Genomic DNA, 57,671 nt, shown 5'->3' on the forward strand with positions numbered 1-57,671 from the left:
TGCCATGGCCGCCCCTCGCCTCAGAGTAAGGGCTGTTCTCTCTCCAGAGCTTTTTGCAGAACCTTCAGGACACTATCACGGCGAGCCGACGCGGTGACTGTCGCAGACTAACAGGACGTCTCCTTGATAGCGACGCTAACCATGTTCCGATAAATGCAGGGCAAGCTAGCCGGATAGAGGTTGCGTTGCTATAGCGGATTTTCCGTCATTGGGCAGCAACCGCCACCAGAAGACGCCGAGCGCTTCGCCGAGGGGCGAGCGGCGTAGCCATGAGCCGCCAGTTCCCCTCAATCCTACGAGAGTGCGCGATCACTGCGCCGTCGGCACTATCACTTTGATGCTGGATCCGCCATCAGCTTCCACCGTCGGCTCCAACTGGTAGTCGCCGTTCATCTCGTTGTGAAGCTGACAGAGTGCCGAAAACTCCCTCTAGGAAATCCCCTCGCTGATGTGATTGCCCACAGGGACACCGTTGAATGGATCGTGCCCACAGGCCTCGAACACAGCTCTCATCGGCCATTGCGGATCGATCCCGCCCGGAATGAACCTGTCGCCCAAATCCCTTATTTTCCGTCCAATCTTGTCTGGGGTCGCGAACTTTGATGCGTCGGCCTGGTACGTGCGGACACCGGACTTATCGCCGCGCTCGTGAAGGGGTACGAAGTCTTGGTCCGAGGAGATGATGCAGATCGAATCTGCCTCGTAGTCGACACATGCATCGACTGCGCGAATCACGAGGCGTGTATCGACCTCCTTCTCGTCGAACGAGGTCAGGCCTAACCACTTGTCGACATAGAAGTTGAAGAACCCTTCTTCCCAACGGGAGACGGACGAACTTCTCTTCATGCATTGGATGAAGTCGTCATAGTGAGCGTAGTCACGTGCATTGCCGTGCGGCTTGAGAAGCCCGTTACGGATGTCGTCGAGTTGGCGACGAGCCTCGGCGCTGCCCGTCAGAGCATGCTTCTTCAGCCGCGATTCAATTTCAGCGAGCGGAACCGGAGCGTAGAACAACTCAATGCTAGTTTTGATGTCCACTACGTGGCGCATCGGCTGGGTATGTAATTCTTTCCTGAACACCGTCCTAACTAAATCATTGAAGACGACCCCGTATTCGAATTCCTCCATGACCTTAGATTCGACTTTTCGGGCGACATACTCAAGCAGGTAATGCGCGAAACGGCTGGCCACCATTCCGCCGTCCAACGGGAAGTTTTGTGCCGTCAGCCATCGCGTGAACCCCAAGTATACACCCTGAAGATCAACGATAATCAGAGCGCGATGCTTGATGATCGGTAGATTTAGCTTTTGAACGAGCTTTTCCGCCAAGCCTGTGCAAGTGTTGTAGTAATTCAGCAAACTATCGTGGGAAAATTCACCATTGCCGTCAGCCACCTCGGGAGGGTACTGAACTGAAAGATTGCCATGTTTCATTCGGGTTCGTCCGTGAAGAAGGGAGCGCTCGAGGACCAGAAGGCGCACACGCCTGATTGCCCCCTACTGTCCAATGAAGGCACGATATCTATTCAGTGTCGGCCCATCTAAGGCTTCAATGCTCGCAAGGTAACGAGTCTTGTTCTGCTCCCATTCGCGACACAGGGTCTCAAGGCGAGCGCTGGTGTGGCGATAGGCGCACCACTTCCGTACAGCAGGCTCAACATATTCCAAACTTCTAGCAATGCGGTTCTGGCAGGAGCTAATATAGTCGTTAATATGGTAAGTCTTTGTTCCGATCGTCTTGGACATCGTTTTGTCGTCCATGTACTCGTCAGCCCTGATGCAGTCACTTCCCTTTTTATCGGCGCTTATCCAATATGCGATAGTCCAACTTGGATTGGCCATTCTCTCCGAAAGTACAGGATAGACAGATAGATTTTTGATATCCGTGTCGTGCTGGTCGCTTCGTTGTCGCGCGGATTCTTCGGAGTGCACGAAGTAAGCGAGTGTTGCCACAAGCACAGCCCCGGCCACCACCACGCTTACCAGCAGCGAAAGAGCGATACCGAACTTCTCTTTCAGTCCATAGTAAGTAACGAACGCAGCGATGGCGGGAAACATGCCCACCGTTTTCGCCAGCACCAACGCAGCGATCCCCGGAAGAACCCAGCCGAATGATCCACCACCACTTTTCTTTGCTGTAGCGTTTATTGTCTTAGTATTTTGATCCACGATGCCCCTTAGTCTTGGAACGCTGTGACTGCTAAGCCCGCTTTCTCATGGCCGTATCCAGGCGGTCACTGCTTTCTCGTCTGACACGCCCATTTCGCCGATCCCTGAAACTTGGTTTCAGGGATACCAGATCGGCCGTTGAAGTTGTGGTGGCGGTTGCTACCTAATGGCGGGATTTTCAACCGCCGCTAAAATGCGGAAGGATCTTGGTCGTTTGCTGCTCGGACCTTTTACGAACCCGAATTTCGATACGACGCCGCGCTTTCACGTCACCCTGTTGTGCGCCGTCCGTAAGCCTGTCTCCGGGGAGGATGAGTTGGCCGCCGGACATCGGCAGAATGGTGAACCCGTCTAGTTCCGGTAGCCTTTCGAGCAATTCTGCAACCGAAATCGCTCGGGCGAGCCCCAAGCCTGCATTGTCGGCCGGGTGCAGCGACCCGATCGGCTTCTCGCCGTCGAGAACTGGCTTTAGGCCGCTGTCCATATTCGAAAAGTCACCTGCCATGACCTGTTCGTCCGTGTGGCCGATTACCTCGATGATGTCGACGCGATACTGCTTGGCGGTTTCCGCGATTTCCGCCGATTTGTCCTTAAGCTTGGTTCTGAAGGTTTCTGACAGCTCGGCGCTGCCGACCCTGAAATTATAGCCCTCGAGTTCGCTGAGACTGATGATGGGCGGCCATTCATGCGGCTTGGCGTCGCCGTCTGCGGCTTTGGACAATGCCGCCGTCAATTCCGCGGCTGTCTTCTCAGCATAGCCGCTGTCCTTGAGAGCCTTCATGGATTCGGCCATTGCCGCCGCCTGTTCCGGTGAGATGCCGTGTTTCGCCAGTTTCTTCATCGCGGACACGAGTTCTTTCGCCATCTCTTCGACGATGGCGTTGTCTCGCAGAACTTTGGTGGCGGCCGCGTACTCGACGGCTTCCTCAAGTGTAAGCCCAGTTTCGGCGATGGCGGCGGCGGCGTTCCTGGCGGTGACCAGCTTGTCCCAGTCGTCATCCGGAATCGGGCGTCCGGTTGCCGCCCGCATGAGTTTCCCCACTTCGGCAAGCAGCCGTTCCCTCTCATTTTCCGCCTTCGACTTCTCCAGTTCGGCCTGCAGGACGCGTTCCTCACCGGCCTCGACCGCCTTGAGCGCTGCCTGGGTTTCCTTTTCCTTCTTCGAGATGATCGCGCCGGCGGCCAGCAGGAGGCAGAAGACGAGCAGCAGCATCGTTTCGGCCATGGTGAGGCCGAGGATCAGGCCGCGTGCGTAGCCTTTCCTCTCGAAGTTGACTGACGTTGAACCGAGGCCGTTCATCGGCTCCACCAGGCTCTTCTCGGTGCCTCGGCTTCGACGGCAGGCGGCGCTCCGTTTAGCGTCCGGAAGGTGTCGGGATACGGCGGCGGTTCGACGGATGCGGTTCCTTGATCGACAAATTCCTGCGCGGCATCTTCGATCAGTTTTTCAGCCTCCGACGTGAGCGCCGTACCGCGTTCGCTTCTGTCCACAAGACGGGTCATCAGCTGCTTCGTCTCCTGCGACTGCTGCTGCATTAGCTTGACGACCGCTTCCATGACCCGCTGCTGGCTTGCCGCGGCCTCCATCGACTTTTCGACGGCCGCCGCGGATTTTTCCGCCGCCGCTGCGGTCCTGTCCGACTTCTCGACCATCTCGCGGACGACAGACGTGATCTCGGAAATCCGGGCCTGCTGCTCGACCGACGCGGCTTCCGTCTTGACGGCGTACTGGGCGACGGCGTCCGACAGCGACTTGACCATCGGTGCCAGTTCGTTTTTCAGGACTTCGTCAGGAATGACGACCTTCTCGAGCTTCCCGGCGACGCTGTCGGCCTGCTGGCCGAGCTTGAGGACCGACGCCGACATCGCGCCGTTCGCCCGGTCGAGCAGTTCCGCCGACGAATCCACCTTCTTCACGATCTGGGAGAACTGCGTTTCGATCCTGCCGAAGTTCTCCTCCATGGCGTTTCCCAGCTTGCCCGACGCCTCCTGCACGGGTTTTATGGCCTCCATCGCCATCTTTTCGAACGACGCCCTGATGTGCTCGCCGTTGCGGCCGGCCTGTTCAGCGATCTCCCCGAACCCTTCCTCCAGCATCTGGTTGCTGACGCGCCGGAAGTCGGCGAATTCGCGCGAGACGCTTTCAAGCTCGGCCCTGACGCGCCTTGTCATGGTCGCCAGCTCGTGCCGCGCGGAACGTTCGATGTCGGCAGGATCGCGCCGCATCTGGTTGTACAGGATCCTGAGCATGATGCCCGCGATCGTGGACGTGATCGCGACGCCGAAGTTCCTGACGATCTCATCGGTCGAGGTTTCCGAACCGAACTGGAAGAGGGCGACGCCGAGGCTGGTGAGCGTGAACAGGAAGCCCATGTAGTACAGGTTGTCGCCTGTCTGCTCGTCGTGGAGCCTGAGCCTGCCGACAAACATCGGCAGCAGGCCGTAGGCGAGCATGAGCAACACCGGAGTCGCAGTCGTGACCAGCCTGTCGATGCCGTATGTCTTTGACGCGACAATGAACAGGATTCCCGAAACCGTGACGCCGGCGTATGCGAACAGCGGCAGCCTGGGGTTCGACAGGAATGCAAAGCCTTGGCGTCTTGCCATCAGTTCAATCCTTCAAGCTTTTCGGCTTCTTCCCAGTCGCCCCCTTCGTCGCGGACCCACGTTGCCCAGAACTCCACGTGCTCGCGGCTGCTGAAGGCTTTCTTTTCGCGGTTGACGTAGAGAACCTTGACGGCAATTCCGTCGAGGCTCGTGCCGTAGATTTGCGCGGCCTTGCTCTCCTTGAACGCGCCGTAGTCCAGGCTCGACCGGTACTGCGAATAGAGGCTCGTGTGCTCGATCATGTCGGAAGCGACAATCAGGCGCTTCGCCGCCTTTCTCGATATTTCGGCGTCGAACAGCGTCAGCTTGACCTGCTGGATGGCCGCCATGATTGGCGACTGGTCCGCCGACGAGCCGTTGGCGACTTCGTCCGGGAGCTTTTCAAGCGGTTTTCCGAATTCCTCTTCCCATTTCTTCTGCTGCCGCTTCGGATTGCTGGTCCAGATGTCCACGGTTGACCCATCGCCCGGATTGCAGCCGTCGAACAAGGTGACGACTTCCCCCGGCTCCGCGGTCAAGCTGACGATGCGGATGTACCCGCCCGGCCCGACCTTCGATCCTTCGGTCCTGAAATGGTTCTTCAGGTCGCTAAGGGTGACCTCAGACAGCGGGTCCGTCGTGTCGAAAAGGAACGCCGTGGCGCTTGACGGCCCGGCGACAGGACAGTTCGTGTCGGGGTCGAGCTCCACCGTTTCGCCCGACTTGACGAAGAGGAAAATGAGGCCTGCGGCCATCGCGGCGAGCACGACGCCCAGTCCGGCGATTCCCAGGATCGTGGAACCGTGGCCTTTGCCGCTTCTTTTCCTGGCGGCGCTTCGCCTACGCGGTCGTCTGGACATTCATGCTATCCGGAAAGAGGTTGTCGAGTGCCTTGTACTGTTCGATGCCCTTCTCGCATTCCAGCCCGATCAGCTTCACCTGGGCAGAAAGCTCGTCCTGCGCCGTGCGGATGTCGGCAGACAGGTCGGCGTCGTTCCACGACCCGTCCGACGACACCTTCACCTTGACGCGTTCGAGCTTATAGGCGTTCGAGAAATGTTTCGGCGGCGGTTCGGCGCGCGCCTCAATGTTGGCCTCGCGGTATTTGGCAAGCAGCTGGTTGCAGGCGCGCTCAAGCTGGACCTGGTGCTGCTCGAACAGTGAAACGAGCCTCGCCCGGTGGTCCACTATGGCGTTGAATTCCCGCTTCCTGCTGCCGAGTTGCTTGACCACGTCCTCGACCTTTTCGTTATGGTCGTCGCGCGTATCCTTCAGCGTTTCGATCAGGTCGGCCTTGGCGTTCACGTATTCCTCGCGCGCGGAGCGGAGCCGCTTCTCGACGCTTGAGTAGCCCCAGTAGGGATCGACGATGAAGCAACCGTCGATGAACGCGATCAGGGAGAAGACGAAACCGATCAGGAACAGCAGGATCGAGTTTACGTCGGTCAGGCCCAAAAGGTTCTCCCTCATGCTGGTCAGCACGAGGGTTCCCGCGTTTCCTGTCCAGTCTTCCGACATCCTGGTGCTGACCTCGCGGTAGTGCGCGAGGAGGAGGTTCAGCCCGAATGCGAACGCCAGGTAGAGGAGGATGGCCGTGCCTCCGACGGCTCTCCTCAGCCACGACCTGTGGGTCACAAGCCGGGCGCAGAACACAGCCGCGAGCACCGCAACGACGATGTTCAGGAACGAAAACATCCACGCCAGCATGATGCCGCCGAAAAAGCCCTGCTCGCTGCCGGTGGCGAGAAGGCTGGCGTTGCCGATGGTTTCCAGCCCGAACATCACGATGAGAAGCATGAACCTGAAGATGTGCCAGGGTCCCTCGTGCAGCCGCGCGGCCCGGACAAGTCCGTGCTTCTCCTTGAACCAGGTATGTTCGGTTTCCGCCGTGTTGAGCGCCCTGCGCAGCCCGTGCAGCATGTCCAGGCCGACGGCGATCTCGCCCTTGAAATCCGCCAGTCCCGACGCGTTCGCCTGCCGTAGAGCGCTGAACTGTTCGTCGAACTCGAGGCTGCCGAGCCTTCCCGAGAAGGACTGCAGCTGGTCCTCGATCGTCTGGTGGGATTTCCGCTTTTCTTCCTCGACCAGCTCGATGACCGTGTGCTCCAGGTCGTCCGGGTTCCTGGATGCCTTGGCGGGCTGATTGCTCTCGCCGCGGCGTTTCCCTGCGGCGACGAGATCGAGATCCCGAGCGACCTTGTCGACGTTAAGGCTCGAGAAGATTTCGGTTCCTCCGCGGAAGTCGTGGTCGGACTCCCGAAGTCTTTCCCTCAGCTTTTCAAGCGCCTCGAATTTTACTGCCAAGTCCCACCCCCACAGCGAGATTCACAATGTTCTTGATGCGGCCGCTACTTGCGGGCCGGCCGCCAGCCTGCGGCAACCGCTTCGGCATCGCTGCAGAACCAGCGTTCGCCCTTGCCTTCAGAAATCCTGGTGCGGGCGTAGTGCTCCTGTCCGGGGACATGGAAGATGCGCTCGCCCTTCGCGCTGATGTTTCCCTTGATTTTGCAGCCGCTTGCGGCTGAAACTTCGGCCAGCGGGGTAAGCAGCGGGAGGGCTGTGGCAGGCTCGCTCCTGCTTGCCCGCCATTCCCAGGGAAGGTCGAAGGATCCGGACCACAGGCCGCGCTTTGAGGCGCGCGCTTCCTTCTGCTTCCCGGCATAGGTTCCGTTGCTGTAGCGCGGCCAGTCGAGAGCGTGACCGTTCGCTACGAGCCATTCCTGCACGCTGGCACCGTCTGCCCTGAAGCAGTTGCCGACAAACCGCCCGTAGCGGTCCCGTTCAACGAATTCGCAAGCGGTCGGCGAAGATTTCGAGAGATACGAGGCAAGTGCGTCGGCTGACTTCGCGCCGCAGCCGTATTTCTTCCCTTTGCCGTTCAGGCAGACCTGCGCCGATTCGGGCGCGTCGACCCCGTTGAAGCGGATGCTTTCGCCGTGGATTTCGATCGTGTCCCCGTCAACGACGGAAGCCTTGCCCTTCAGCACCTGCCCGGCGGAGGCAGCCGGCCACGCGCACGAAACCGCGCACGCCGCTGCCAGCAATGCATTCCGGACGCCCGAAAGAGGGAATCCCCCCTCACTAAAAGATTTCATTTAGCCCCCGCAGGCTGTTATGCGGCTACCTAAACGACAGCCGCCAATTATGCAATCCTTGATGTTCCAAATCGGCGAAGATCAGAAAGTCCGGTTTCTCTCCCGCTCTTCCGTCTATCTCAAAGACTAGGTTGTTCCCAACTTACAAGGACGTGCTGCCCGGTCGAGCGTGGCGGCCATCAAGGCGAGCTTTGATCACCCCCATCGACAGTTCTTCGATATGGTGGTTCATGGATTTGCCCCGTTGACCGACTGCTGCTTCATGCTCGAACATAAGCACTCTCATTCGATTATCCATCTCGATGCAGCAAGCAGTCACCCCCGCTTTTCCTTTCTTGGTTTCTCTTTGCCACACCGGCGGCTTTGGCCCAAGTAACCGCCTGCTACGGCGATCAGTGCACTATCGAAGAAAATGGCACCAAGAGAGTACTGACTGTCAAAGAGGTCGGAAAAGTCAAAAGGCAAAACGCCCGGACAGCGCTGGGAAATGTCGAATGCAAAGCTGCCACTGACCCCGCTGTCTACGAAAAAATGATGACCGAGCTTTCGCCCAATTCCCTATTAGCCCGATCGGTACGGTTCAGATGGCCCGCTCGACGCGCTCGCGCCTCAACCCACCACTCCCACGGACGAGGAGTGGGCGGACGGGCGGACGGCCATGCGCGCGGTCCTGACCGACGCGGCAGACGCGCGCGTGGTTCTCGGCGGGCGCGTGAGCGGCTACAAGGGGCGCATGCCGGGTATCGCCTGAGGAGACGCTCTTTGCGCTCCAGGCCGGACAGCCAGTTTTCCTCCTCGGAGGCTTTGGCGGATGCGCGCGCGACATCGCGCAAAAATTGAAGCTGCTTGCGCCCAAAGCCGCGCCGCTGGCTTGGCCCGGCCGAAATGCTGGGTTCGATCCTTCCAGCTTGAACAATGGCCTGACGGAGGAGGAGAACCGCAAATTGGTACGGACAGTTCACGCTGACGAAGCGGTCGCCTTGATCCTGCGCGGTCTGCTGAGGCTGGCCGGCCGCTCGGCTGGGAGCGCCTGACATGCGCTGCTGACCGAAGCGTAGATGACGCAGAAGGCGGCCACCGCGATGGCCGGAACCTCGATGGCTAGAGCGATCAGAGGTCGGGAAATCGGAGGCAGCGGACCTGCGATTTGCTCACGCACCATGGAATGCGATCGAGAGGACTTATCTGGACCAAGCTCGAGTAACGACAGCAATGGGCTTTTGAGATAAGGTTGGGACGCGATGGCATTGAGCAAATAGAGCTATATCCGGGAACCGAAACAATCCACAGAAATATTTTGTTGGTATTTTTGTTGGCTAGTCCTGCTATAGCGTGAGTCCTAACGATTTGGAAACAGAGAGAGTTTTCCATCGTTTGGATTCCGCCTCTGGGCACCATTTTTCCAAGGCAATTTCAGCAAGTTGCGCATGACGCCCGCTTGGCTGAAATCGGTTGGGGGAATTCAGGTCGCCGTGTTGCGGGAGGTTGCGTAGCGGTTCTCGGCGACCTCCAATCATTTTTCCCGCGCCCGACAGGGCCGGCACTGGCGAAACTGTTTGCTCGCATTGGGCGAATGACGGATTTGATTTGCTTGGTGATCCCCTATCCTTAGGGCAAACTGCCCGCTGGGGCTCCAGGAGGCGAAATGAGAGCACGCGCAGCAACGGTTGGAGATCTGGAAAGTGTTTTCCGTGATCTGTCCAAGCGAATATCGGACGAGTACGTCGCGGCCGGCAAGGACAGCAAGATCGCCTACGACAATCTGATGATGAACTTGAAGGAAGGCCGTGCTCATGCGCTCGTGCAGGGCGAAAAAACCGTAGCGCTCATCGCCTGGCACGAGAATAGCGACGCTGCCGATACGCTGTTCGCCGCGCAGGAAGATTTCTTCAGCGCCGCGACCGTTCGCTTCTGCAAGCGGCACATTCGCCATATCCAGGCGCTTGCCGGCAACCTCCCCATTCACTCGCGCAGCTGGCTCCAGAGACCGGACGTCGCAAAATGGTTCCGGATAATCGGCTATGTCGAGCGGGGCCAGGAGAATGGCGCCCATCTGTTCGAACTGCCGCCGGCTCCCGCCGCCTGACAAATCTCGGCGGGCTGCGAAACGCTGCCGCAACCGGTACCCACGTTCGGGGCCGATGCTCTAGCCAAAAAGGCCCGCCGCTCCATTTGCGAAGCGGCGAGGCTCGATATTCGGGAACGACTTCCGGGCCGTTGCCCCGGCATTGCTTACTGTGCAATTCAGGCGCCAGACGGGTTGACCGATAATGGGACACCGCACCGGGAAAGCGCGAACCATCTTCCGCGATCACACCACTGCCATACCGCGCCATTCCTTGCTATGTTTGCTCGCGGCGGACCTGATTTCCGCTTGGCCGGCGCCCATCAGGCAATCTACCCCAACGCCCCCCCAAAGTGGCGCCGGCCACTCTTCACCACCAACCCAATCTTCGCCGCCGGCCCAATCTTGGCCACCGGCCCAATCTTCGCCACCGGCAACTTCACGCGCGGTCAGGCCGAAGCCAGGACAGCGGTTCTGCTCCAGAGCGGCGGCCTTTCATGTCAAAACGCCCTGACTGGCGATTCCAGTGCGACAGATCGCCTGGAGCGGCAGCACGATCCGACCTGAAGCGCGTCGCGTTTGACCGGCGACGCCGCTTCAGGTTGTTGTTTTTTTGCATGTCGTTACCGCAAAACCGCTGCACACTTTTGCGCGACATGCATTAAATCCAAAAAGACGGTAGCAAGCCGCGGCCAGAAAGTGTTGAAGACCGTTCCGATGGCATTGAACGTGTCGCGATCTGGTTGCACTCGGCAAGGCTTGATGATTTGTTGCCGCTTCAAGGAGAATGAATGATGCACGAGCCTGCCGGTCAAGACGAATATGGGTCGGCCAGCCCCTTCGACCCGGACGACCTGACGACGTTGAACGTGATGGGTCCGGGTGTGGCCAGCAACGATTTCGAGAAATACGCGGTCGCCGTGATCATCGTGTTCGGCGCCCTCATCATTGGCGGCTTGATGGCCGCAAACCTTGCCCTGGGGCACCGTAACGGCTTCCTGTACGCGCTTGGCGGCGCCACCGCGGCGTGGATATCGGGAAATGCGCTGCTGCTCGATCGGCCGCGTATCTATGCCTTGTTCGTCGGCATCGCGGCGGTGATGCTGATTGCGTCCACCATAACGCTGGTCATCTGACCGAAAGAAATTAATATCCGATCGCCTCGCCGGACGCGGCGCGGCTGTCGATGGCGCCATTGTAGCGGGCGCCGCCGCCCTTTTCGATCTCGGCCAGGCTCTTGCCGCCGACCAGGATACCGGCCGCCTGACCCCAGGTCGCATCGGTGACGTCGAGGCGGTAGCCCATCCCGGCAAGCAGTTTTTCGGTATCGGGCGACAGGCCGAACGGTTCGACATAGACCGTGTCGGGCAGCCATTGGTGATGGATGCGCGGCGCGTCGATCGCCTCCTGGATGTTCATGCCGTGATCGACGACATTGACGATCGCTGCCAGCGTGATGGTGATGATGCGCGATCCGCCGGGGCTGCCGATGACCATGAACGGCTTGCCGTCCTTGGCGACGATGGTCGGGCTCATCGACGACAGTGGCGTCTTCCTCGGGGCGATCGCATTCGCCTCGCCCTGGACGAGGCCGTAGAGATTGGGCACGCCCGGTTTCTGGGTGAAATCGTCCATCTCGTTGTTGAGCAGGATGCCGGTGCCGTCGGCGACGACGGCGGCGCCGAACGAGCCGTTCAGCGTATAGGTCACCGCGACGGCGTTGCCGTCATTGTCGACGATCGAATAATGCGTCGTCTCCTGGCTCTCGCCAAAACCCTTCGGCATCAGACCCTGCGACACGCCGGCCCGGAACGGATCGATCTTTTCGCGGATTTCCTTCGCATAATTCTTGTCGAGCAGCTTTTCGACCGGATTGTCGACGAAGTCGGGATCGCCGAGTGCCGAATTGCGGTCGACATAGGCATGGCGCATCGCCTCGACCATGACTTTGACGGTTTCGGCAGAACCAGCGCCGAGATAGGACAGCGGATAGAATTCCAACACGTTGAGTATCTCGCAAATGATGACGCCGCCCGAGCTCGGCGGCGGCGAGGAGGTGATCTCATAGCCGCGGTAGTTGCAGGTCACCGGCTCGAGTTCGCGGACCGCGTAGGTCTCGAAATCCGCCTTGGCCAGAATGCCGCCCTTCTGCGCGCTCGCCTTGACGATGCCGTCGGCGATCGGTCCTTTGTAGAAGGCATCACGACCTCGTTCCGAGATGGCCGAGAGCGAGGCGGCGAGATCGGCCTGGACAAGGCGCTCGCCGACGGCATAGGGCTTGCCGTCAGGCTTCAGGAAGATGGCGGCCGCGGCCGGGTCCTTGGCCAGCCGCGCGGCGCCGCCTTCGAGCGAGGCGACATCGCCCTGCTCCAGCACAAAACCGTCCCTGGCATAGCGGATGGCCGGCGCCATCAAGTCCTGCCGCGTCAGCGTGCCGTATTTTTCCCGTGCGGTCTCGAAGCCGGCCACCGAGCCCGGCACGCCGACAGCGAGATAGCCGTCGAGGCTGGCGCCTTTCACCGGCTTGCCGTCCTTGTCGAGATACATGGTTTTCGTCGAGGCGAGCGGCGCGCGCTCGCGGAAATCGAGGAACGTCGAGCGGCCGTCCTTGAAGCGGATGGTCATGAAGCCGCCACCGCCGATATTGCCGGCGTTTGGATAGACCACAGCCAGTGCGTAGCCGACGGCGACTGCGGCATCGACGGCGTTGCCGCCCTTCTTCAGCACCTCGACGCCGACTTCAGACGCCAGATGCTGGGCGGTCACCACCATGCCATGCTCGCCCTTCGCCGGCTGCGGCGAGGCGGCCAATGCGGCCGCCAGCGGCGCAAAGGTCAAGGTGAGGGAAAGACTGAGTGCGATTAGGGTGCGGCGGTGCATGGCCGTTCTCCGGGGCGTGGGATGCGCCTAGAAAAGCCGTTTGGAGCGGTTGAGTCCATGGCTGTGAGGGGAAAGATTCGGGTATGCTGTCATGCGCCGTCGGCGAAGCTGCCGATCTCCCCCGCAAGGGGGGAGATCGGATTTCGCCTTCGGTTTTCGCCAACTTCCAACGCTGAAGGCACGCACGCCTGTTTGCCTCAGGCGGGTTTTTTGTTTCAGGCCGACATCAAACAATCCCACCGCCGCCGCCGGCAACCGCCGGCCGTTCCGCCGCGACCTTGGCTCGGTAGCCGGCGGCGCGATAGGTGGCGACCGGATCGATGGCGCCGCCCGTGTTCAGCCGCGCCATGGCGAGGATCGGCTCGAGATCGGTGCGATAGGCGGCTTTCAGCGTCTGCGTCGCCATCAGCGCGTCGTTGGCATCCTGATAGCCTTCCAGCGCCTGGCGATCGACCAGCAGCGCCTGCGCATACGCGCGCTGCACCTCGACCGCCGACAACATCAGGCTTTCGATCGGGTCGGTGACATTGTGGCTCTGGTCGAGCATGTGAGCCGGATCAAAACCTTCGGCACCGGCAAGCTCGGCATCGACCAGCTCGTTAAAGACGAGGAACAGCCGGTAGGGATCGATCGAGCCGGCATCGAGATCGTCGTCGCCATATTTCGAATCGTTGAAATGGAAGCCGCCGAGTTTCTTGAACTGGATCAGCCGCGACACGATCATCTCGATATTGACGTTGGGCGCATGATGGCCGAGGTCGACCAGGCAAAAGGCCTTGTCGCCGAGCTCTTTGGCGATGATGTAGTTCGTGCCCCAATCCTGCACGACCGTCGAATAGAAGGCCGGCTCGTACATTTTGTGCTCGGTGAACAGCTTCCAGTCGTCAGGCAGCCCGGCGTAGATCTCCTTCATTGCGTCGAGATAACGCTCGAACGCCGTGGCGAAATTGACCTGGCCGGGGAAATTCGAGCCGTCGCCGATCCACACCGTCAGCGCCTTGGCGCCGAGCGTCTTGCCGATCTCGATGCATTCGAGATTATGCTCGACGGCCTGCCGGCGGGTGCCGGCGTCGGCATGCGACAGCGAGCCGAATTTATAGGACAGTTTTTGGTCCTTGGCGTCGGAGAAGGTGTTGGAGTTCATGGCGTCGAAGCCGAGGCCGAAGCGCGAGGCCGCCTGTTTCAGCTGGTTCGGGTCGGCCGTGTCCCAGGGAATGTGCAGCGAGACGGTGGGTGTCGCCTGCGTCAACTGCCGGATGACGGCGCAGTCCTCGATCTTGTCGAAGATATCGCGCGGCTCGCCGGCGCCGGGAAAGCGGGCAAAGCGGGTGCCACCGGTGCCGACGCCCCAGGACGGGATCGCCACGGCGAATTTTTCGACCTTGCCGCGGATGGCGTCGACGGCGATGCCGCGGCGGTCGAGGCGTTCGCCGAGCGCATCGTAATCGCGCTTGAGCTCGGCCGCGCGCGCGAGATTGTCCTTGTCGACGACGTCGGCTGAGATGATGGTTTCGGACATGGTGCTTCCTCCCAAATGCGTTCGGTTGGCGCTGCCCCTCATCCGCCTGCCGGCACCTTCTCCCCGTATAGCGACGGGGAGAAGGACAAGCGTGTCCGGCATTGGCGACCCCCTCTCCCCGTTGTTCGCGAGGAGAGGGTAAGGGTGAGGGGCAGCGCCACCCTCAAAAAATGATCGCCTAGCGCGTAAAACTCTGGGCGTTGCCGGCGTCGACATTGACGATATTGCCGGTCGACTTGGCCGACATGTCGGAGGCGAAGAAATAGATCGCCTCGGCGATGTCTTCGGGGAACACCGAACGCTTCAGCATCGAGCGCGAGCGGTAGTGTTCCTCAAGGTCGTCAGTCGACATCTTGTAGGCGGCGGCGCGCTGTTCCTTCCACTCGCCGGTCCAGATCTTCGAGCCGCGCAGCACGGCGTCGGGATTGACGACATTGACCCTGATCTGCGCTTCCGCGCCTTCCAGCGCCAGGCAGCGCGCCAGATGGATTTCGGCGGCCTTGGCGGTGCAATAGGCTGCGGCATTGGGCGAGGCGGCAAGCCCGTTCTTGGAGGCGACGAAGACGACATTGCCGCCGATCTTCTGCGCCCGAAACAGCCGGAATGCTTCTCGCGACGCGAGGAAATAGCCGGTCGACAAGATGTCCATGTTCTTGTTCCACAGCGCCAGCGTCGTCTCCTCGATCGGCGCCGAGGTTGCCAGGCCGGCATTCGACACCAGGATGTCGATGCCGCCGAACTCGACAGCCGTCTCGGCGAAACCGGAGATCACCTGGTCCTCTGACGTGACGTCGATCACCACCGGCCGCACGAAATCCTTGCCATGGGCCTTGGCCAATTCGTCATTGGCGCTGGCAAGGGCGGTCTCGTCGATGTCGGCCAGCACGACGCAGGCGCCCTCGCGCAGCAGCCGGTTGGCCGTCGCCCGGCCGATGCCGCCGGCGCCGCCGGTGACCAGCGCGATCTGGCCGGCAAGCGCTTTCGCCTTGGGCAGGCGCTGCAGCTTCGCCTCTTCGAGCAGCCAGTATTCGATGTCGAAGGCTTCCTGCTCGGGCAGGCCGACATAGGTCGACACTGTCGAGGCACCGCGCATGACATTGATGGCATTGACGTAGAATTCGCCCGAAATGCGCGCCGTCGCCTTGTCGCCGGCGAAGGTGAACATGCCGACGCCGGGCATCAGATAGACCACGGCGTTCGGATCACGCACCGGCGGCGAATCCGCATGCTTGCACCTGTCATAATAGGCCTGGTAGCCATCGCGATACTCTGCCAAATCGTCGGCGAGACGGGCGATGACGGCGTCGACATCAGGATTTTTGGGGTCGAATTCGATGACCAGCGGCCGGATCTTGGTGCGCAGGAAATGATCCGGGCAGGAGGTGCCGAGCGCCGCCAGCGGGCGCAAATCCTTCGAATTGACGAATTCGAGCACGGCCGGCGAATCGTCGAAATGGCCGAGCTTGTGGCTTTTCTCCGAGATCAGGCCGCGGATCCTCGGCATCAGCCTTGCCGCCACGGCGCGACGCGCCGGCGCGTCGAGCGATTTGACGACTTCGCCGCCGAAGATCGGCTTGCCTTCAGACTTGCGCTCGAACCAGTCGATCGCCTGGTTGATCACCGAGATCGTCGTCTCGTAGCATTCCTTTGGAGTGTCGCCCCAGGTGAACAGGCCATGGCTTGCCAGCACAACGCCCTTGGCCTCAGGGTTTTCGGAGCAGAATTTTTCCAGCCACAGGCCGAGCTCGAAGCCCGGACGCTTCCATGGCAGCCAGCCGATCGCGTCACCGAAGATCTCCCTGGTCAGCGCCTGCGAATCCTTGGCGGCGGCAATCGCGATGATGGCGTCGGGATGCATGTGGTCGACATGCGGCTTCGGCACGAAGGCGTGCAGCGGCGTGTCGATCGAGGCCGCGCGTGGGTTAAGATTGAAGGTGCAATGGGGCAGATAGGCGACCATCTCGTCCTCATGCTCGAGGCCGCGATAGAGACCCTTAAGTGCGCGCAACTTGTCCATGTAGAGGGTGGCGAAACCGTCTGTTTTAATCGAGGCGCTGTCGCCGCCGGATCCCTTCACCCAAAGCACTTCCACGCTTTCGCCGGTGAGCGGATCCTTTTGCCAGATCTTGGAAGAGGTGTTGCCGCCGCCATAGTTGGTGACGCGCTTGTCGGAGCCAAGAACATTCGAGCGATAGACGAGACGTTCCGGCTCGCTCATTCCCAGGGCTGTCGCCTCATCCCAAAGATTGGCGAGGCGCGTGCCGGAGCGCTTGTCAAGCATAGGTAATCCTCCCGTGACGTGAGACGCGCAAACGGTGCGGTCCCTTTGGGCCGAATTTCTACGCAAGCGGCGGCGTTGTCAATCACAAACGATCAACATCGATCATATTGCACTGCACAATGAATTTATCTGATTGGAAATGATTGACACTGCGCGTTTTGAGTGCCTAGATGTGCTGGCAGGGAGGAACCATGCACGAAAAAGAGCGCCACAGGATCATTTTGTCCGCCGTCCAGGAAAAGCCTGTGGTGACGGTGCAGGAGATGGTCGACCTGACGGATTCATCCGAGGCGACGATCCGGCGCGACATCGCCGCACTGCATGTGCAAAAGCGCCTGCGCCGGGTGCGTGGCGGCGCCGAGGCGATCACCCCGCCGCAATTCATCGGCCTTGCCGGCCGGCCTTTTTCCGTCAACGAGACGATCAACGCTGCGCAGAAGCGGGCGATCGCGCGGGACGCCGTGGAACTGTGCAAGGACGGCGAGCCGATCATCATCAATGGCGGCACCACCACCTTCCAGATGGTGCATTTCCTGACCGGTCGCCGCATGCCGATCTTCACCAATTCCTTTCCGATCGCCGAGCACCTGCTCAAGCACTCCAAGAACACGGTGATGCTGTCGGGCGGCACCATCTACCGCGAGCAGAACATCATCCTGTCGCCCTTCGACAATGACGTGACGCGCAATTTCTATGCGCGCCGCATGTTCATGGGCGCGCAAGGGCTCGGGCCACTCGGCCTGATGGAAGGCGATCCGCTGCTGATCCAGGCCGAGCAGAAACTGATCGATCAGGCCGACGAACTGGTGGTGCTGGTCGACTCGTCAAAATTCCGCAAACGCTCGAGCCTGATCCTGTGCGGCCTGTCGCGCATTGCCACGGTCATCACCGACGACGGCATCGAGGATCGCGAGGCCAAGATGTTGGAGGCCGCCGGTGTGACGCTGGTCGTCGCCCGCACAACGGCAGGCAATAGGGAAGAATCTTCGCTGCAGGCCTGAGGGTTCGCAGCGGCGATGGAATGCAACACTCAAGGGAGGATATTCGATGAGCTTTCTGAAGAAATTGATGGTTACGGCGGCGTTCTCCGCCGCCATCTTCGTGAATGCGGCCTATGCCGAGAACGTCAAGATCGCGCTGGTGGTGAAGTCGCTCGGCAACGGCTTCTTCGATGCCGCCAACAAGGGCGCCGAAGAGGCGGCCAAGGAACTCGGCGACGTCGATATCATCTACACCGGCCCGACCAAGGCGACCGCCGAAGCGCAGATCGAGGTGATCAATTCGCTGATCGCCCAAAAGGTCAACGCGATCGCCATTTCGGCCAATGACGCCGACGCGCTGGTGCCGGCGCTGAAGAAGGCGATGGATCGCGGCATCACCGTCATCTCGTGGGATTCCGGCGTCGCTCCGGAAGGCCGCCAGCTCCACCTCAACCCGTCGGACACCAACCTGATCGGCGAAACCATCATCAAGCTTGCCGCCGACTATTTGCCGGAAGGCGGCGATGTCGCCATACTGTCGGCTTCGTCGACCGCGACCAACCAGAACGCCTGGATCGAAGCGGCCAAGAAGGTGCTGCCGGAGAAATTCCCCAAGATCAATCTCGTCGCCACCGTCTATGGCGACGACGACTCGGCCAAGAGCACGGACGAGGCCAAGGGCCTGCTGAAATCCTATCCGAACCTCAAGGCGATCATCGCACCGACCACCGTCGGCGTCGTGGCCGCCGCCCAGGTGGTGACCGACCAGGGCCTGATCGGCAAGGTCAATGTCACCGGCCTGGCGCTGCCGTCGGAGTTCAAGAAGTTCATCGACAACGGCGCCAGCCAGGCTGTCGCACTGTGGAACCCGATCGATCTCGGCTACTCGGCCGTCTACCTCGCCCATGATCTGGCGGTGAAGAAGGAAGAAGCCAAGCCGGGTGCGACGCTGTCGATCGGCCGTGTCGGCAAGGTCACCCTCGACGACACCAACTCGGCCGCGATGGCTCCGCCCTTCAAGTTCGACAAGTCGAACATCGAAGAGTTCTCCAAGATCTATTGATCCTGGAGCCCTTCAAGCCGGCGCGGCGGAGCTCAAGTTCCGCCGCGTCCTCAAACGGACCTTGCTTAAGGGCTTGATACGACTATGGACACGACAGCCCAACTCGACCCGACCACTGAGCAGCCTTTGGCTGCGGCTCCGCGCCTGACCCTGGCCGGCATCTCGAAGAGTTTTCCCGGCGTGCGCGCGCTGCATGATGTCAGCCTGTCGCTCTACCCAGGCCAGGTGACCGCGCTGATCGGCGAGAACGGCGCCGGCAAGTCGACGCTGGTCAAGATCATGACAGGCATCTACCAGCCTGATACAGGCACGATCAGCATCGATGGCCAGGCCGTGACCTTGCCCAGCGCGCATGCCGCCTTCGGGCACGGCATCACCGCCATCCACCAGGAAACCGTGCTGTTCGACGACCTGACGGTGGCCGAGAACATCTTTCTCGGCCATGCGCCGCGATCGCGCGTCGGCACCATCGACTGGCGCACCATGCGCAAGAATGCCCGTGAAGTACTGAACACCATGGGCGCCGGCCACATCGACGCCGATGCGCGGCTGAAGGATCTCGGCATCGCCAACAAGCACCTCGTCGCAGTCGCCCGCGCCATGTCGATCGACGCCCAGATCGTCATTATGGACGAGCCGACCGCAGCGCTGTCGCTGAAGGAGATCGAGGAGCTGTTTTTGCTGGTCGAGTTCCTGAAGAGCGAAGGCAAGGCGATCCTGTTCATCAGCCACAAGTTCGACGAGATCTATCGCATCGCCGACCGTTACACGGTGTTCCGCGACGGCGAGATGATCGGCGAAGGCCTGATCAGGGATGCCGGCCAGAGCCAGATCGTGCGCATGATGGTCGGCCGCGCCGTCGACCACATCTTTCCGCAGCGCAAGGCCGAGATCGGCGCGCCGGTGCTTGCCGTCTCCGGCCTGTCGCACCCGACCGAGTTCGACGACATCGGCTTCGAGCTGCACAGAGGCGAGATCCTCGGCTTCTACGGCCTTGTCGGCGCCGGGCGCAGCGAGGTGATGCAGGCGATATCAGGCATCACCCGCACCAGCAGCGGCACCATCACGCTGGAAGGCAAGGCGATCATGCCGAAATCGGCGGCGGATTCGATCGACGCCGGCATCGTTTACGTGCCGGAAGAACGCGGCAAGCAAGGCGTGGTGATCGGCCTGCCGATCTTCCAGAATATCTCGCTGCCCTCGCTCAAGCGCACATCCAAGTCAGGTGTGTTGCAGCTGGCCGAAGAGTTCGCGCTAGCCCGTTCCTATACCGAGCGGCTCGATCTGCGCGCCGCCTCGCTCAGCCAGGACGTCGGCACTTTGTCGGGCGGCAACCAGCAGAAGATCGTCATCGCCAAATGGCTGGCGACCGCGCCCAAGGTGATCATCCTCGACGAGCCGACCAAAGGCATCGACATCGGCTCGAAGGCCGCCGTGCACGGCTTCATGGCCGAGCTGGTCGCTCAAGGGTTGTCGGTGATCATGGTGTCGTCCGAACTGCCCGAGATCCTTGGCATGTCCGACCGGGTTGTGGTCATGCGCGAGGGCCGCATCGCCTCGATCTATGACAACAAGAAGCTCGACGCCGAGACGCTGGTCAAGACGGCAGCAGGGATCGCAGCATGAAGGCTTTTCTGAAGTATCGCGAAGTCTGGCTGCTCGCGGCAATCGTCGTGCTGATCGGGCTGATCTCGATGCGCTTTCCGGGTTTTGCCAATCCGGCCAATCTGCGCCAGGTGTTCAACGACACCTCGATCCTGATGATCCTGGCGCTGGGGCAGGTGGTGGTGATCCTGACCCGCTCGATCGACCTGTCGATGGCCTCCAACCTGTGCTTCACCGGCATGGTGGTGGCGATGCTGAACGCAGCGCATCCGGCAATCCCGATCCCGCTGCTGATCGTCATCGCACTTCTGGTCGGCCTGGTGCTCGGCGCCATCAACGGTTTTTTGGTATGGCGCCTGAACATTCCTTCGATCGTGGTGACGCTCGGCACGCTCACCATCTATCGCGGCGCCACCTTCGTCATTTCAGGCGGCGCCTGGGTCAATGCCGATCAGATGAGCCCTGATTTCATTGGGCTGCAGCGTGCGGCCTTTCTCGGCATTCCGGTGCTGTCGTGGATCGCCATACTGGTCATCGCCTTGTTCTTCCTGTTGATGACGCGCACCGCGCTCGGCCGCTCGATCTATGCCATCGGCGTCAATCCAACCGCATCGGTCTACGCCGGCATCGATGTCGGCCGCACCAAGTTCATCGTCTTCTGCATCTCGGGGATGGCCGCCGGTCTGTGCGGCTATCTCTGGATCTCGCGCTATGTCATCGCCTCGGTCGAGGTCGCCAATGGCTACGAGCTCAACATCATCGCCGCCTGCGTCATCGGCGGCATCTCGATCGCCGGCGGCATCGGCTCGGTCGGCGGCGCGGTGCTTGGCGCGCTGTTCCTCGGCATCATCTCCAACGCGCTGCCGGTCATCAACATCTCGCCGTTCTGGCAGATGGCGATTTCGGGCAGCGCCATCATCCTGGCCGTGGTGCTCAACGCGCGCGGCGAACGCCGGCAAGGCCGCATCATCCTCAAGAAGGCGGAAGCGGCATGACCGACACCCCAGCCCCGCGCCACATTCCCGACCGGCTCGACACGCCGCTCAACTCGGCGATCTTCTCGTGGGAGGCGCTGCTGGTCGCGGTGGCGGTCGCCATCTTTGCCGTCAACAGCTTCGCCTCGCCCTATTTCCTCGACGCGTGGTCGCTGTCGGACCTGACCTTCAACTTCACCGAGAAGGCGCTGATCGCGCTCGCCATGGCGCTGCTGATCATTTCCGGAGAGATCGACCTGTCGGTCGCCGCCATCATTGCGCTGGCCTCGACGATGATGGGCATGGCGGTGCAGGCCGGCGCCGGCACGCCGGTGCTGGTGGCGATCGGCATCCTGGTCGGGCTCGGCTGCGGCGCCTTCAACGGGCTGCTCGTCACCAGGCTCGGCCTGCCGTCGATCGTCGTCACCATCGGCACGATGAGCCTGTTTCGCGGCATCGCCTTCATCGTCCTCGGCGACCAGGCCTACAAAGGCTATCCCTCCAGCTTCGCCTTCTTCGGCCAGGGCTATGTCTGGTGGGTGGTGTCGTTCGAGCTGACGCTGTTCCTCGTCGCGGCGGTCATCTACTGGTTCCTTCTGCACCGGACCAGCTTCGGCCGCCGCGTCTTCGCCATCGGCAACAACCCGGTCGCGGCACAGTTTTCCGGCGTGCGTGTCGGCCGCATCAAGTTCATCCTGTTCTGCCTGACCGGGCTGATGGCGGGCATCGCCTCGGTGCTGATCACCTCGCGGCTCGGCTCGACCCGGCCATCGATCGCGCAAGGCTATGAATTGGAAGTCATCACCATGGTGGTGCTGGGTGGCGTCAGCATCCTGGGCGGCGCCGGCAGCATTTTGGGCGTGGTGCTCGCCGCCTTCATCATGGGGCTGGTGACTTTCGGCCTGGGGCTGCTCAATGTGCCCGGCATAGTCATGTCGATCTTCATCGGCCTGCTGCTGATCATCGTCATCGCGCTGCCCATCGTCTGGCGGCGGGTGCGGCGGGAGCGTTTTACCTGATGGCCGAGAAATACGCGTTCAAGATGAAGCTCAATCCCGGCATGAAGGCCGAATACAAAAGGCGTCATGACGAGATCTGGCCGTCGCTGGTCGCACTGCTGAAACAGGCCGGCGTTTCCGACTATTCGATCCATCTCGACGATGAGACCAACACCTTGTTCGGCGTGCTGTGGCGGCGCGACGGCCACGGCATGGACGAATTGCCGAAGCACAAGGTGATGCAGCGCTGGTGGGCTGAAATGGCCAACATCATGGAGACCAGGCCTGATAACGAGCCGGTGGCGGTGCCGCTGGAAACAATGTTCCATATGGAATGACCCGCCACGTCGCCGTCATCGATATCGGCAAGACCAACGCCAAGGTGGCGCTGGTCGATCTCGCCGATGTACGCGAAATCGCGCTGCGCCGCATGGCGAACGCGCCTGTCCTTGACGGTCCCTACCCGCACCACGATGTCGAGCTTCTGTGGTCGTTCATCCTCGACAGCCTCGCCGAGATCAATCGCGAACAGCGCATCGACGCGATTTCGATCACCACCCATGGCGCGACGGGCGTGCTGGTGGACACTGCCGGCGAGTTGGCGCTGCCGGTGCTCGACTATGAATTTGCCGGGCCCGACACCCTTGCCGAGGACTATGATACGAACCGTCCGGCCTTCGCCGAGACGGGCACGCCGCGCCTGCCGGTCGGCCTCAATCTCGGCGCGCAGCTGTTCTGGCAGCAGAAGCGCTTCCCGGCGGAGTTCGCCAAGGCCGCCGCGATGCTGATGTACCCGCAATACTGGGCCTTGCGCCTGACCGGCGTCGCCGCCAACGAAGTGACTTCGCTTGGCTGCCACACCGATCTGTGGAACCCGTGGAAGGCCGATTTTTCGTCGCTGGTCGACAAGATGCAATGGCGTCATCTGATGGCGCCGGTGCGGCCGGCGAAAGATCGCCTTGGCCCGATCCTGCCCGCGCTTGCGATACGGACCGGGCTTGATCCGCAAACGCCGGTGTTTTGCGGCTTGCACGATTCCAACGCCTCGCTGCTGCCGCATCTCCTGTCCGATACGCCGCCGTTCTCGGTCGTCTCGACCGGCACCTGGGTGGTGTCGATGGCGGTTGGCGGCAACAAGATCGCGCTCGACCCGGCCCGCGACTCGCTCGTCAACGTCAACGCGCTCGGTGATCCGGTGCCGTCGGCGCGTTTCATGGGCGGCCGTGAGTTTTCGCTGCTGACGGAAGGCCAATCGGAAGACTGGACCGAAGCGGATATCGCCACAGCGCTCGCGCGGAAGACGTCCCTGATGCCTTCGACCCAACAGGGTTCGGGGCCGTTCCCGTATCACAGGGCAGCATGGCTCGACGCCGACGGCATCAACGGCGGCCAGCGCTTTGCCGCCATCTCTTTCTACCTGGCGCTGATGACCGCGACCTGCCTCGAACTGATCGACGCCGGCGGCCCGACGACCGTCGAGGGGCCGTTCGCCCGCAACCGGCTTTTCACGCGCATGCTCGCTGCAGCGACGGCGCGTGCCGTCATCGCGTCGGAGGCCGCAACCGGCACCAGCATTGGCGCCGCCCTGTTGGCGTCGGACCAAGGAACGGTACAAGGCGCCGGCGAAAGGTTCGAACCGCCGGTCGACCCGGCCTGGGCGGATTACGCACGTTCATGGCGCGCGGCGGTCGACGCACAGGGCTGATCACAAAATCCGCTTGCCAAACGCCGACATGACGAAATTGACCGTTTCCGCCGCCAATCGCGGTTCCAGAGCTGATGTCAGGCCGGAAACGTCCATCGACAACAGCCCGCCGGACAACGCGATCGCCTCCATGGCCTGGTGCGTTTCGCGCACCGTAATGCCGCCGGAGCCTGCCGCCCAGCCGGCGAATTCGGTCACCTCAGGCGTATAGCTGACATGAAAGCCTTGCGTGCCGGAGCTGGCGATGCGGATCGCCTCGTGCATCACGTCGCGCATGCCCATGGCGTCGATGTCGGTCATGGTGAAGGCGCAGACGCGCGAATCCTTCAGCACCCGGGCCTCGGCCGGATCTGCATGGCGCAAACCGACAATGACGACGTTTTCCGGCGACAGTTGTGGCTGCAGCGCGCCGGGCTTGTGATCGAGGCCGAGCGCCCGCGCCAGCACCGAAGCTTCCGGCAGGTCGATGCCGTCTTCGTCCTCGGGCATCAGCCCAGCGATGGAATCGATCCAGATCAGGCCAAACGAGTGCGTCGCCCGCGCGGTCGCCGTCAGCGCCGTGTGGGCGATGCGCCGGTCGCTGCCGGCGGTGAGCCGGACCAGGCCGGACGGCGGCCGCTCGATATCGGCCAGTTCGACGACATCGAAATTCATCGCCTCCAGCCGGGCGCCGGTCGCCTCCCTGGCCAGGATGCCGGCCGCCGCCGGTTCGGCAGATATCGACACCATCTTGCGGCCGGAGAAATCCTCGACATCGTGCATTGGCGCCTTTTCGACATATTCCGAGGTCATTGCCAGCAGCATGGCGCCATAGCTCATGCGGAAGGCGACACGATCGCCGACGGCGGGTGGCGGCTCGGCATCGGTCACGTCGAGAAGCAGATGGTCGCTGGAGGCGCCAAGCACCCGCACGCCCTTGGCAATCGGCGTCAAACCTTCGATCAAGACATCCTCGCGGCCGATATTGGCGATGGCGCGCAACCGGTCGCCATCGTCGGCAAACACCGGCTGGTTGCCGAAAGCGTCGTAGCCGGATTGGCCGATCGGCCGCGACGGCTTCAGCTTGACCTCGATGATGTCGCTGGTCAGCCGGCAGGCATCGGGTTCGAGTTCGGCCCATGGCGTGTCGCGAAAAGTCTCGACGCCACCCTGCAGGATCGCCTCGCCGACCCGCAGATTGTTGATGCCGGCGGGCAGCCTGCCTTCGAGCAGCAGCGTCAGCGACGATGACGCGCCGCCCGAGATCCAGTCGAGCCTTGCACCGGACAGGCGCTCGGTCTTGTAGGCATGGGCAACGAGCTGTCCGAGATTTTCCTGCGTCGGCATGATGGCGCCGAAGCAGCCGAGATTGGTGCCGATGCCGGCGATGCGCACGCCGCTGAGCGCCAGTATCTGTTCGACCGTCGGAATGAGGTCGTTCGGCCAGATACCTTCCCTGAGGTCGCCAAGATCGATCATCAGCATGATGTCGTGGACGCGGTCCATACGCTCGGCGATGCGCGATAGTTCGCGGATGGTGGCGAGTTCGGATTGCAGGCTGATGTCGACGGTGCGCACAACCTCCTCGATGCGTGCCATCGGCGGACTGCGCAGCAGCATGATCGGGGCGGTGATGCCGCTGTCGCGCAGCCGGCGGATGTTTTCGAAGCGCGATTCGGCGATGCCGGCGACGCCGCCGCGCAGCATGGCGCGCGCCACCTGCGGCATGCCGCAGGTGCCCTTGGTAACGCCGAACACCCTGATGCCGGACAGGGCGCAGCGGTCGACGATGGTGCGCGCATTGCGCTCGATGCGGCCAAGGTCGATGGCGACTTGCGGTCCCGACATTTTTCTACTCAGAATTTGTGCACGGTATTAGACGCATTATCTTCCCGGTGCCGACACGACGATTAATTCTCCCTCAATTGACATAGACCAGCCCTTGCGGGTCGATCTCCGGCTTGCGGCCGGCGACCACATCGGCAAGGAATTTTCCGGAGCCGCAGGCCATGGTCCAGCCGACATGGCCGTGGCCGGTATCGAGATAGAGATTGCTGTAGCGCGCCCGGCCGATGACCGGGACCGAGTTCGGCATCATCGGCCGCAGACCGGCCCAGAGCTCGGCCTTGTTCTCGTCGAAGGCGCCCGGGAAAAGCTCCTTGCCGGTCCTGAACATGGCGGCGAAATCGCTCGGCTTGTGGCTGCGGTCGAAGCCGGTGAACTCGGCGGTCGAAGCAAGCCGCAGCCGGTTGCCGAGCCTGGAATAGCCGATAAGCTGATCCTCGTCGGCGCCGCCCATGGTCGGGCCCTTGCTCTCGTCCTCCAGCGGCACGGTCGCGGTATAGCCCTTGACCGGATAGACCGGCAGGTCGACGCCGTAGCGGCGGCCGAGCAGCCCGCTCTCCGGTCCCATCGAGATGACCACGGCGTCGGCTGTTATTGGGCCGGCCGAGGTCATCACCGCGCGCACCCGATCGCCTTCGATGTCGAGGCCTTCGACCGTCGTGCCGTAGAGGAACTGGACGCCGAGTTTCTCGGCGGCATAGGCAGCGAGGTTTCGGGTGAATTGGCTGGAGTCGCCGGTCTGGTCGATCGGCGAATAGACGCCGCCGGCTATTCTGTCCCTGGCCCCGGCAAGGCCGGGCTCGATCTCGACCAGCCGGTCGCGGCCGACGATCTCGATCGGCAGACCGTGCTCGGCGAGATAGCGGTAATTGTCGGTGCCGGTATCAAAACTCTGCTGCGAGCGGAAGAAATAGAGAACGCCCTTCTTGCGCTCGTCATAGTGAATGCCGGTGTCGGCCGAGATGGCGTTGATGCAGTCGCGCGAATAAAGCGCCAGGCGCAGCTTGATGTCGGTGTTGGCGCGCAGTCGCGCATGCGTGCATTGGCGCAGGAAGCGCAGACTCCAGGCGAAGAAATAAGGATCGAAGCGCAGCCGCACCTTGATGCCGAGATCGTGGTTGTAGAGCGCGCGCAAAAACGTCCTCAGCGCAGCGGGCGAGGCCCAGGCGGTGGCGTCGCCGGGCGACACCAGGCCCGCATTCGATTGGCTGGTGCCTCGCGCCGCCATCGGATGGCGCTCGATCACGGTCACCTCGTGGCCGTCGCTCGCCAGATAGTAGGCCGCCGCCGTGCCGACGACGCCCGCGCCAAGGACCAATATCTTCATGCCGCCCCCAAAGGATCAGACGCGGCCGAAACGCCTCCACGTTTCAGCCGCACAGCTCCTTAAATAGCGCTTCTACGCTCGACCTACGAGCCCACGGAGGAAAAACCGGGACTTCAGCTCCGCGCCGAATTCTTGCCGGTCAGGATACGCTCCCAAGCCAGCGCGTCGGCGACGATCCGGTCGAGGTCATCGCGTTGCGGGATCCAGCCGAGCTCGCGGCGCGCCAGCTCCGAATTGGCGACCACCGCCGCCGCGTCGCCCGCACGGCGCTCGCCGATCCGTACGTCGAAATCACGGCCAAAGACGCGGCGCACGCTGTCGATAACTTCGAGCACCGAATAGCCGTGGCTGTAGCCGCAATTGGCGACGAGGCTTTTCCCCCCGGCGCGCAGCCGTTCCAGCGCCAGCCGATGCGCCGCCGCCAGATCGCTGACATGTATGTAGTCGCGCATGCAAGTGCCGTCGGGCGTCGGATAGTCGGTGCCGAACACCTCCATGAAGGGCCGCTTGCCGAGCGCCGTCTCGCAGGCGACCTTGATCAGATGCGTGGCGCCCGGCGTCGACTGGCCGGTGCGGCCCCTCGGATCGGCGCCGGCGACGTTGAAGTAGCGCAACGCCGTATAGCGCAAGCCGTGGGCGATTGCGGCGTCGCGCAGCATCCATTCGCTCATCAGCTTGGACAGGCCATAGGGCGATTCCGGTGCAAGGCGCGCATCCTCGCGCACCGGCTCCAGCCCGGCGCCGCCATAGACGGCGGCGGTCGAGGAAAAGATGAAATTGGGCACGCCTTCGCGCACCGCGGTCTCGATCAGTGTGCGCGTTTTGCAGGTGTTGTTCTCGTAATAGCCGAGCGGGTCGGCGACCGATTCGGGAACCACGATGGAGCCGGCAAAATGGATGATCGCATCGACATGATTGTCGCGGATGACCCCGCCGACCAGCTCCTTGTCGGCGACATCGCCGACGACAAGCTTTGCCTCCGGCGCCACGGCCCATTCGAAGCCGGTCGAAAGCCGGTCGAGGACGACAACGCTCTCGCCCGCGTCCAGCAGTTCCCAGACCATATGGCTGCCGATATAGCCAGCGCCGCCTGTCACCAAAGCCGTCATCCGTGTCCTCGCTGCTCAAGATTTGTCGGAAGCTGTCTCAACACCCGCCTTACTGGAAAGCCTGCCACCAGGCCATTAGTCCATGTCCATCAGTGCCTGCGGTAACCAGTCTCATCGGCGCATGGCATCGTCCTGAAACAAAATTGATCCACATCAAGGGAATAGGCCATGATCCGTGGCCGTTAGGAACAGGCTTGGGGCGTGGCATTTTGACCAAAAAGGCCAAGTAGACGGCGAATAGGGCAATGATTATGATCCCACGCAAAAATTGGGAAGCCGAAATGAACTATCAGCGGTTCTTCGAAGACGCGATCGACCAGCTCCACGCCGAGCGTCGCTATCGCATCTTCGCCGACCTCGAGCGCATCGTGGGGAACTTCCCACGCGCCATCTGGCGCGCCAACGGCCGCGCCCAGGAAATCACCGTCTGGTGCTCCAACGACTATCTCGGCATGGGCCAGCATCCCGACGTCATCGCCGCGATGCAGAACGCCGCCGGCAAGATGGGATCCGGCGCCGGTGGCACCCGCAACATCTCCGGCACCAGCAATCCGCTGGTCGAGCTCGAACTGGAACTGGCCGACCTGCACGACAAGGAAGCCGCGCTCGTCTTTACCTCCGGCTTCGTCTCCAACGAAGCTTCGATCTCGACCATTGCGCGGCTGCTGCCCAACTGCCTGATCGTCTCGGACGAGTTGAACCACGCCTCGATGATCGAGGGCGTGCGGCGTTCGGGCGCCGAGAAGAAGATCTTCCGCCACAACGACGTTGCGCATCTCGAAAGCCTGCTGCAGGCGGCGGGCCGCGAGCGCGCCAAGTTGATCGTCTTCGAGAGCGTCTATTCGATGGATGGCGATATCGCGCCGATCAAACAGATCGTCGAACTTGCCGAGCGCTACAACGCCATGACCTATATCGACGAGGTGCATGCCGTCGGCATGTACGGACCGCGCGGCGGCGGCATCACCGAGCGCGAAGGGCTGGCCGACCGTATCGACATCATCGAAGGCACGCTGGCCAAGGCGTTCGGCACGCTCGGCGGCTATATCACCGGCACAAGTGCGGTGATCGATGCCGTGCGCTCCTATGCGCCGGGCTTCATCTTCACCACGGCGCTGCCGCCGGCCATTGCCGCCGCGGCGACCACGTCGATCCGCCATCTCAAGCGCTCACAGGCCGAACGCGCCGCGCAGCAGCGCCAGGCGACGCGGACGAAGCAGGTTCTTACCGCCGCGGGCCTGCCGGTGATGGACTCCGCTACCCACATCGTGCCGCTGCTCGTCGGCGATCCCGAACTGTGCAAGATGGCCAGCGACCGCCTGCTCGGCGTCCACGGCATCTACATCCAGCCGATCAACTACCCGACCGTGCCGCGCGGCACCGAACGGCTGCGCATCACCCCGACGCCATTCCATTCGGATCAGCTGATCGCGGCGCTTCAGGACGCGCTGGTCGAGACCTGGGATGCCTTGGGCATCTCTTACGGTTCTGCGGGCCGGCCGGCGGTGAGGGAAAGCGACCGCGTCATTCCGCTGCTGGTGCCGAAGTCCGGCGGCTGAGCTTCCGCTACCTTCGTCTTCCTAGGGCGTAGCAAGGAGCGAAGCGACGCGGCGCGGCCAAGGAGTGCAACGGTTCGCAGCTGTCCGGCTTGGCGCGGACCTCAACAACCTCACACACTTTTCATCCACTTCGCCAGCCGGTGCGCGGCCTCCTCGAGCTGGTCGAGGCGGCGGTGGAAGCATAGCCTGAGGAAGGCTTCGCCGCCGGGACCGAATGCGGTTCCGGGCGCTAGGCCGACATTGGCGCGGTCGACGATGTCGAAGGCGGCGGCGCGTGAATCCGTGATGCCGTCGACTGCGAAGAACAGATAGAACGCGCCCTGCGGCACGGTAAAGCGTGCCCTGCCGGTCGCAGCCAGGATGCCGCAGACCAGGTCACGCGCCGCCCTCGCCCGCTCCACCTGCTCGACGATGAAGGCGTCGCCTTCGTCGAGCGCGACGACGGCGCCGCGCTGCATGAACTGGGCAACGCCGGAGGTCGAATACTGGACCAGGTTCTCGAACACCTGCTGCAGGCAGGGATGGACCTTGATCCAGCCGACCCGCCAGCCGGTCATCGACCAGTTCTTGGAAAAACTGTTGACGAACAGGATGCGATCCTCGTCGGCCATGATGTCGATGAAGGACGGCGCGCGGCTGTCGCCGTAGTGGAACAGCGAATAGATCTCGTCGGCGATGATCCACAGCCCCCGTTCGCGGGCAAGGTCGAGGATCGCCTGCAGCGTCTGCCTGTCGGCGGTCCAACCGGTCGGGTTGGACGGTGTGTTGACGAACAGCGCCTTTGTCCTTGGCGTGATCGCCGCCTCGATCTTGCCGATGTCGCAGGACCAGCCATTGCCGGACTGGTCGAGCGTGACTGCGACCGGGACGGCGCCCGCCACGCCGGCGGCTGCGGCGAAGTTCGGCCAGGCCGGCGACAGATAGACGACCTCGTCGCCATTGCCGGCGACAGCGTCGAGCGCCAGCTGGATGGCATGCATGCCAGAGCCGGTGACGATGAATTCTTGCTCGGCGAAGCTCTTGCCGAAATGCCTGATGTAATAGCGGGCGAGCGCCTGCCGCAGTTCGGGGATGCCTTTCTGCCAGGTATAAAAGGTTTCGCCGCCGGCCAGCGCCCGGGCAGCGGCATCGGTGATGAAGGCGGGCGTCGGCAGGTCGCCCTCGCCGGCCCAGAGCGGGATCATGCCGTCGCGGTCGCGGCCGCGGTTCATGACGGCGACAATGCCGCTTTCGGGCGCGGCCCGGGCCTCGGCGCGCAAATTCTCGATCAGGGTCATGGATGGATCCGTTTTTCGCCTTCCGGACAGCTAGCGTGTTTTGCGACAGGCGAAAATAGAAAACCCCGGCCGAAATCGACCGGGGGTTTGGTCCAGAGATCTTGCCCCTGCGCTATTTCCTGGCGAGGAGATCGCGAATTTCGGTGAGCAGCGCGACATCGGCCGGCGGAGCAGCAGCAGGCGCAACGGGCTTCTCACGCTCCAGCCGCCTGCGCAGATCGTTCACCGCTTTGATCATCAGGAAGATGATGAAGGCGAGGATGATGAAGTTCAGCGCCACGGTGATGAAACTGCCATAGGCGAAGACTGCGCCCTGCCTCTTGGCTTCCGCCAGCGATGTGGCGTTGACCGCTGAGGACAAGGGCAGGAAATAATTGTTGAAGTCGAGTCCGCCGAAAATCGCCCCGATTATCGGCATGATGATGTCGTTGACTAGGGAATCGACGATCTTGCCGAAGGCGGCGCCGATGATGACGCCGACGGCCAGGTCCATGACATTGCCCCTGGAAATGAATTCCTGGAATTCTTTCAGCATCCGACCCTCCTTCTCCTGACGGGCCAGGCCGCCGCCTCTGCCCGCTTCGTTCGGCCCCGCTTCATTCCCCCCACTGGCACAATAGCAAAAACCTACGGTTGCAGCATCGGCAAAAGACCGGTTCCGGCCAAAATTTCCCGAAGCCGCAGCCATCCTGCGCCGAAAGCCGCGATGGACTTGATCGCCAAGCTGTGATTGCGTCTCAGCAGGCCGGATGCAAAAACCGGCAAGGGAGGATTTTTGGGCCGTGCAGGGCTGGTTCATCGTCATCATCGCGATCGCCTATGTGACGTTGCTGTTCGTCATCGCCAGCCTCGGCGACCAACGCTCGACGACATCCGGGCCTGACCGAGCCCGGCCCTTCATCTATGCGCTCAGCCTGGCGATCTACTGCACCTCCTGGACCTTCTTCGGTTCGGTCGGCCTTTCCTCCGAGCGCGGCCTCGAATTCCTCGGCATCTATATCGGCCCGGTGCTGGTGTTCGTGTTCGGCTTTCCGCTGCTTCGGCGCATCGTCAGGCTGGCCAAGACAGAGAAGATCACTTCGATCGCCGACTTCCTCGGCGCCCGCTACGGCAAGAGTTTTGCCGTGGCAGCGATCGCCACGCTGATCGCGACGATCGGCGCGGTGCCTTACATGGCACTGCAGTTGAAGGCGATTTCCGGCTCGGTCAGCCTGATGGTCGAGCATTATACCGGCTCGCCGCCTTCGTTCGATCCATTCGTCAGCGACATCTCGCTGGTCGTCGCCATGCTGCTTGCGCTATTTGCGGTGCTGTTCGGCACGCGCCACGCCGACGCCACCGAACACCAGGACGGGCTGGTGCTGGCGGTAGCGGTCGAAACTGTGGTCAAGCTCGCCGCCTTCCTGGCGATCGGCCTGATGGTGACCTTCCTGATCTTCGGCGGCCCGGGCGATATGGTCGACAAGCTCGCCGAGAATTCGCAAGTTCAGCAAGCGATGAGCTACAGCACCTCGCTCGCAACCTGGCTGGTGCTGACGTGTTTGAGCGGTTTCGCCATCATCATGCTGCCGCGCCAGTTCTATGTCACCATCGTCGAGAACCGCAGCGAGGCCGAACTGCGCACCGCGACATGGGTGTTTCCGCTCTATCTGGTGGCGATCAACCTTTTCGTGCTGCCGATCGCGCTCGCCGGCCTGGCGCTGGTCGGCACCAGGACCAGCAGCGACCTCTATGTCCTGTCGCTGCCGCTGCTCAGCGGTCACGATGTGTTGGCTATGGCGGCGTTCATCGGCGGCCTGTCGGCGGCGACCGCGATGGTGATCGTCGAAAGCGTCGCGCTGTCGATCATGATCTCCAACGATCTCGTCATTCCACTGTTTGTGCGTCGCCTGCTCAAGACCACGACATCCGAGAACGAGGACTGGTCAGCGCTCATCCTCAACGTGCGACGGGCGGCGATCTTCATCATGCTGTTCGTCGCCTTCCTCTACTATCGCGAGAGCACCAACAGCGCGCGGCTCTCCTCGATCGGCCTGATGTCGTTCGCCGCGATCGCGCAGTTCGCGCCGGCCTTGGTCGGCGGGCTGATCTGGCGCGGCGCCAACGGCAGGGGGGCGGCGCTCGGCATGGTCGCCGGCATCGTCGTCTGGAGCTATACGCTGCTGCTTCCTTCGCTCGCCGCGTCCGATACCGGCATCGTCGTCCACGGCCTGTTCGGTTTCGAAGCGTTGCGGCCGCAAGCATTGTTCGGCACCGTCGCCGAGCCGCTGAACCACGGTGTCCTGTGGAGCCTGTCGGTCAACACGCTGTTCTTCGTGCTAGGCTCGCTGTCGCGCGCGTCGGTGCCGCTGGAGCGCATCCAGGCGTCGATTTTCGTGCCGCGCGAGGCGAGCCCGATGCCGAGCCTGCGCCGCTTCCGCACCACCGTCACCGTCAACGACCTCAAGGACACCATCGCGCGCTATCTCGGCGTCGAACGCACTGAACGGTCGTTTCAGTCGTTCGAAAAGAGCAACGGCGCTTCGCTGCACGGCAACGAGCAGGCCAGCATGGACGTCATCCGTTTCTCCGAGCAGCTTCTGGCAAGTGCCGTCGGCTCCTCTTCGGCGCGGCTCATCCTGTCGCTGCTGCTGCGCCGCAATGATCGAGAGGCGAAGGACGCCTTTCGCCTGCTCGACGACGCCACCGAAGCGCTGCAGCACAACCGCGACCTGCTGCAGATCGCGCTCGACCAGATGGGACAGGGCATCACCGTCTTCGACAGGGATTTCCGGCTGATCTGCTGGAACCGCCAATATCGGGCGCTGTTCGACCTGCCCGACGAGATGGGCCAGGTCGGCGTCTCGCTCGATCGCATCCTGCGCCACCTTGCCGAGCGCGGCGATATTCCGGCCGACCAGCGGGTGGCGATGCTCAACCGCCTCACCAGCTTCGTCAGCCCCTGGCAGATGGAGCTGAAGACCAGCGGCCGCATCCTGGAATTGCGCTCCAACCCGATGCCGGATGGCGGCATCGTTGCCACCTATGCCGACATTTCCGGGCGCGTCGAGCAGGACCTGGCGCTGAAGCGCGCCAATGAAACGCTCGAACAGCGCGTCAAGAACCGCACCGTCGAACTGACCCGCGTCAACGAGGAGCTGGCACAGGCGCAGATGCTGGCGGAGGAGGCCAATCTCGGCAAGACCCGCTTCCTCGCTGCCGCCGGCCATGACATCCTGCAACCGCTGAACGCTGCTCGTCTCTATTGCTCGTCGCTGATCGAAAAGGCCGGCAAGGGACCTGCGGGCAAGGCCGCGATCAACATCGAATCCTCGCTGGAATCGGTCGAGACCATTCTCGGCGCAGTCCTCGACATTTCCCGTCTCGACGCCGGCGCGATGAAACCGGACGACACGGCCTTCAGCCTGGACGGACTGCTGCGCCAGATCGGCAACGACTTTCAGCCGCTTGCCGCCGAGAAGAAACTCAGCCTGACGATCATGCCATCGTCGCTCAGTGTGACGACTGACCGCAATCTGTTGCGCCGCCTGATCCAGAACCTCGTATCCAATGCCATCAAATACACCCGCCATGGCCGCATCCTGGTCGGCGTGCGGCGGCGCGGCGAACTGGCCGAGATACAGGTGATCGACACCGGCATCGGCATTGCCGCCGACAAGCTGAACACGGTCTTTCACGAATTCACCCGGCTCGATGAGGGCGCCCGCGAAGCCGAAGGCCTGGGGCTCGGCCTTTCGATCGTCGACCGCATCGCTCGTGTCTTGCGCCTCGAACTCCAGATATTTTCAAGCCCGAGCAAGGGCACACGCTTTTCCGTCGTCCTGCCGGTCGCGGCAGTGCAGGAGCCGCGGCGCGAGATCGAGGCCAAGGCGCCGGTCCGCACGGCTGCTTCGCTTGCCGGGCTCCGCGTGCTCTGCATCGACAACGACGCCCGCATCCTCGACGGCATGCGGCTGCTGCTCGAAGGCTGGGGCTGCAGCGTCGACACGTTTGCCGGCTCGAGGGATCTGGAGGGGTCCGGCATGCGTCGGCCCGACATCGTGCTTGCCGACTATCATCTCGACGGCGAGACCGGCCTTGACGCCATCGCCAAACTGCGCGCTATCCATGGCCATGACATGCCGGCGGTGCTGGTCACCGCCGACCGCTCGAGCGAGGTGCGCGCCAGCGCCGGCAGGCTCGACGTGCCGGTGATCAACAAGCCGCTCAAACCAGCGGTGCTGCGCTCGATGATGGCGAGGGTCAGACCGCTGGCGTCGGCAGCCGAGTAGCGCCGGAGGTCAGCCGGCCGCCGCCAGCGGGTCGCTGCCGATCTTGGACAGCAGGATCACCGCCTGGGTGCGGCTGTCGACGCCAAGCTTCTGCAGAATGGCCGAGACATGCGCCTTGATCGTCGCTTCGGAGACACCGAGCTCGTAGGCGATCTGCTTGTTGAGCAGACCTTCGGCCAGCATGCCGAGCACGCGCGTCTGCTGCGGCGTCAGCGTCTGCAGCCGCTTGATCAGATCGGATATCTCGGGATCGCGCTCGACGCCGAGATCGATGCCGGTGGGCGCAGCGATGTCGCCGGCAAGCACCGACTGCACGGCGCTGCGGATCTCGTCCATGCTGGCCGATTTGGAGATGAAACCCGAAGCGCCAAGGTCGAGCGCGCGCCGGATGGTCACCGGATCGTCATGCGCCGACACCACCACCAGCGGCACTGTCGGATGGATGCCGCGCAGCGAGATCAGGCCGGAAAGGCCGCTCGCGCCCGGCATCGACAGGTCGAGCAGCACCAGATCGACGTCCTCATTGGCCACGACCAGCGCCTTGGCGCTTTCGAAATCGCCGGCCTCATGAATGCCGGCGACGTCGCCGATGCCGGCAAGCGCCTCTCTCAGCGCGCCGCGAAAAAGCGGATGATCGTCAGCGATGACGAAAGTATAGCCTGACGGCACATGGCCCTCCCCGAATCCCATTGGTGATTGTCTGCTTCTTGCGGGATCAGTCGAACGATTATGCGGCGATATCAGCCGTTTTCAAGCGGCAAGCCGGTGCGCCGGGCTTCCCCGGTGAACGGTGCTCAGGTTTTTTGCGAATTGGGCTTGGCGCCATCCTCGCCGCTGTCCTTTTCCATGTCCTTGACGATGCCCATGAAGCCGCGCAGGAAGCGCTCCATGTAGCTCATCGTCTTGTTGAAATCCTCCTCGCTGGGCAATGTCGACTCAAAGCGGGCGGCAAGCGAGTTCTCGAGCTTGACGACGCGCTGGTCGAGCGCCTTCACCGAATTTTGCAGCCGGTCGATCTCGTCCTGGAAGGCGGCGCGTTCATCGGCCGCCATCTTGCAGACGAGCTGGCCGGAACGCTCCTCACAGATCGACATCGCACCGGTCTGCGTGTCCATGCGGACATAGCCGGTGGCCGACTTTTCCAACCGGTAGCGGTCGGCTTCCTCGGAAAAGGCTGATGCCGCGACGAGCGAGACGAGGGCTGCAGGGATCAAGACGTGCTGCGGACGCATATTGTTTGTCCTCCATAGGCCAGTAAGCGCAATCTTATCGCATGTTTGCGCCGGAAATGGGGAAGAACCCTGGCCTTTACCTTGACGCAGGTTCCTGTCGGAAAACCGTGTGACACTTTTCCGGAACCTGCTTGCCTCTTCCCCGTACGATTGGTTCGGACTATAGCGCAACCATGTCTCAGCTTATCTACAAGATAGTACCTGAACCGCTGTGGCGCGAGGCCGAAAGAAATCGCCGCTTCACCGGCGCGCCGATCGATGTCGCCGACGGCTTCATTCATTTTTCCACCGCCGGCCAGGCTAGGGAAACCGCGGCAAAACACTTTGCCGGCCGGACCGGGCTGCTGCTGGTCGCCGTCGATGGCGCCAGACTGGGTGATGCGCTGAAATACGAGGTCTCGCGCGGTGGTGCGCTGTTCCCGCATCTTTACGGCCCGCTCGACCTCAACGCCGTCGTCTGGGTGCAACCATTGCCGCTCGGCACCGATGGCCTGCACCAATTCCCGACGCTGGAGGCCGAATGAGCGTGCTCGACCGGCTCGGCCAGAGGTTCCTGTTCGCATTCGATCCAGAAGCCGCCCACGGCCTGTCGATCGCGGCGCTGAAATGCGGGCTGCCGATAGGCGGGAGACCCGTGCGCGACGACAGGCTGAAAGTCAGCGTCTGCGGCATCGATTTCCCCAATCCGCTCGGCATGGCCGCCGGCTACGACAAGAACGCCGAGGTTCCCGATGCGCTGCTTGGCCTTGGCTTCGGCTTTGCCGAGGTCGGCACGATCACGCCGCTGCCGCAGGCCGGCAACCCGAAGCCGCGCATTTTCCGGCTGACATCAGACGACGCGGTGATCAACCGGCTGGGCTTCAACAACGAGGGTCACGCGGCCGCCGAACAACGGCTTGCCGCCCGCAAGCGCCGCGCCGGCATCGTCGGCGTCAATATCGGCGCCAACAAGGACAGCACAGACCGCGTCGGTGACTTTGAACGCGGCGTTGCCAGGTTTGCGCCCTACGCCAGCTATCTGACGATCAACATCTCCTCGCCGAACACGCCGGGCCTGCGCAACATGCAGGCGCGTGAACAGCTTGGCGAGTTGCTGTCGCGCGTCGTGGCCGCACGTGCGGCAGCGGCCGCGCAGCCGGTCATCTTTCTGAAGATCGCGCCGGATCTGGTCGAGGCCGAACTGGAGGACATCGCCGCCGAGGTCGCCGAGAAAGCAATAGACGGCGTCATCGTCTCCAACACCACCATCGCGCGGCCGCGGCTGCGCAGCGCCGATCTTGCCGGCGAGACCGGCGGGCTTTCGGGAAAACCGCTGTTCGAGCGCTCGACGATCGTGCTGGCAAAGATGCGCAAACTGCTTGGCCCGGACCCCGCCATCATCGGCGTCGGCGGCGTCGATTCCGCCGAGACGGCGCTCGAAAAGATCCGCGCCGGCGCCGATCTCGTCCAGCTCTATACCGGCATGATCTATGCCGGGCCGGCACTGCCGGGCCGCATTCTTGCCGGCATGGCCCGGTTCGCCGACATGCAACGGCTCAAATCACTGCGCGAGTTGCGCGATACCAGTCTCGAGCGATGGGCGTCCAAGCCGCTCTAACCCGAAGTCGCCCTAAAAAGCACCTGCCGCTCATGCCCCTGCAGATCGTTCATCATCCCGACTACGACGCCGGTTTTGCCGTCAATCATCGTTTTCCGATGAGCAAATACAAGCTGCTGATGGAAGCCTTGGGCGCGCGCGGACTGGCCGGCCACGCCGCGCTCAACATGCCCGAGCCGGCGCCGGCATCATGGCTGAAGCTTGCCCATGCCGCCGGCTATGTCGACCAGGTGCTGGCCTGCGAAGTGCCAGAAAAAATCGAGCGCGAGATCGGCTTTCCGGTAGGCCCGCGCGTCTCGCTCAGGGCGCAGCTCGCAACGGGTGGCACCGTGCTGGCGGCGCGGCTGGCGTTGCTGAACGGCATCGCCTGCAATACCGCCGGCGGCAGCCATCATGCGCGGCGCGCGCAAGGCGCCGGCTTCTGCACCTTCAATGATGTTGCGGTGGCTTCACTGGTGCTGCTTGCCGAAGCCGTCGCCGACAATATCCTGATCGTCGATCTCGACGTGCATCAGGGTGACGGCACGGCCGACATTTTGGGCGCTGAACGGCGCGTTTTCACCTTTTCCATGCATGGCGATCGTAACTATCCGACGCGCAAGATCGCTTCCGACCTCGATATCGCCCTGCCCGACGGCATCGGCGATGCGGCCTATCTCGAAAGGTTGGGCGGCATCCTGCCGGAACTCACCGCCAGGGCGCGCTGGGACATCGTTTTCTACAATGCCGGGGTCGACGTTCATGCCGAGGACCGGCTCGGCAGGTTGTCGCTGTCGAACGACGGGCTGCGTGCGCGCGACGACATGGTGATCCGTCATTTCCGCGCGCTCGGCATCCCGGTCTGCGGCGTTATCGGCGGCGGCTATTCGACTGACGTGGCGGCTTTGGCCGCGCGCCACGCGATCCTGTTCGAAACGGCCTCAGGCTTCGCCTAACCGCCTTACGGTTTTGGCCTCGAACCGGCTTCCGCTATCGCACGCTAACCTTCGGTTCGGCGTCTGCTCTATTTCCGGTAGTTGGCGATCCTGAGCAGGATGAAGGCTGGAATGACGATCGCCGCGCCGAGAAGGATGTAGCCGAGGAAACGGTCAATAGCGCGGAAGCCGAGGTTCCAGAGATCGACGAAGACATTGCGGATGCCGTAGAGCACATCCATCGGCGACCAGCCGAAAGCGTTCATGACAAGGCCGACGAGGAACGACAGCACCAGCAGCTTCAGGAGCACCCGGAGCGGCGTGTCGCCGAGAAAGCGCGTCAGTGCGGACAAGGCGTGTCTCCAGATTCGGTTGCCCCGATTCGGGCACAACTCCAGAAATACGCACTTGGCCGCCCGGCATCAAGGCGATCGCTCAGTTGCTCCCGTCGGCGCTTTGCCGAATTGTGCTCTTGACACTTATGTTGCAGTGCAGCAAAATTGGGCGACAGAGGGTAACCAGTTGATATCGAACTGCCAGACTCATCGCCCGGTGATGGACGGACTGCGCTGCCTCACCGTGACTTGCGAACACAGGGCTTCTTGAATGAAGTACAGGCGCGATATCGATGGTCTTCGGGCCGTTGCGGTACTGCCGGTCGTACTCTTCCATTTCGGCATCTCGGCAATTCCAGGCGGCTTTACCGGCGTCGATATCTTCTTCGTCATATCTGGCTATCTGATCACCGGAAGCCTGCTGGACGACCTTGAACGCGGCCAGTTTTCGATCGTCAGCTTTTACTGGCGCCGCGCCCGGCGCATCCTGCCGGCGCTGATCTTTGTCACGCTTCTCACCTGTATTGCGGCCTTGTTCATTCTTCTACCGTCGGATCTGCATGAATTCAGTCTCAGCGTCATAGCGGCTTCGACTTTCTGGTCGAACATCTATTTCTGGAAAACGTCAAATTACTTCTCGATCGATGCTGAGCTCCGACCGCTGTTGCATACGTGGTCGCTTTCGGTCGAGGAGCAGTACTATATCTTTGCCCCGATCCTGATGTTCCTGATCTATCGCTATTTTGGCAAACGCTGGCTGACGATACTCCTGCCGATCATCCTCGGCAGCTTCGTGCTGGCGGTCATGGCGACGTGGCTGGCGCCAAACGCGGGATTCTACCTGCTGCCGACACGGATCTGGGAGCTCATGCTGGGCGCCGTGCTCATGCTGAAACGCCCCCCGCCCCTGAGCAGCCGGTTTGTTATGGAACTGCTCGGGTTGGCCGGATTTGGCCTTCTTGCCATCGGGTTCTTCACGATTTCGGAGAGCGATCCGTTCCCGGGCTACAACGCCTTGTATCCTTGCGTCGGAACGGTCCTGCTTATCTATGTCGGCCAAAACAGCCCCTCGACGATCATTACCCGCCTGCTCGAAGTCCGACCGCTAGTCTGGATCGGCCTCATCTCCTATTCGCTGTATCTTGTCCACTGGCCGATCAATGCGTTTGCGCACTATTTCTCACTGGAAGAATTCGACCCCTCGATGACCGTTGCGTTGACGGTAGCAAGCCTCGCGCTGGCTGCGTTTTCCTGGAAGTACGTCGAGCAGCCGTTTCGGCAGAAAAGGAGCTTCACCGCCCCAGCGCCCATCTTCGCCTTTTCAGCGGGCGCAATCGCTGTTCTTTGCCTTGGCGGGGCGGCCGGGGCGCTCGGCAACGGCTTTCCGCAACGCTTTCCAGACTATGTCCAACAGCGGATTCCTGTCGGGGACTGGGGCAATGGCACCTGTTTCAACGAGGGCGGCAGCCGAATCGAAAACTGGAATATCGAGGATTGCACGCGCACACGCGGCTTCCCTACAACAGTTTTGTTGTGGGGTGACTCGTTCGCCGCCCACTATGTTCCAGGCCTGGACGCCAACATAAATCAACTCCGGGCCAATATCGTCGAATACACCTACGCGGGCTGTCCCCCGATTCTCTCCTACTTCTCCTATGGACGCCCGGATTGCATGCGGTTCAATCAGCAAGCCCTGAAGATTATTCAGGACGCTGGCATCAAGACGGTTGTACTCAGCGGTCGGTGGACCGATTATGAGGCCAGAAGTTTCGACGGTCTCCAGCAAACGATCGATACGCTTCGTGGTCTGGGTGTACGCGTGTTTGTCATCGGCCAGTCTCCACAGTTCATAACCGATGTTCGGAAAATCGCGTTCTTCGCAAAGCGCGAAAATCTTGATGATACATCGTGGCCAATGGCCATGGATTCCGACATCAACAACCGTGTGCGCGCATTTACCAAAGGCGCCACCTTCATCGATCCGCTGAATTTCCTCTGCAGCGCCGGACGCTGCTCCTACGCCGACGCAGGCCAGTTCCTCTATTTCGACTACGGCCATTTTTCTACCGTCGGGGCCACGCTGGCAATTTCGAAATACTGGCCGGCCTTTGCCTCAGACGATGCCGTTGCCACGACGGAATAACAGTCTGGCGGCTGGCAAGGCATGAGTGCACACGAGTGCACGCATAACGATTGCCCGAATGCCGGCTTGCGTGGTAACGAGGCTGCTGCGCGGGTATGATGTAATGGTAGCCTGTCAGCTTCCCAAGCTGAACGCGCGGGTTCGATTCCCGCTACCCGCTCCAGCTTACCCAGTCGGGCCGGCCGGCGCCGCACCTCACAGGATCACATCATCAGGTCTAGGTGAGCGGCCTATATCAGCTGAACAGAACATAACGTGATTCTAATAAGAGGCGGCAACAAAAGATGCCGATCCGCGTTGCGGTTGATCTGAAGGCCAGCCAGGGAGGAACCATAATGGCCGACGACAAGGGCAATAGAGGTTCTGGCGAGGGAAACCGCGTCGCGCGCGACCAAGACTATGAATTCCGCTATTTCGCTACCAAGTTCGGCCTCTCAATACCGCAGATCCGCGAGCTTTTTGGCAAGCACGGCAATGATCGCGAGACCCTGTATCGGGAGGCTCGGAAGCTCGGAAACGCCGTGACCACACAAGAACGGATCTCGAACGACGACCGAACGTTTCACAACCAGGGCCGCCCATGACCGGCAAGCGACATAGCCAAGAAGTCGGACCTTTTCTATCTGTGTCCGACAGGCCAAGTCGTAGATGCTCGGGACCTGCGGCATGTCAATTGGCACGAGCCGCTGGAACTCGATGCCTGATCTGCTCAAAAGGCACCGCGATGTTCGGCAAAGACCTCCTGGTTCACATGCTCGACCGCCGCGACACCCTGCCGCCAGACGAGATCGCGCTCATTGAGGCTCTTCCGGTTCGGCCGGTAACTTTCGGACCCGATGAGGAGATCGTCAGGGAGGGATCCCGCCCCACCGAAAGCTGCCTTGTCGCGAATGGGTTCGCAGTTCGAAACCAGGCTATTCGGGAAGGAAAGCGTCAAATAACGGCAATTCACGTGCCGGGAGACTTTGTCGATCTGCATAGTTTACTGCTAAAAGTGATGGATCACAGCGTGAGCGCGCTGGGTTCGTGCGATGTAGTTTTCATTCGACACAAAGACCTGCTTACAGCAATGGGTGGAAGTCCACATCTCACCCGGATGCTCTGGCTTTCGACGACTATCGACGCCTCGATCCAAAGGACCTGGATAACCTGCCTCGGGCGTCGCTCCGCCAAACAGCATCTCGCACATATAATTTGCGAGTTGTATGTCCGATTAGAGATAGTCGGATTGGCCTCTGACCAGAAGTTCGCTATTCCACTGACGCAAGCGGAAATGGGGGACGTGCTTGGTCTATCTGTAGTTCACGTGAATCGGACACTGCAGGAGCTTCGAGCGAAGGACCTGGTTATCTGGAAAGACCGCAGGATTGTTATCCTTGATTTCCAGCGATTGGCCTTACTGGCCGACTTTGATACGACTTACCTAAATCTCTTCCATGAGCCACGGTGACCGCCCTCGGCCAAGACGCGTCGGCGCACTGATGCGGCATCAAGATTTCTCGTCAAATAAACAATGTGAATGAGCCTCGCTCCGGATCGATTACGGCTGGCTTCAATTGGCACAGTTGACGTCAAAGAAGGATTGCACATGCGTGAGCTCGAAAATCTCATCGAACAGTATGTAAATAGTCGGAGGCGGCGCCATAGTTTCATATCGACGGGGCTCGCCGTAAAGGCGCTCAAACAGATCGTACCGGCATGTTCGGTCTCAGATTCCGACCTGGCGAACATGATTGCCAATCGTGCAATAGACTACAACCTTCCGGTGAGCTTTGACCTTAATGAGAGCTAGGCGTGGCGCGTCATTATGCAGTCCGACCATGAGCCTTCCGAGGCCTACGAAACGGTCAAGGAAGAGGCCGACCGGCAAGGCTCGGGTGGAGATGCAGGCACCCTAGCAGGCAAGGTCGGCAAAGTTGTGGAATCGACCGCAAACAGAACTGAGGAAGCCATTCGCGATCGTTTGCCGGGGTCGTCGGACGGGTCTTCAGCCACCTCGAAGCTCGCCACCGGCCTGAAGGCCAGGTCCATAGGACGTCATCCGGCATCGTCTCCGGCGCGCGCCCGGGCTTTGCGAGAGCAGGTGGCGGGCCAGTCCGCTTTGCTACGGGGCAAGCTCGTCGACGGCGCGGGCGGTCTCGTCCTTGAACTCGACCTTCGTGCCCGGCTGCACGATGGAGCCGAGATCTTCGACATCCCAGTTGGTCAATCGGATGCAGCCATGCGAGAAGGTTGTGCCGATCTTGCCAGGTTCGGGCGAGCCGTGGATGCCGTAGCTTTCGATGGAGAGATCGATCCACACCGATCCCACGGGATTGTTCGGCCCGGCAGCGATGGTGAAGGGACGCTTGGTCTTGACTCCCTTGAAGGCAAAATCCGGATCGTAGTGATAGGTCGGATTGCGCACCACGCGCTTGACCTGCGCCGTGCCGCTTGGCGCCGGCTTCTCATCGCTGCCGATCGAGGCGGGGTAGACTGCGAGCCATTTGCCGGAAGCATCGAGCACGCGCACCAGGCGAGCGCCCTTGTCGACCTCGATGCCGGCTACGCCGGCGGGAGGATCGCCGCGGCCAACATCAGGCACGATCAAGGTCTTGCCGGGCTTCCTGAAGCCGGCGCCCGGATTGAGCATCCTGAGCAACTTTTCGCTGACATGGAAGCGCTCCGCCAGCTTCTCCAACGCGTTGCGATAGGCGAGCCGCCGCAGACGGGCCATCCTCTCCATGCGAGCCGGAATAGGCCTGGTGAAGGGTCCGCGCAAATCCTTGCGCGTCACCTCATAGGTGACCAGCACCGGGTCGGCGGAGGTCGCCGTGAGCTTGCTCCAGGTCTCCGCAGTGAGCTTGCCATCGGATCGGAGTCCGTTCGCCTGCTGAAAGGCGCCGAGTGCCTTGGCAAAGTTCTCTGAAAGGCGACCGTCGATCAGCCCCGGCGAGAAGCGGGCGCGATCCAAAAGAATCTGCGCCTTGAGCACCGTCGGATCGACCTCCTTCGGTTCGCCAGCGGTGAATTGGGCCTGATTGACGGTCGCCAGGTCCAGCCTGGCCGAACGCGCCCCGCCGCATGCGACGGCAAGCAACGCGGCGAAGACGAGGAGAAGCCTGATCATCGATAGCCTCCCTGGATCCTGCACAGGACCCCGCTTCTATGACGCGGCACGGCCCTGTGTGGTTCCTTCGCTCGAGCGATATTCTGATTGAAGCGACATGGCCGAAGAGTGGATTGGCAGGATTGCTTGATTTAACGCCGTCAGCCCACTTCTCGCAAAATGAAGTCGTGCAGCATCTTGGCCGCCGGCGAAAGCACGCGATTTTTTACGGTGATCAGACTGTATGGCCTGACCTCGATGTCGAATTCGGTCTGGACGACGTCGATGGCGCCGGCCAGCCCCTCGGGGTTCTGGATGAACTTCGCCACCTGGATCGACACCGGCGCGATGGCGTCCGACTGCGCGACCATGACCAGGGTGAGCAGCAGCGAGCTGGTGTTGAGGATGCGGTCCGGCAGCGCGATGTTGCGGTTCAGGAAATTGCTCTCCATCGCCTGGCGCAGCGGCGAGCCGCCCGACTGGAAAACCCAGTCATAGGCGGCGGTCTCCTCCAGCCGCACCGCCTTGCCCTTGGCCAGCGGGTGGCCGCGGCGCACGATGAGGCAGGCTTTCTCGACGCCGATGACGCGGGCCTCGAACAGCCGCGGATTGAGGTCCTCGGGGATGCGCGCGATGATGAAATCGTGACGTGTGGCGATCAGTTCGCGCGCCAGCACATTGGAGGTCTCGACCTGCATGGTGATCTCGATACGCGGATAGATGCGCCGGATCTCGCGGATCGCCGGCACGGCGAGCTCGATTGCAGGGGCCGTCACCGCGCCCAGGAACACCGAGCCGCCCTTGCCCGCCTTGAGCTCGGATATCTCGCGGTCGACCTCGCGCATCTCGAGCAGGATCGAACGTGCGCGCCTCGCCAACGCCTTGCCATAGGGCGTCAGCGTGATGCCGCGCGGCAGCCTCTCGCACAGCTTGACGTCGAGCACCGCCTCCATCTCGGCGATCATGCGCGAGGCGGCGGGCTGGGAGATGTTCATGACCTGGGCTGCCGCGCTGACCCGGCCATGGTCGTCGAGGGCTGCGATCATGCGCATGTGGCGCAGACTGAGGCCGCTGCGCAGCAAGGTCTCACTCCTGCCGGGATTTTCCCCATAACCCTCTGAAAGTCCGCCAGAATCCCGTAGCGCCGCCATGATGTCGGTTTGCTCCTCGCTGGTGGCCGGCCGGCAATCCCGGCCCGATCTTTTGGCCATTTTCAGTATACCAGTTTGGGTATAGCAACTACCAAAGATCGCATTTGACAGTTATGGCAAAGCGCCACACCTTTGCGCGTTCTGAAACCTGACCGTCGCCAGCGAGAAAAATCGCATCGACCGGAACCAGAGTCTCAGGACCGATTGGGAGGATACCGGAGATCGATTTGGCGGCAGCGGCGCGTTTTGGCGCTCCTGCACGATCGCGCGGCCCACGAAACCCAGGGTGCGCGTCCATCAACCAGGGAGAGTTAATGTGAAGATCATCAAGACACTGGCCGCCGTCGCGGCCCTTAGCATCGCGGCCATGACGGTCCCGGCGCAGGCAGGCGAAGGCCTCATCGGCGTGCTGATGCCGACCAAGACCTCGCAGCGCTGGATCAACGACGGCGACGCCGTCAAGTCCCAGCTCGAGGCTCTGGGCTACACTGTCGACCTGCAATATGCGCAGGACGATATCCCCAATCAGCTCAGCCAGCTCGAAAACGAAATCACCAAGGGCCCAAAGGCGCTGATCATCGCTTCGATCGACGGCACCACCTTGTCGGACGCGCTGCAAAAGGCGGCTGACGCCGGCGTCGTCGTCGTCGCCTATGACCGGCTGATCAAGAAAACCCCGAATGTCGACTACTACACCACGTTCGACAATTTCGGCGTCGGCGTCATCCAGGCGAAATCGCTGCTCAAGGGCCTCGGCTATCCCGAGAACAAGGGTCCGTTCAACGTCGAACTGTTCGGCGGCTCGCCCGACGACAACAACGCCTTCTTCTTCTACGACGGCGCCATGTCCGTTCTGCAGCCGCTGATCGACGACAAGACCCTCGTCGTGAAGTCCGGCCAGATGGGCATGGACAAGGTCGGCACGCTCCGCTGGCTGGCAGCCACCGCCCAGGCCCGCATGGACAATCTGCTCTCCGCCCACTATTCGGATGGCAGCCGCGTCGATGGCGTGCTCTCGCCATATGACGGCCTGTCGCGCGGCATCATCGCCTCGCTGCGCGCCGTTGGTTACGGCACGGCCGATCAGCCATGGCCAATCGTCACCGGCCAGGATGCCGAAACCGCTTCGGTCAAGGCGATCATCGCCGGCGAGCAGTACTCGACCGTGTTCAAGGACACCCGCGAGCTCGCCAAGGCGACGGTCGAGCTCGTCGACAAGGTGCTCTCGGGCGGCAAGCCGGAAGGCCTCGACACCAAGACCTACAACAACGACGTCAAGGTCGTCCCCTCGATCCTGCTGACGCCGCATGATGTCGACAAGTCGAACTACCAGGCCCTGGTGGTCGATTCCGGCTACATCAAGGCCGAAGAGCTGAAGTAACCGCAGACGTAAAACCCGGGGTCCTGCGCAACGCAGGGCCCCGCTTCGTCAGTGAACGACCCCGGTATGTTTCCGGACCTCGCAGGAGTGGTATTGCCGATGGCCCAGACGATTTTGGAGATGCGTGACATCACCAAGACGTTTCCCGGCGTCAAGGCGCTTTCGAATGTCAACCTCAGCGTCGAAGAAGGCGAAATCCACGCCGTGGTCGGCGAGAACGGCGCCGGCAAGTCGACACTGATGAAGGTGCTGTCGGGCGTGTATCCAGCCGGCACCTATGACGGCGAAATCGTCTATCGCGGCGATGAGTGCCATTTCAAAGGCATCCACGACAGCGAGCGCCGCGGCATCGTCATCATCCACCAGGAACTCGCGCTGGTGCCGATGCTGTCGATCGCCGAAAACATTTTCCTCGGCAACGAACACGCCAGCTACGGCATCATCGACTGGAACGCCAACGAGACGCGCACCAGCGCTCTGCTCAAGAAGGTGGGCCTCAAGGAAGACCCCAAGACGCTGATTACCAATATCGGCGTCGGCAAGCAGCAACTGGTCGAGATCGCCAAGGCGCTCAGCAAGGAAGTGCAGTTGCTGATCCTCGACGAGCCGACGGCGAGCCTGTCCGAAAAAGACAGCCAGGCGCTGCTCGACCTGCTGCTCGAATTCAAGCGCCAGGGCATCACCTCGATCCTGATCTCGCACAAGCTCAACGAAATCAACCGGGTCGCCGACAAGGTCACGATCATCCGCGACGGGCGGACGATCGAGACGCTGGCCAAGAAGGACATCTCGGAAGACCGCATCATCACCTCGATGGTCGGCCGCTCTCTGGACGACCGCTATCCGTCGCGCGAGCCTGACATCGGTGAGGTCGTGCTCCAGGTGAAGAACTGGTCGGTCTATCATCCGATCCATGCCGAGCGGCAAGTGATCAAGGGTATCGATATCGACGTCCGCAAGGGCGAGGTGGTGGGTGTCGCCGGGCTGATGGGCGCCGGACGCACCGAATTCGCGATGAGCCTGTTCGGCCGCTCCTATGGCCGCCGCATCACCGGCGAGGTGCTGCTCAAGGGCAAGCCCATCGATGTCTCCTCTGTCAGCAAGGCAGTCGAACACGGCATTGCTTACGTCACCGAAGACCGCAAGACCTACGGTCTCAACCTGATCGATCATATCAAGCACAACATCACGCTGGCCAATCTTCCCGGCGTGTCGCGCCATAGCGTGATCGACGACATGCGCGAGCTCGCCGTCGCCAACGACTACAAGGCCAAGACCAACATCCGCTCGTCCAGCGTTTATCAGATGACCGGCAATCTATCGGGCGGCAATCAACAGAAGGTGGTGCTGTCGAAGTGGCTGTTCGCCAATCCGGAGGTGCTGATCCTCGACGAGCCGACGCGCGGCATCGACGTCGGCGCCAAGTATGAAATCTACACGATCATCGCGCGTCTCGCCTCGGAGGGTAAGGCGATCATCGTCATCTCGTCCGAGATGCCCGAACTGCTCGGCATCACCGACCGTATCTATGTCATGAACGAAGGACGCATCGTCGGCGAAATGGCGGCGAGCGATGCCAGCCAGGAAAAGATCATGCGCGCCATCGTTCGCGGAGAAGGAAAAGCATCATGAGCACCGAAAGCGGTCCCGTCCCGAAAAGCGGCGTCGCCGAAGATGTGCAGCAAGGGCCGCGCATTGCTGTCTCTGCGCTGGTCACCAACCTGCGCGAATACGGCCTGATCCTGGCGCTTATCGCCATCATGGTGTTCTTCCAGTACACGACGTCCGGAACGCTGTTCAAGCCGGTGAATTTGAGCAACCTGGTGCAGCAGAACAGCTTCATCATCGTGATGGCGCTGGGCATGCTGCTGGTGATCGTCTCCGGCCATATCGATCTCAGCGTCGGCTCCGTCGCCGGTTTCGTCGGCGCGCTGGCGGCGATGATGATGGTCATCTGGCCTCTCGGCCCTTTCAGCAATCCGCTGGTGGTGTCGATCATCTGCCTGATTGTCGGTGGTTTGATCGGCGCGGCACAGGGCTACTGGATTGCCTATCACCGAATACCGAGCTTCATCGTCACGCTGGCGGGGATGCTGATCTTCCGCGGCATCTGCCAGGCGCTGCTGGGTGGGGGGTCCTCCGTGGGGCCGCTTCCGGTCGGCTTCAAGGCGCTCAGTTCCGGCTTCATTCCCGACGTGATCGGCTCATTGACGCTGATACCGCCGGTCGTGAACGCCGCCGGCAAGACAATCGTCGGCAGCGGCCTGACGCTGCACATGACGACGATCGTGCTCGGCATCGTCGCCGTGGTCGCCTATGCTTATTTCGGGCTCAGGGCACGGCGCAGCCGCGAGCGGCACGGCTACCAAGCCGAGCCCTTCTCGCTGTTCGTCGTCAAGACCCTGGTGACCAGCGCCCTGGCGCTGTTTCTGGTCTACCAATTCGCCACCTACAGGGGCCTGCCAATCGTTCTCGTGGTGATGGGCGTGCTGATTGCGCTGTTCGTCTTCGTCACCAAACGCATGACGGTCGGCCGCCGTATCTACGCAATGGGCGGCAATGCCAAGGCGGCGCAGCTATCGGGTATCAAGACCGAGCGGCTGACCCTGATGGTGTTCATCAATATGGGCGTGCTCTCGGCGCTCGGCGGGCTGATTATTGCGGCGCGCCTGGGCCAGGCGGTGCCGGCGGCCGGCCTCGGCAGCGAGCTCGACGTCATCGCCGCCGTGTTCATCGGCGGCGCTTCGGCGATGGGCGGCGTCGGTCAGGTTGTTGGCGCGGTGGTCGGCGGTTTCATCATGGGCGTCATGAACAACGGCATGTCGATCATGGGCGTCAATGTCGATTGGCAGCAGGTGGTCAAAGGCCTGGTGCTGCTCGGCGCAGTCGTCTTCGACGTCTACAACAAGAACAAGGCTTGAGGGCGAGGGAACTCATGCATGTCGCCAAACGTGTGCACAGCGTGTTGGGACAACAGCATGCATGAAAACAAGGATTAAAGCGGGCCCGTTTTCAAACGCGGTGCGCTTTTAGGAGGCACGGGTCACATCGCGGCGCTGCCGGGCGGCGCAAGGAAGTCCCCCAGGGGACCGGGCCCGCGAGCAATCCGGACGAAGAATTTCACCCGTGGCGCGGACACCGTCCGAGCTGCGCCAGGAAAAGCTTGCCAGACCGGCAGGCCGGCCAAGGCAATTGAGAGAGGGTACGTCATGCTGATTTCCCAGATCCTCGACGAGGCGGAGACCATCCGCGTCGTCGCCCGCAACGGCGGCAAGACCAGAATCATCAACGGCGCCCGCAGCGTCTATTCGCTGGCAATGGAGGCCGCGCGCACCGGCACCGGGCTCGTCGCCCTCATCGAGCGCAAGGGTTTTGGTGAAGCGGTCGACCTCGATGCCGCCTACAAGAAGGGGCGGCTGCTGTCGCCGATCAACCATCCCGACCCGGCGCATCTCCACCTCACCGGCACCGGGCTGACACATCTCGGCTCCGCCGCGACCCGCGATTCCATGCACAAGAAGCTCAGCAGCGACGGCGAGGAGCAGCTCACCGATTCCATGAAGATGTTCCGCATGGGGCTGGAGGGCGGCAAGCCGGCCAAGGGCCAGACCGGCGTGCAGCCGGAATGGTTCTACAAGGGCAACGGCACCATGGCAGTGGCGCCCGGGGCGGCACTTCTGTCGCCCGCCTTCGCCGAGGATGCCGGCGAAGAGCCGGAAGTCGCCGGCATCTATATCATCGGCGACGACGGCGTCCCGTTCCGCGTCGGCTTCACGCTGTCAAACGAGTTTTCCGATCACGTCACCGAGCGCGTGAACTATCTTTTCCTCGCGCATTCCAAGCTGCGCAACGCTTCGTTCGGGCCGGAAATCCTGATCGGCGAGCTGCCGTCCGACGTCAGGGGTTCATCGCGCATCCTCCGCGACGGCCAGCTGCTGTGGGAAAAACCGTTCCTGTCGGGCGAGGCGAACATGTCGCACACCATCGCCAACCTCGAACATCACCACTTCAAATATTCGGCCTTCCGCCAGCCGGGCGACGTGCATGTGCACATGTTCGGCACCGCAACACTGTCCTTCGCCGACGGCGTCAGGACCGCGGCCGGCGATGTATTCGAAATCGAGGCCAAGGATTTCGGCCTGCCGCTGCGCAACCCGCTTGAAATCGAGCAGCCGATGAAGGTGGCGGTGAAGGCGCTTTGACGGCGTGATCTCCCCCCTTGAGGGGGAGATGTCGCCGAAGGCGACAGAGGGGGTCGTCTAGCGTAGAGCGCCAGCCCCCTGCGTCTGCGACAAAGAGAGCCGAGCCCGGCCGGACCGCCCCCCTCTGCCCTGCCGGGCATCTCCCCCTCAAGGGGGGAGATTGGCAGCTTCGACCTCTCAATAAATATCGAAGTCGAAATATTTGGCCTGAATCTTCTTGTAGGTGCCGTCGGCGACGATCGCGTCGATCGCGGCGTTGAGCTTTTCGCGCAGCGCATTGTCTTCCTGGTGCACGGCGATACCGGCTTCGGTCTCCGTGCCCTTGACGTCGCCGACCATCTTGCAGCAGTCGTCGCTCGACTTCTTCATCCAGTCCATCAGCACGAATTTGTCTGAAAGGACGGCATCGAGACGGCCGTTCATCAGGTCGGCGACCGCCTCCTCCTGGGTTGGATAGAGCTTCGCCTCGGCGCCGGCCTTGCCATAGACATCCTGGGCATAGTCGGCCTGGGTGGTCGAAGCCTGGGCGCCGACTGTCTTGCCGGCGAGTGCCGCCGGTTCGGTCGAGGCAATATCGCTGTCCTTCAAGGCCACCAGCGAAAGCGGCGTCGTATAGTATTTGTTGGTGAAGGAGACCTGCTTCTTGCGCTCCTCGGTAATGCTCATGGACGCGATGATGGCGTCGAATTTTTTGGCCTGGAGCGCCGGGATCATGCCGTCCCAGTCCTGCGTGACAAGTTCGCATTCGACCTTCATCTGAGCGCAAAGCGCATTGGTGATGTCGATGTCGAAGCCGACGAGCTTGCCATCCGCGGTGATGGTGTTGAACGGCGGATAGGCGCCTTCAGTGGCGATCTTCAACTTTTCCTGTGCTTGCGCCGACAGCGACCCGACTGACATCGCCAGCATGACGGCTGTTGCTGCCGATGCGATCCATCTTGAAATCTGCATTTTTTGTTCCCCTTGTTCCAACCGTGTTGACGGCTAAGACAGCCAAGCACGACCCGTAAGGTCAGGCAAGCATGGTCTGATCATAGCGGGCGATCAGCGCGCGGCGCGAAAATGCTTCGACAGTTTCAGGCCCTGTGCCTGATAGTTCGAGCCGAGATCCGTGCCGTAGAGCGCCTGCGGCCGCTTCAGCATGTGCTCGTAGACCAGCCGTCCGACGATCTGGCCGTGATCGAGGATGAACGGCACTTCGTGGCTGCGCACTTCGAGCACGGCCCGGCTGCCGGTGCCGCCCGAGGCCGAATGGCCGAAACCCGGATCGAAGAAACCGGCATAGTGGACGCGGAATTCGCCGACCAGCGGATCGAAGGGCGTCATCTCGGCGGCATAGAGCGGCGGCACATGCACCGCTTCCTGGCTGACCAGGATATAAAATTCGTCCGGATCGAGCACCAGTTCGCCGGCACCGCTCTTGTAGAGCGGCTCCCAGAAATCGACGACATCCTGCGCGGCGCGCTTATCGACATCGACCAGGCCGGTGTGGTGCTTGCCGCGGTAGCCGACCAGTCCGTCCTTGTCGCCGTCGAGGTCGATCGACAGTGCGATGCCGCCGCCGGAAATGTTCGGCGGCTCGGTGGCGACGAGCGTCTCGGCACGGTGCAATTCGTGCAGCTCGCTTTCCGACAAAAGCGCATTGCCGGTGCGGAACCGGATCTGCGACAGCCGCGAGCCGGCGCGGACGACGATCGGAAAGGTGCGCGGGCTGACTTCGAGATAGAGCGGGCCGTTGTAGCCGGCAGCGATCTTGTCGAACTCGTGGCCGCGATCGGTCATCACGCGGGTGAAGATGTCGAGCCGCCCGGTCGAGCTTTTTGGGTTGGCCGAGGCGGAAATGTTTGCCGGAAGCGCCAGGCTCTCGAGCAGCGGCACGATATAGACGCAGCCCGTCTCCAGCACCGCACCATCGGCGAGATTGATTTCGTGCAGCTTCAGGCGGTCGAGTTTTTCAGCAACCCTGTGGTTGGGGCCGGGCAGGAAGGAGGCGCGCACCCGCCAGGCCTTGTCGCCAAGCCTGAGGTCCAGGCTGGCCGGCTGGACCTGGTCGGCGTCGAGCGCGCGCGGTGACTTCAGCGCGCCCGACTGGTACAGCGCGGAAATATCCTGATCCGGAAGAATGCCTGTCTGCCGCAAAGTCTGGCTCCGCTCGAAGGCCGGGCGTGGTCTCGTCTTGTCGCAGGTTCTTGCCGTGGAACCCGCTGGTACAAACCTCTTAATCATGCCGGCAATTGACGCAAGCGCGGTGCAGGTCTAAAGGATCGTTATCCCGTGGTGATTTGGCCGGTCGGCTTGCAGCCACGTTAAACAAGTCGCTAAAGGACCGTCGGGCCGAAAGGCTGTACGACCGGTTGCGACTTTCGCGGCCGGTTTTTTTTGTGTTTGGACCATTTTTTGTTTGGAACAAGGTGATGACGAGCAAAACGCGCAACTGGAAGCCTCAGACCGCCCTCGTGCATGCAGGAACGCTGCGTTCCGGCTTCGGCGAAACCTCCGAGGCGATGTATCTCACGCAAGGCTATGTCTACGATACGGCGCAGGCGGCAGAAGCCCGCTTCAAGGGCGAGGAACCGGGCTTCATCTATTCGCGCTATGCCAATCCGACGGTCGACATGTTCGAGAAGCGCATGTGTGCGCTGGAAGGTGCCGAAGATGCCCGCGCCACCGCATCCGGCATGGCGGCGGTGACGGCGGCGTTGCTGTGCAGTGCCCGGGCGGGCGACCATATCGTGGCGGCGCGCGCGCTGTTCGGCTCCTGCCGCTGGGTGGTCGAGACGCTGGCGCCGAAATACGGCATCGAGGCGACGCTGGTCGACGGCACCGAAATCGCCAATTGGAAAAAGGCGGTCAGGCCCAACACCAAGTTGTTCTTCCTTGAAAGCCCGACCAATCCAACGCTGGAGGTCGTCGACATCGCAGCCGTAGCCTCGCTTGCCGATTCGATCGGCGCGCGGCTGATCGTCGACAACGTCTTTGCCACGCCCTTGCAGCAGAAGCCGTTGCAACTCGGCGCCCATATCGTCGTCTATTCGGCGACCAAGCACATCGACGGCCAGGGACGCTGCCTCGGCGGCATCATCCTGTCGGACAAGAAGTGGATCGACGAGAATTTGCACGACTACTTCCGCCACACCGGTCCCAGCCTCTCGCCCTTCAATGCCTGGACGCTGCTGAAGGGGCTGGAGACGCTGCCACTACGCGTTCGCCAGCAGACAGAAAGTGCCGGCCGGATCGCTGACTTCCTCGCCGAGCGATCGGAAATTGTCCGCGTCATCTATCCCGGCCGCGCCGATCACCCGCAGGCGGCGATCGTCAAGAAGCAGATGTCGGGCGGCTCGACGCTGATCTGCCTCGACGTCAAGGGGGGCAAGCAGGCGGCCTTCGCCTTCCAGAACGCGCTCGATGTCGTGCTGATCTCCAACAATCTCGGTGACGCCAAGAGCCTGATCACCCATCCGGCGACGACGACACACAAGAATCTGAGCGACGAGGCGCGGGCCGAACTTGGCATCGGGCCAGGCACGCTCAGGCTATCCGTCGGACTGGAGGACACTGACGACCTGCTCGAAGACATCGAGCAGGCCTTGAAAGCCGCCAGGTAGGGATACGCGCCGAACTGCTGCGCTCTAATCTGCAAAGCAGGCGCGGTCAGGCGCCCGACGGCGTCTCTTCCAATTCCGCAACGGCGCTGGTTTGGATGGTCATCGTGTTGCCGCGCCAGTCGACGGCACCGCTGAGCCAGCCGCGCACCCAGATGGCGGGAAGCATCACGTCCCGCGCAACCATCGCCGGGATCATGCGCAGCGACAGGTGCCAGCCCTTGGCCGAGGCGAGAGCGCATTCCGGCAGATAGGCGACTATCAGCACGGCGATGGCGGTAGCCGGCAGGCTGAAACCGGCGCCTGCTGCCGCAACCAGCGCAAGCACCAGCGGCGGCGCCGCTCCGATCAGGATCTCGGGCGCGAAGAACAGTGGGAATGTGACGCGACGGAGGCGTGCCCAGCGGGCCTGGCGCGACCAGATTTCGCCAAATGTGCGCAAGCCGAGCGGCTGTTCGAAGGGCGCGGCAACGAGATTGACGCGCAGTCCGAGCCCGTTGACCAGCTTGGTCGCAGCGGCATCCTCGGCAATCTCGGCGGCAAGCGCACGGATGCCGCCATTGGCGTCGAGCAATGGCTTGTTCCACAGCATGCTCTTGCCCTGGGCGAAACCGAGGCCGAGCGCCTCGCCGGTATATTGCCAGCGGGCCTGCAGCGTGTTGAGGAAAGCGCATTCGACCTCCGCCCAGAACCCGTCCGGCCGCGAGCCGATCGGCGTCGAGCAGACGAGGCCGGTGTCCTGCCGCCATGCCGTCATCAGATGCTGGACATAGTCCCTCGGCATCAGGACGTTGGAATCGGCAAGGATGACCCAGTGGTGGCGCGCGGCCTCCCAAGCCTTCACGCAATTGTTGAGTTTCGGATTGCCGCTGATGCGGTCGTCGCCGACCAGCAGCCGGGCCGGCACGGCCGGAAAGCGGGCGATCGCATCGGTGATCGGCCCGACCACCGGGTCGTCGGTATGGGCGACGCAGAAGATGAGCTCATAGTGCGGCCAGTCGAGAGAGAAGGCGCGCTCGAGCGTCTCCTCGGTAAACGGCTCGACGCCGCGCGACGGCACGACGATCGACACCGGCGGCGCCTTGGCGGCTGGCGGCGTGATCCTGCCAGGCCGCTTCAGCTTCAACGAAGCGAGCAGGATGCTGGCGAGATTGACAACAAGCAGAACTATGGAAAGCAAGGCGGCTGTGACTGTCAATTCCATCAAAATCTGGTCGCTCCAGAAAAAATCGGCCGCATGAAGCCGTTTTCAACAGTTCGACAGAATGCTGAGTCGCCCGGCCCTGCACACCATCCCCGGCCCTGCACACCATCATTGTCACGTGTCACTTAAATGACATTGTTGTTCGGCACCTGCGCTTAACAAATTCGGGCAACGATGGCAGACACCGAGGGGACGCACCCCGTTGACCGAACTGCGGAGAGCGTCGAATGTTCCGTCTGCATAGTGTGGAGTGATTTATGTACAGCGCCGTCACGCGCGACATCGAAGTGCAGGTCAGGCCGTTCTATCTGGAAGATCGCTCCGACCCTTCGGAGAACCGCTATGTCTGGGGCTACCAGGTGACCATCGACAACCAGTCGGATGAATTCGTGCAGCTTCTGTCGCGCTACTGGCAGATCACCGACGGCACCGGCCGGGTCGAGGAGGTGCGCGGCGCCGGCGTTGTCGGCGACCAGCCTGAACTCAATCCCGGCGATAGTTATCAGTATACGTCTGGCTGCCCACTCTCGACGCCATCCGGCATCATGGTCGGCCACTACACGATGCGCAACAAGCGGGGCGAAACGTTCGACGTCGCCATCCCCGCCTTTTCGCTCGACCTGCCGGGCACGCGGCGGACGGTGAACTGAGGGAGATAGATGGCCGGAAGGTCGTGCTGCCCCTCATCCGCCTGCCGGCACCTTCTCCCCGTTTAGTGAACGGGGAGAAGGGAACCATCTATCAACTGGACAACCTGTCGCAACGCTGGCGCCCCCTCTCCCCGTTCTTCACGGGGAGAGGGTAAGGGTGAACGGCAGCGCCAAGGCTTCGTTGGTGATTTCAATTCTATTGAGCCGCAGCAAATTCCGCCGGGTCGAAGTCGTATTGCTTCGAGCAGAATTCGCAGGCGACGTGAATGCCGCCATCCTCGGTGCTGTCCCTGATCTCGTCGGCGGAGAAGCCTTCGAGAATGCCGCGGATCTTCTCCCTGGAGCATGAGCACTGGTCGGCTACCGGCACGCCGCCGAAGACGCGCACGCCGTGCTCGTGGAACAGCCGGTAAAGCAACCGCTCGGCGCCGATCGTCGGGTCGATCAGTTCCGTCGGCTCGATGGTGCCAAGCAACGCGAGCAGTTCCTGCCAAGAATTGTCGGCCGGATCATGGATCTCCTCGCGCGGATCGCCGTCGCCACCCGGAAGGTCGGGCACGCGCATGCGTTCAGGCGATTGCGGCAGGAACTGCGCCAGGATGCCACCGGCGCGCCATTGCTCGCGGGCACCGCCGATGCCGGGCGTCAACAGCTTGGCCACCGAAAGCCTGAGATCGGTCGGGATCTGCTCCGACTGCCGGAAATAGGTGCGCGCGGCCTCCTCGAGCGTCTCGCCGTCGAGCTGGACGATGCCCTGATAGCGCTGCGTGTGGGCGCCCTGGTCGATAGTCAGCGCCAGCACACCGCTGCCGAGCAGCGTCCGCTGCGAGGTCTCGCCGGCAGAAATCAGTGCCTCCAGCCGGTCGGCGTCGAAGCGGGCATAGG

48 protein-coding genes, 1 tRNA gene, 2 pseudogenes and 1 riboswitch (1 of these 52 running past the window's edge) are annotated in these 57,671 nt (G+C 62.0%); of the genes and pseudogenes, 26 read left to right on the forward strand and 25 right to left on the reverse strand.

All coding sequences use genetic code 11. The features are described 5' to 3' along the window. Positions 1-429 precede the first annotated feature (429 nt). The 8 genes from AC0L2R_RS15920 to AC0L2R_RS15955 all read right to left on the reverse strand — a co-directional run bounded on the left by AC0L2R_RS15920 (position 430) and on the right by AC0L2R_RS15955 (position 8,124). Positions 430-1,434, reverse strand: a complete 1,005-nt coding sequence (locus AC0L2R_RS15920) for an NYN domain-containing protein (protein ID WP_473510097.1) — start codon at positions 1,432-1,434, stop codon at positions 430-432. A 63-nt stretch (positions 1,435-1,497) separates the two neighbouring features. Next, a complete protein-coding gene (locus AC0L2R_RS15925) occupies positions 1,498-2,169 on the reverse strand; it encodes a hypothetical protein (protein WP_473510098.1) in 672 nt (223 codons plus the stop codon). 178 nt (positions 2,170-2,347) lie between these two features. Continuing rightward, entirely contained in the window at positions 2,348-3,469 is a 1,122-nt protein-coding gene (locus tag AC0L2R_RS15930; protein WP_473510100.1) for an OmpA family protein, read from the reverse strand. After that, positions 3,466-4,776: a hypothetical protein gene (locus tag AC0L2R_RS15935; protein WP_473510102.1), complete on the reverse strand. Its 1,311-nt coding sequence runs from the start codon at positions 4,774-4,776 to the stop codon at positions 3,466-3,468. Before AC0L2R_RS15935 ends, AC0L2R_RS15930 begins: the two co-directional genes overlap by 4 nt. Further along, complete coding sequence (locus AC0L2R_RS15940) at positions 4,776-5,615, reverse strand: hypothetical protein (protein ID WP_473510104.1); 840 nt, start codon at positions 5,613-5,615, stop codon at positions 4,776-4,778. The genes AC0L2R_RS15935 and AC0L2R_RS15940 overlap by 1 nt, the downstream gene beginning before the upstream one ends. Further along, the gene (locus tag AC0L2R_RS15945; protein WP_473510106.1) at positions 5,596-7,059 is read right to left on the reverse strand and encodes a hypothetical protein; all 1,464 of its coding nucleotides are present in this window, start codon (positions 7,057-7,059) and stop codon (positions 5,596-5,598) included. Before AC0L2R_RS15945 ends, AC0L2R_RS15940 begins: the two co-directional genes overlap by 20 nt. Before the next feature lie 44 nt (positions 7,060-7,103). Further along, positions 7,104-7,850, reverse strand: coding sequence for a thermonuclease family protein (locus tag AC0L2R_RS15950; protein WP_473510108.1), 747 nt, complete (start codon positions 7,848-7,850; stop codon positions 7,104-7,106). Between the two features lie 142 nt (positions 7,851-7,992). Next, complete coding sequence (locus AC0L2R_RS15955; protein ID WP_473510110.1) at positions 7,993-8,124, reverse strand: hypothetical protein; 132 nt, start codon at positions 8,122-8,124, stop codon at positions 7,993-7,995. Between the two features lie 348 nt (positions 8,125-8,472). Here AC0L2R_RS15955 and AC0L2R_RS15960 point away from each other — a divergent pair. The 4 genes and pseudogenes from AC0L2R_RS15960 to AC0L2R_RS15975 all read left to right on the forward strand — a co-directional run. Further along, positions 8,473-8,601, forward strand: a pseudogene (locus tag AC0L2R_RS15960) (hypothetical protein); the annotation flags it as partial. A gap of 10 nt (positions 8,602-8,611) precedes the next feature. Next, a pseudogene (locus AC0L2R_RS15965) lies at positions 8,612-8,884 on the forward strand (hypothetical protein); the annotation flags it as partial. 611 nt (positions 8,885-9,495) lie between these two features. Then, the gene (locus AC0L2R_RS15970; protein WP_128177700.1) at positions 9,496-9,936 is read left to right on the forward strand and encodes a hypothetical protein; all 441 of its coding nucleotides are present in this window, start codon (positions 9,496-9,498) and stop codon (positions 9,934-9,936) included. Positions 9,937-10,706: 770 nt separating this feature from the next. Then, entirely contained in the window at positions 10,707-11,051 is a 345-nt protein-coding gene (locus AC0L2R_RS15975; protein ID WP_036263803.1) for a hypothetical protein, read from the forward strand. A gap of 10 nt (positions 11,052-11,061) precedes the next feature. On the opposite strand, the gene ggt is transcribed toward AC0L2R_RS15975, so the two are convergent. The 3 genes from ggt to AC0L2R_RS15990 form a co-directional block, all read right to left on the reverse strand. Then, complete coding sequence (gene ggt / locus AC0L2R_RS15980) at positions 11,062-12,795, reverse strand: gamma-glutamyltransferase (RefSeq protein WP_473510112.1); 1,734 nt, start codon at positions 12,793-12,795, stop codon at positions 11,062-11,064. A 226-nt stretch (positions 12,796-13,021) separates the two neighbouring features. Continuing rightward, positions 13,022-14,314 carry an L-rhamnose catabolism isomerase gene (gene rhaI / locus AC0L2R_RS15985; protein WP_473510114.1) on the reverse strand — a complete coding sequence of 431 codons (1,293 nt, stop codon included), beginning with the start codon at positions 14,312-14,314 and terminating at the stop codon, positions 13,022-13,024. 178 nt (positions 14,315-14,492) lie between these two features. Continuing rightward, entirely contained in the window at positions 14,493-16,595 is a 2,103-nt protein-coding gene (locus AC0L2R_RS15990; RefSeq protein WP_473510116.1) for a bifunctional rhamnulose-1-phosphate aldolase/short-chain dehydrogenase, read from the reverse strand. Positions 16,596-16,786: 191 nt separating this feature from the next. Between AC0L2R_RS15990 and AC0L2R_RS15995 the strand changes: the two genes are divergently transcribed. The 7 genes from AC0L2R_RS15995 (at position 16,787) to AC0L2R_RS16025 (ending at position 23,920) form a co-directional block, all read left to right on the forward strand. Then, the gene (locus AC0L2R_RS15995) at positions 16,787-17,596 is read left to right on the forward strand and encodes a DeoR/GlpR family DNA-binding transcription regulator (protein WP_027155512.1); all 810 of its coding nucleotides are present in this window, start codon (positions 16,787-16,789) and stop codon (positions 17,594-17,596) included. 46 nt (positions 17,597-17,642) lie between these two features. Continuing rightward, on the forward strand, positions 17,643-18,638 hold the full coding sequence (gene rhaS, locus AC0L2R_RS16000) for a rhamnose ABC transporter substrate-binding protein (protein WP_023803287.1): 996 nt from the start codon (positions 17,643-17,645) through the stop codon (positions 18,636-18,638). 84 nt (positions 18,639-18,722) lie between these two features. Then, positions 18,723-20,264, forward strand: a complete 1,542-nt coding sequence (locus AC0L2R_RS16005; RefSeq protein ID WP_091600245.1) for a sugar ABC transporter ATP-binding protein — start codon at positions 18,723-18,725, stop codon at positions 20,262-20,264. Beyond that, positions 20,261-21,238 carry an ABC transporter permease gene (locus AC0L2R_RS16010; RefSeq protein WP_473510119.1) on the forward strand — a complete coding sequence of 326 codons (978 nt, stop codon included), beginning with the start codon at positions 20,261-20,263 and terminating at the stop codon, positions 21,236-21,238. The genes AC0L2R_RS16005 and AC0L2R_RS16010 overlap by 4 nt, the downstream gene beginning before the upstream one ends. After that, on the forward strand, positions 21,235-22,236 hold the full coding sequence (locus tag AC0L2R_RS16015; protein WP_023803290.1) for an ABC transporter permease: 1,002 nt from the start codon (positions 21,235-21,237) through the stop codon (positions 22,234-22,236). The genes AC0L2R_RS16010 and AC0L2R_RS16015 overlap by 4 nt, the downstream gene beginning before the upstream one ends. Beyond that, positions 22,236-22,553, forward strand: a complete 318-nt coding sequence (gene rhaM, locus AC0L2R_RS16020) for an L-rhamnose mutarotase (RefSeq protein ID WP_473510120.1) — start codon at positions 22,236-22,238, stop codon at positions 22,551-22,553. The genes AC0L2R_RS16015 and rhaM overlap by 1 nt, the downstream gene beginning before the upstream one ends. After that, positions 22,550-23,920 (forward strand): FGGY-family carbohydrate kinase, encoded by a 1,371-nt coding sequence (locus AC0L2R_RS16025; protein WP_473510122.1) that lies wholly within the window; start codon positions 22,550-22,552, stop codon positions 23,918-23,920. The genes rhaM and AC0L2R_RS16025 overlap by 4 nt, the downstream gene beginning before the upstream one ends. On the opposite strand, the gene AC0L2R_RS16030 is transcribed toward AC0L2R_RS16025, so the two are convergent. The 3 genes from AC0L2R_RS16030 to galE all read right to left on the reverse strand — a co-directional run bounded on the left by AC0L2R_RS16030 (position 23,921) and on the right by galE (position 28,180). Next, entirely contained in the window at positions 23,921-25,747 is a 1,827-nt protein-coding gene (locus AC0L2R_RS16030) for an alanine racemase (RefSeq protein WP_473510124.1), read from the reverse strand. It lies immediately after the preceding gene. Between the two features lie 73 nt (positions 25,748-25,820). After that, complete coding sequence (locus AC0L2R_RS16035; RefSeq protein ID WP_473510125.1) at positions 25,821-27,071, reverse strand: D-amino acid dehydrogenase; 1,251 nt, start codon at positions 27,069-27,071, stop codon at positions 25,821-25,823. A 113-nt stretch (positions 27,072-27,184) separates the two neighbouring features. After that, positions 27,185-28,180, reverse strand: coding sequence for a UDP-glucose 4-epimerase GalE (gene galE, locus AC0L2R_RS16040; RefSeq protein ID WP_473510127.1), 996 nt, complete (start codon positions 28,178-28,180; stop codon positions 27,185-27,187). Between the two features lie 281 nt (positions 28,181-28,461). Here galE and hemA point away from each other — a divergent pair, with 281 nt between their 5' ends. Beyond that, positions 28,462-29,739 (forward strand): 5-aminolevulinate synthase, encoded by a 1,278-nt coding sequence (hemA, locus tag AC0L2R_RS16045; RefSeq protein ID WP_077376755.1) that lies wholly within the window; start codon positions 28,462-28,464, stop codon positions 29,737-29,739. Between the two features lie 110 nt (positions 29,740-29,849). Here hemA and AC0L2R_RS16050 read toward each other — a convergent pair whose 3' ends face one another. Together AC0L2R_RS16050 and mscL are read right to left on the reverse strand one after the other, a co-directional pair. After that, a complete protein-coding gene (locus AC0L2R_RS16050) occupies positions 29,850-31,016 on the reverse strand; it encodes a pyridoxal phosphate-dependent aminotransferase (RefSeq protein ID WP_128185244.1) in 1,167 nt (388 codons plus the stop codon). Positions 31,017-31,128: 112 nt separating this feature from the next. Beyond that, positions 31,129-31,551, reverse strand: a complete 423-nt coding sequence (mscL, locus tag AC0L2R_RS16055) for a large conductance mechanosensitive channel protein MscL (protein ID WP_023803298.1) — start codon at positions 31,549-31,551, stop codon at positions 31,129-31,131. Between the two features lie 247 nt (positions 31,552-31,798). On the opposite strand from mscL, the gene AC0L2R_RS16060 reads away from it, so the two are divergent. Beyond that, complete coding sequence (locus AC0L2R_RS16060) at positions 31,799-35,287, forward strand: hybrid sensor histidine kinase/response regulator (RefSeq protein WP_473510359.1); 3,489 nt, start codon at positions 31,799-31,801, stop codon at positions 35,285-35,287. A gap of 9 nt (positions 35,288-35,296) precedes the next feature. Here AC0L2R_RS16060 and AC0L2R_RS16065 read toward each other — a convergent pair whose 3' ends face one another. Continuing rightward, positions 35,297-35,956 (reverse strand): response regulator transcription factor, encoded by a 660-nt coding sequence (locus AC0L2R_RS16065; protein WP_287055843.1) that lies wholly within the window; start codon positions 35,954-35,956, stop codon positions 35,297-35,299. A 125-nt stretch (positions 35,957-36,081) separates the two neighbouring features. Further along, on the reverse strand, positions 36,082-36,519 hold the full coding sequence (locus AC0L2R_RS16070) for a hypothetical protein (protein ID WP_128169125.1): 438 nt from the start codon (positions 36,517-36,519) through the stop codon (positions 36,082-36,084). Between the two features lie 173 nt (positions 36,520-36,692). Between AC0L2R_RS16070 and AC0L2R_RS16075 the strand changes: the two genes are divergently transcribed. Genes AC0L2R_RS16075 through AC0L2R_RS16085 form a run of 3 tightly spaced genes read left to right on the forward strand, consistent with a single transcriptional unit; the run spans position 36,693 to position 39,051 of the window. Further along, positions 36,693-37,043, forward strand: coding sequence for a DUF952 domain-containing protein (locus AC0L2R_RS16075; protein WP_473510129.1), 351 nt, complete (start codon positions 36,693-36,695; stop codon positions 37,041-37,043). Beyond that, positions 37,040-38,116 (forward strand): quinone-dependent dihydroorotate dehydrogenase, encoded by a 1,077-nt coding sequence (locus AC0L2R_RS16080; RefSeq protein ID WP_473510131.1) that lies wholly within the window; start codon positions 37,040-37,042, stop codon positions 38,114-38,116. Before AC0L2R_RS16075 ends, AC0L2R_RS16080 begins: the two co-directional genes overlap by 4 nt. A gap of 32 nt (positions 38,117-38,148) precedes the next feature. Then, positions 38,149-39,051, forward strand: coding sequence for a histone deacetylase family protein (locus AC0L2R_RS16085; protein ID WP_473510132.1), 903 nt, complete (start codon positions 38,149-38,151; stop codon positions 39,049-39,051). A gap of 68 nt (positions 39,052-39,119) precedes the next feature. Here AC0L2R_RS16085 and AC0L2R_RS16090 read toward each other — a convergent pair whose 3' ends face one another. Then, the gene (locus AC0L2R_RS16090) at positions 39,120-39,383 is read right to left on the reverse strand and encodes a DUF6460 domain-containing protein (protein WP_027155530.1); all 264 of its coding nucleotides are present in this window, start codon (positions 39,381-39,383) and stop codon (positions 39,120-39,122) included. Between the two features lie 253 nt (positions 39,384-39,636). On the opposite strand from AC0L2R_RS16090, the gene AC0L2R_RS16095 reads away from it, so the two are divergent. The 4 genes from AC0L2R_RS16095 to AC0L2R_RS16110 all read left to right on the forward strand — a co-directional run bounded on the left by AC0L2R_RS16095 (position 39,637) and on the right by AC0L2R_RS16110 (position 42,958). Then, positions 39,637-41,508, forward strand: a complete 1,872-nt coding sequence (locus AC0L2R_RS16095; protein WP_473510134.1) for an acyltransferase family protein — start codon at positions 39,637-39,639, stop codon at positions 41,506-41,508. An 89-nt stretch (positions 41,509-41,597) separates the two neighbouring features. After that, positions 41,598-41,671 (forward strand) — tRNA-Gly (locus AC0L2R_RS16100). Positions 41,672-41,843: 172 nt separating this feature from the next. Further along, entirely contained in the window at positions 41,844-42,092 is a 249-nt protein-coding gene (locus tag AC0L2R_RS16105) for a DUF3606 domain-containing protein (RefSeq protein WP_473510136.1), read from the forward strand. Positions 42,093-42,259: 167 nt separating this feature from the next. Next, complete coding sequence (locus tag AC0L2R_RS16110) at positions 42,260-42,958, forward strand: Crp/Fnr family transcriptional regulator (protein ID WP_091600261.1); 699 nt, start codon at positions 42,260-42,262, stop codon at positions 42,956-42,958. Positions 42,959-43,612: 654 nt separating this feature from the next. On the opposite strand, the gene AC0L2R_RS16115 is transcribed toward AC0L2R_RS16110, so the two are convergent. Together AC0L2R_RS16115 and AC0L2R_RS16120 are read right to left on the reverse strand one after the other, a co-directional pair. After that, entirely contained in the window at positions 43,613-44,617 is a 1,005-nt protein-coding gene (locus AC0L2R_RS16115) for a L,D-transpeptidase family protein (RefSeq protein ID WP_473510138.1), read from the reverse strand. Positions 44,618-44,757: 140 nt separating this feature from the next. Continuing rightward, complete coding sequence (locus tag AC0L2R_RS16120) at positions 44,758-45,747, reverse strand: LysR family transcriptional regulator (RefSeq protein ID WP_473510361.1); 990 nt, start codon at positions 45,745-45,747, stop codon at positions 44,758-44,760. A 316-nt stretch (positions 45,748-46,063) separates the two neighbouring features. Here AC0L2R_RS16120 and chvE point away from each other — a divergent pair, with 316 nt between their 5' ends. The 4 genes from chvE to araD1 all read left to right on the forward strand — a co-directional run bounded on the left by chvE (position 46,064) and on the right by araD1 (position 51,330). After that, the gene (chvE, locus tag AC0L2R_RS16125; protein WP_023802196.1) at positions 46,064-47,128 is read left to right on the forward strand and encodes a multiple monosaccharide ABC transporter substrate-binding protein; all 1,065 of its coding nucleotides are present in this window, start codon (positions 46,064-46,066) and stop codon (positions 47,126-47,128) included. 99 nt (positions 47,129-47,227) lie between these two features. Further along, entirely contained in the window at positions 47,228-48,760 is a 1,533-nt protein-coding gene (gene mmsA / locus AC0L2R_RS16130; RefSeq protein ID WP_287207356.1) for a multiple monosaccharide ABC transporter ATP-binding protein, read from the forward strand. Continuing rightward, positions 48,757-50,049, forward strand: coding sequence for a multiple monosaccharide ABC transporter permease (gene mmsB / locus AC0L2R_RS16135; protein ID WP_287214994.1), 1,293 nt, complete (start codon positions 48,757-48,759; stop codon positions 50,047-50,049). Before mmsA ends, mmsB begins: the two co-directional genes overlap by 4 nt. Before the next feature lie 288 nt (positions 50,050-50,337). After that, positions 50,338-51,330, forward strand: a complete 993-nt coding sequence (gene araD1, locus AC0L2R_RS16140; RefSeq protein ID WP_473510141.1) for an AraD1 family protein — start codon at positions 50,338-50,340, stop codon at positions 51,328-51,330. 177 nt (positions 51,331-51,507) lie between these two features. Here araD1 and AC0L2R_RS16145 read toward each other — a convergent pair whose 3' ends face one another. Together AC0L2R_RS16145 and AC0L2R_RS16150 are read right to left on the reverse strand one after the other, a co-directional pair. Continuing rightward, positions 51,508-52,281, reverse strand: a complete 774-nt coding sequence (locus AC0L2R_RS16145; protein ID WP_473510142.1) for an ABC transporter substrate-binding protein — start codon at positions 52,279-52,281, stop codon at positions 51,508-51,510. 93 nt (positions 52,282-52,374) lie between these two features. Then, positions 52,375-53,469, reverse strand: coding sequence for a 2'-deoxycytidine 5'-triphosphate deaminase (locus AC0L2R_RS16150; protein WP_027155183.1), 1,095 nt, complete (start codon positions 53,467-53,469; stop codon positions 52,375-52,377). 125 nt (positions 53,470-53,594) lie between these two features. Next, a riboswitch (SAM riboswitch) is annotated at positions 53,595-53,672 on the forward strand. Between the two features lie 72 nt (positions 53,673-53,744). Between AC0L2R_RS16150 and AC0L2R_RS16155 the strand changes: the two genes are divergently transcribed. Further along, positions 53,745-54,935, forward strand: coding sequence for an O-succinylhomoserine sulfhydrylase (locus tag AC0L2R_RS16155; RefSeq protein WP_473510143.1), 1,191 nt, complete (start codon positions 53,745-53,747; stop codon positions 54,933-54,935). Positions 54,936-54,981: 46 nt separating this feature from the next. Here the strand turns inward: AC0L2R_RS16155 and AC0L2R_RS16160 are convergent, their stop codons facing one another. Further along, the gene (locus AC0L2R_RS16160; protein ID WP_473510145.1) at positions 54,982-56,136 is read right to left on the reverse strand and encodes a ceramide glucosyltransferase; all 1,155 of its coding nucleotides are present in this window, start codon (positions 56,134-56,136) and stop codon (positions 54,982-54,984) included. A 257-nt stretch (positions 56,137-56,393) separates the two neighbouring features. Between AC0L2R_RS16160 and apaG the strand changes: the two genes are divergently transcribed. After that, positions 56,394-56,786, forward strand: coding sequence for a Co2+/Mg2+ efflux protein ApaG (apaG, locus tag AC0L2R_RS16165; RefSeq protein WP_023802187.1), 393 nt, complete (start codon positions 56,394-56,396; stop codon positions 56,784-56,786). A 196-nt stretch (positions 56,787-56,982) separates the two neighbouring features. Here the strand turns inward: apaG and AC0L2R_RS16170 are convergent, their stop codons facing one another. Further along, positions 56,983-57,671: the 3' portion of an Hsp33 family molecular chaperone gene (locus AC0L2R_RS16170; protein ID WP_473510147.1), read on the reverse strand. It continues 322 nt past the right edge of the window; the window shows 689 of its 1,011 coding nt (coding positions 323-1,011); its start codon lies off the right edge, out of view; it ends in the stop codon at positions 56,983-56,985.

The sequence above is a fragment of the Mesorhizobium sp. WSM4820 genome (assembly GCF_055811075.1).

Excerpts from the sequence above, each read along its gene's own strand:
- AC0L2R_RS15920 (WP_473510097.1), bottom strand. The coding sequence starts at position 1,434 with ATGAAACATGGCAATCTTTCAGTTCAGTACCCTCCCGAGGTGGCTGAC.
- AC0L2R_RS15930 (WP_473510100.1), bottom strand. The coding sequence starts at position 3,469 with ATGAACGGCCTCGGTTCAACGTCAGTCAACTTCGAGAGGAAAGGCTAC.
- AC0L2R_RS15935 (WP_473510102.1), bottom strand. The coding sequence starts at position 4,776 with ATGGCAAGACGCCAAGGCTTTGCATTCCTGTCGAACCCCAGGCTGCCG.
- AC0L2R_RS15940 (WP_473510104.1), bottom strand. The coding sequence starts at position 5,615 with ATGTCCAGACGACCGCGTAGGCGAAGCGCCGCCAGGAAAAGAAGCGGC.
- AC0L2R_RS15950 (WP_473510108.1), bottom strand. The coding sequence starts at position 7,850 with ATGAAATCTTTTAGTGAGGGGGGATTCCCTCTTTCGGGCGTCCGGAAT.
- AC0L2R_RS15955 (WP_473510110.1), bottom strand. The coding sequence starts at position 8,124 with ATGTTCGAGCATGAAGCAGCAGTCGGTCAACGGGGCAAATCCATGAAC.
- AC0L2R_RS15970 (WP_128177700.1), top strand. The coding sequence starts at position 9,496 with ATGAGAGCACGCGCAGCAACGGTTGGAGATCTGGAAAGTGTTTTCCGT.
- AC0L2R_RS15975 (WP_036263803.1), top strand. The coding sequence starts at position 10,707 with ATGATGCACGAGCCTGCCGGTCAAGACGAATATGGGTCGGCCAGCCCC.
- ggt (WP_473510112.1), bottom strand. The coding sequence starts at position 12,795 with ATGCACCGCCGCACCCTAATCGCACTCAGTCTTTCCCTCACCTTGACC.
- rhaI (WP_473510114.1), bottom strand. The coding sequence starts at position 14,314 with ATGTCCGAAACCATCATCTCAGCCGACGTCGTCGACAAGGACAATCTC.
- AC0L2R_RS15990 (WP_473510116.1), bottom strand. The coding sequence starts at position 16,595 with ATGCTTGACAAGCGCTCCGGCACGCGCCTCGCCAATCTTTGGGATGAG.
- AC0L2R_RS15995 (WP_027155512.1), top strand. The coding sequence starts at position 16,787 with ATGCACGAAAAAGAGCGCCACAGGATCATTTTGTCCGCCGTCCAGGAA.
- rhaS (WP_023803287.1), top strand. The coding sequence starts at position 17,643 with ATGAGCTTTCTGAAGAAATTGATGGTTACGGCGGCGTTCTCCGCCGCC.
- AC0L2R_RS16005 (WP_091600245.1), top strand. The coding sequence starts at position 18,723 with ATGGACACGACAGCCCAACTCGACCCGACCACTGAGCAGCCTTTGGCT.
- AC0L2R_RS16010 (WP_473510119.1), top strand. The coding sequence starts at position 20,261 with ATGAAGGCTTTTCTGAAGTATCGCGAAGTCTGGCTGCTCGCGGCAATC.
- AC0L2R_RS16015 (WP_023803290.1), top strand. The coding sequence starts at position 21,235 with ATGACCGACACCCCAGCCCCGCGCCACATTCCCGACCGGCTCGACACG.
- rhaM (WP_473510120.1), top strand. The coding sequence starts at position 22,236 with ATGGCCGAGAAATACGCGTTCAAGATGAAGCTCAATCCCGGCATGAAG.
- AC0L2R_RS16025 (WP_473510122.1), top strand. The coding sequence starts at position 22,550 with ATGACCCGCCACGTCGCCGTCATCGATATCGGCAAGACCAACGCCAAG.
- AC0L2R_RS16030 (WP_473510124.1), bottom strand. The coding sequence starts at position 25,747 with ATGTCGGGACCGCAAGTCGCCATCGACCTTGGCCGCATCGAGCGCAAT.
- AC0L2R_RS16035 (WP_473510125.1), bottom strand. The coding sequence starts at position 27,071 with ATGAAGATATTGGTCCTTGGCGCGGGCGTCGTCGGCACGGCGGCGGCC.
- galE (WP_473510127.1), bottom strand. The coding sequence starts at position 28,180 with ATGACGGCTTTGGTGACAGGCGGCGCTGGCTATATCGGCAGCCATATG.
- hemA (WP_077376755.1), top strand. The coding sequence starts at position 28,462 with ATGAACTATCAGCGGTTCTTCGAAGACGCGATCGACCAGCTCCACGCC.
- AC0L2R_RS16050 (WP_128185244.1), bottom strand. The coding sequence starts at position 31,016 with ATGACCCTGATCGAGAATTTGCGCGCCGAGGCCCGGGCCGCGCCCGAA.
- mscL (WP_023803298.1), bottom strand. The coding sequence starts at position 31,551 with ATGCTGAAAGAATTCCAGGAATTCATTTCCAGGGGCAATGTCATGGAC.
- AC0L2R_RS16070 (WP_128169125.1), bottom strand. The coding sequence starts at position 36,519 with ATGCGTCCGCAGCACGTCTTGATCCCTGCAGCCCTCGTCTCGCTCGTC.
- AC0L2R_RS16075 (WP_473510129.1), top strand. The coding sequence starts at position 36,693 with ATGTCTCAGCTTATCTACAAGATAGTACCTGAACCGCTGTGGCGCGAG.
- AC0L2R_RS16080 (WP_473510131.1), top strand. The coding sequence starts at position 37,040 with ATGAGCGTGCTCGACCGGCTCGGCCAGAGGTTCCTGTTCGCATTCGAT.
- AC0L2R_RS16085 (WP_473510132.1), top strand. The coding sequence starts at position 38,149 with ATGCCCCTGCAGATCGTTCATCATCCCGACTACGACGCCGGTTTTGCC.
- AC0L2R_RS16095 (WP_473510134.1), top strand. The coding sequence starts at position 39,637 with ATGAAGTACAGGCGCGATATCGATGGTCTTCGGGCCGTTGCGGTACTG.
- AC0L2R_RS16105 (WP_473510136.1), top strand. The coding sequence starts at position 41,844 with ATGGCCGACGACAAGGGCAATAGAGGTTCTGGCGAGGGAAACCGCGTC.
- AC0L2R_RS16110 (WP_091600261.1), top strand. The coding sequence starts at position 42,260 with ATGCTCGACCGCCGCGACACCCTGCCGCCAGACGAGATCGCGCTCATT.
- AC0L2R_RS16115 (WP_473510138.1), bottom strand. The coding sequence starts at position 44,617 with ATGATCAGGCTTCTCCTCGTCTTCGCCGCGTTGCTTGCCGTCGCATGC.
- AC0L2R_RS16120 (WP_473510361.1), bottom strand. The coding sequence starts at position 45,747 with ATGGCGGCGCTACGGGATTCTGGCGGACTTTCAGAGGGTTATGGGGAA.
- mmsA (WP_287207356.1), top strand. The coding sequence starts at position 47,228 with ATGGCCCAGACGATTTTGGAGATGCGTGACATCACCAAGACGTTTCCC.
- mmsB (WP_287214994.1), top strand. The coding sequence starts at position 48,757 with ATGAGCACCGAAAGCGGTCCCGTCCCGAAAAGCGGCGTCGCCGAAGAT.
- araD1 (WP_473510141.1), top strand. The coding sequence starts at position 50,338 with ATGCTGATTTCCCAGATCCTCGACGAGGCGGAGACCATCCGCGTCGTC.
- AC0L2R_RS16145 (WP_473510142.1), bottom strand. The coding sequence starts at position 52,281 with ATGCAGATTTCAAGATGGATCGCATCGGCAGCAACAGCCGTCATGCTG.
- AC0L2R_RS16155 (WP_473510143.1), top strand. The coding sequence starts at position 53,745 with ATGACGAGCAAAACGCGCAACTGGAAGCCTCAGACCGCCCTCGTGCAT.
- AC0L2R_RS16160 (WP_473510145.1), bottom strand. The coding sequence starts at position 56,136 with ATGGAATTGACAGTCACAGCCGCCTTGCTTTCCATAGTTCTGCTTGTT.
- apaG (WP_023802187.1), top strand. The coding sequence starts at position 56,394 with ATGTACAGCGCCGTCACGCGCGACATCGAAGTGCAGGTCAGGCCGTTC.